Genomic DNA, 43,504 nt, shown 5'->3' with positions numbered 1-43,504 from the left:
CGTGGAATCAGGGTGTTTCGGCGTGCCGGAGTCGGTTTCGCGTGCCGGAGGTGGCGGTGGTCGAGGTTCGGCTCGTGAATCCGTGTCGGGCTCGTGGAATCAGGGTGTTTCGGCGTGCCGGAGTCGGTTTCGCGTGCCGGAGGTGGCGGTGGTCGAGGTTCGGCTCGTGGTTCCGCGTCCGGCTCGTGGAATCAGGCTGTTTCGGCGTGCCGGAGTCGGTTTCGCGTGCCGGAGGTGGCGGCGGCCGAGGTTCGGCTCGTGGTTCCGTGTCCGGCTCGTGGATTCGGCCCGTTTCGACGTGCCGGAGTCGATTCCGCGTGCCGGACGGTGCGCCGCCGCCGTGCGCCCCCGCCCGCCGCACACGACGAAGGCCGGAGGCCCCGACCCCTCGAGAATCCCGAGCGGATCGGCGCCTCCAGCCTCAGCCGTGCACGCGTGCCAGCGGAGACCTACGCGCCCCAGCTCGATTGCGTGCCGCCGACGCGCTCCTCCGCCAGAGCCTGCGCGTGCCCGGACGCGGCGTAGGCCGCCATCGGGTCGGCCGGCAGCCCGCGCTCCGAGCGCCAGGCCGCGAGGGCCGGGCGGACGTCGGAGTAGAAGGCGTCCATGAAGATGCCGTTCGCGCCGAGCACGTCGCCCGCGAGCTGCGCCTCCTCGAGGGCCCCGCGGTCCACGAGCAGCGCGCGTGCCGTCATCTCCTGCACGTTCAGCACCGAGCGGATCTGGCCGGGGATCTTGTCCTCGACGTTGTGGCACTGGTCGAGCATGAAGGCGACGGGCGAGTCCGGTCCGTAGCCGCCGCCGCGCACGACCTCGTAGAGGATGCGGAAGAGCTGGAACGGGTCGGCCGCGCCGACGATCAGGTCGTCGTCGGCGTAGAAGCGCGAGTTGAAGTCGAACGAGCCGAGCTTCCCGAGGCGCAGCAGCTGGGCGACGATGAACTCGATGTTGGTGCCCGGCGCGTGGTGCCCGGTGTCGAGGCAGACCAGGGCGCGGTCGCCGAGCGCGGCGACGTGCGCATAGGAGGTGCCCCAGTCCGGAACATCGGTGTGGTAGAATGCGGGCTCGAAGAACTTGTACTCGAGCACGAGGCGCTGCTCGGTCCCGAGGCGCTCGTAGATCGCGGCGAGCGAGTCGGCGAGGCGGTCCTGCCGGCCGCGGATGTCCTGCTGGCCCGGGTAGTTGGAGCCGTCCGCGAGCCAGATCTTGAGGTCGCGCGAGCCGGTCGCGTCCATGATGTCGATGCAGGCGAGGTGGTGGTCGATCGCCTTCTGGCGGATGACCGGGTCGGAGTGCGTGAGCGAGCCGAACTTGTAGTCGTCGTCCTGGAAGGTGTTCGAGTTGATCGTGCCGAGCGCGACGCCCTTCGACGCCGCGTAGTCGCCCAGCGCTGCGTAGTCGTCGACCTTGTCCCACGGGATGTGCAGCGCGACGCTCGGCGCGAGGCCGGTCAGCTCGTTGACCTTCGCCGCGTCCGCGATCTTCTCCTGGATCGTGCGCGGGGTGCCCGGCGTGCTGAACACCTTGAAGCGGGTGCCGGAGTTGCCGAACGCCCACGAGGGCAGTTCGATCGCCTGCTGCTCGAGCTGGCGGAGGACGTCGGGGCTGAGGTCGGTCACGGTGCTGGTCCTTCTGTGCGGGGCGGTCCGGACTCGCGCGGCGGGCGCTGACCGGGCGGCACCGTATGAATCGTTTCACAGCGCCGTGTGGCGAGCGTATCGCCCCGCTTCCCGGCCTGTCAAAGACCTGCTGAGGGGGGCCCGCGCCCCGGGGTCGCCGGATGAGATGATTCGCGGACCGTGCGCAGCCCCGCGACCGGGACGACCAGAGGAGACGACGTGCCGTCCATCAGCGTCCGCGAGGTGGCCGCTCGCGCCGGAGTCTCCGTCGGCACCGTCTCGAACGTCTTGAACCGCCCCGAGAAGGTCGGCGCCGAGTCCGTCCGCCGCGTGCAGTCCGCCATCGCCGAGCTCGGCTTCGTCCGCAACGACGCGGCCCGCCAGCTCCGCGCCGGCCGCAGCCGCAGCATCGGACTCGTCGTGCTCGACGCCGGCAACCCGTTCTTCGCCGAGCTCGCGCGCGGCGCCCAGGCGCGCGCCGCGGAGGCCGGTCTCTCCGTGCTCCTCGCGAGCACCGACGCCGAGGCCGACCGCGAGGACTCCTATCTCGATCTGTTCGAGGAGCAGCGGGTCAGCGGCGTGCTGATCTCGCCGCAGGGGGAGGGGTCGGCGCGGCTCGACCGCCTGCGCGCGCACGGCATCCCCTGCGTCCTGGTCGACCGGGAGTCGGGCGACAGCGCGTTCTCGTCGGTCGCGGTCGACGACGTCGCCGGCGGGCGGCTCGCGGTCGAGCATCTGCTGGGGCTCGGCCGCCGGCGGATCGCCGTGGTCGGCGGGCCGGAGTCGATCCGCCAGGTCGCGGACCGCTTCGCCGGTGCGCGCGAGGCCGTGGCGGCGGTCGACGGAGCGACGCTCGAGGTGCTCCCGACCGCGGGCCTGACCGTGCTGGACGGCCGAGCCGCGGGGGGCGCGCTGGCCGAGCGCGACGCGGCCGATCGCCCCGACGCCGTCTTCTGCGCGAACGACCTGCTCGCCGTCGGCGTGCTGCAGGGCCTGATGCTGCTGGGCGAGGTGCGCGTCCCCGAGGACGTGGCGCTGATCGGCTACGACGACATCGCCTTCGCGACCGCGACCATCGTGCCGCTCTCGAGCATCCGCCAGCCCAGCGCCCTGATCGGCGCGACCGCGGTCGAGCTGCTCCTCGAGTCCGAGCCCCGCCAGGTCGTCTTCCAGCCCGAGCTCGTCGTCCGCGCCTCCACCACCGGCTGACCGCCGGCGCCCACCCGCCCTGCTCGCCCTGTCGCGCGCCGCGAGATGCCACTTGTGCGCGCTTCCCACGGCGTGTCGCGTACACAAGTGGCATCTCGCGGCGGGGGGAGGAGGGGAGGAGGGGCGGGCGCGGGCAGAACGGGGGACCGCCGCACGGGGGCGGGGCGCGCTGATAGCGTTTAGTGCGCCGGGTCCAAGAAACGCGGCGCTCCCCTCTCTGACGAAAGCCGCCATGACTCTGCGCCGTCCCGCCCTCGCCGTCCTCGCCGTCTCCGCCCTCCTGCTCGCCGGCTGCACCGCCTCCGACGGCGGCGCCGATGCGGGGGGAGGCTCCGGCACCCCCGTCGCCGACGGCGTCCTCACCTACGCGACCGGCGACGCCGAGCCCACCTGCCTCGACCCGCACGTCGGCGGCAACTACCCGCAGGCGCTGCTCGCGACCCAGGTGCTGGAGTCGCTCGTCTCGCGCAGCGACGACGGCACCATCACCCCGTGGCTCGCGGAGTCGTGGACCGTCTCGGACGACGCGCTCAGCTACGACTTCACCCTCCGCGAGGGCCTGACCTTCACCGACGGCACCCCGCTCGACGCCGACGCGGTCGCCGCCAACATCGCGCACCTGCAGGACCCGGCGACCAAGTCCTCCACCGGCTACCTCGCCGTCGCGAAGGTCGAGTCGGTGACCGCCGTGTCGCCCACCGTCGCCCGCTTCGCGCTCAGCGCCCCCGACAGCGCGCTGCTCGAGTCGCTCTCGCAGCCGTGGACCGCGATCCAGTCGCCCGCCGGCATCGCCCGCGGCGAGGAGGCCAACTGCGAGGCGCCCGTCGGCACCGGCCCGTTCACGGTGACGGAGTGGGTCAAGCAGGACCACGTGACCCTCACCCGCAACGACGACTACGACTCCTCGACCGGCCCGACCGGCGACGGCCACGACGGCCCCGCCTACCTCTCGAGCATCACCTGGCGCTTCATCCCCGACTCCGCCACCCGCTACGCGGCGCTCCAGGCGGGCGAGGTCGACGTGATCGACAACGCCCAGCCCGACACGCTCGCGGCCGCGACCGAGGCCTCCGACCTCGTCGAGATCGACGCACCGCGCCCCGGCTCGGTCAACCGCCTCGAGCTCAACTCCGGCCAGGCGCCGTTCGACGACGCGGGCGTGCGCGAGGCGTTCATCCGCGCCGTCGGCGTGAACGACGCCATCGACTCCCTCTTCTTCGGCACGGCCGAGCGCTCGTACTCGCCGCTGTCGAGCAGCGAGGCCACCGCGTACTCCGACCCCTCGCTCTTCGAGGACGCCGGATCGGACGACGAGATCGCCGCCGCGGAGGACCTCCTCGAGACCGCCGGCTGGGTCGACTCCGACGGCGACGGCATCCGCGAGAAGGACGGCGCCCCGCTCGTCCTGCGCCTGCCGGTGAGCACGAACCAGTCGATCCCCGCCGAGCAGTCGCTGTTCGAGCAGATCCAGGCGTCGGCGAAGGCGGCGGGCTTCGACGTGCAGATCAGCCTGCTCGATCTCTCCAGCTGGTACACCGCGCTCGCCGCGAACGAGTACGAGCTGGTCAGCGCGCCGTACACGAAGGTCGGACCGGACGTCCTGCGCACCCTCTACGCGTCCTCCGGCATCACCCCGGCGCCGAGCGGCTACTTCGCCAACCACGCCCAGGTGAACGACCCCGCCCTCGACGCCCTGCTGGAGCAGGCGAGCGCGACCGTCGACGAGACCGAGCGCGCCGACCTCTACTCGCAGGCGCAGCGGATCGTGCTCGAGGGCTACTGGATCCTGCCGCTCTACGACCAGCAGAACCACTACCTGCACCGCTCGGCCGTGCAGGGCGTCGCCGCCCTGGCCACCGTCTCGACCCCCTGGTTCGCGGACGCCTGGCTCTGACGCCCCCGGCGGCGGCCCGGGCATGCTGACCGAGCAGCGGCGCAGCCGCGTATCGAGACCCGCCGTCTGCAGCTGGGTGGATCTCGATACGCCCTCTGCGAGGGCTACTCGATCAGCATGATCGGGCCCGTCCCTCGTCCATGCTGGTGAACCAGCCGAGTAGCGGCGCAGCCGCCGCTCATGCTGGTCGAGTAGCCGCGCAGCGGCGTATCGAGACCCACGTGTCCGGCAGGGTGGATCTCGATACGCCCTCTGCGAGGGCTACTCGATCAGCATGATTTGCGCAGCCGCGTATCGAGACCCCCCGGAAGGAGCCCCCCGTTGATCCGACGCGTGCTCCTGCGCCTCGGCGGCGCGCTCGTGGTGCTGTGGGCGGTCGCGACGGCCGTGTTCCTCCTCATCCGCCTCATCCCCGGCGACCCCGCGCAGGCGATCCTCGGCGGCCCCGGCTCGCAGGCGTCCGCGGAGGCGCTCGCCGCCGTCCGCGAGCAGTACGGCCTCGACCAGCCCCTGATCGTGCAGTACCTCACCCAGCTCGGCCGCCTCGCCCGCGGCGACCTCGGCACCTCCTACTCCCTGCGCACCCCCGTCGCCGACCTCCTCGGCCAGCAGCTGCCCGGCACCCTCCTCCTCGCCGCCCTCGCGCTGACCCTCGCCTGGATCCTCGCCCTCGCCACCGCGCTCTGGTCCACCCGCGGCGGCCGCGTCGCCGCCGCGATCGGCTCCGGTCTCGAGCTGACCGCCGCCGCGCTCCCGCACTTCTGGCTCGCCACCGTGCTGATCGCCGTCTTCGCGACCGCGCTGCGCTGGTTCCCGCCCGTCAGCACCGGCTCCGCGAACGGACTCGTGCTGCCCGCGCTGACCCTCGCGATCCCGCTGGCCGGCTTCCTCGGCCAGGTGATGCGCCGCTCCCTCCTCGATGCGCTCGAGTCGCCGTTCGTGCTCGCGGCCCGCGCCCGCGGCGAGGGCGAGCTCGGCATCCGGCTGCGGCACGCGCTCCGCCACGCCGTCCTGCCGGGCGTCTCGCTCTCGGGCTGGGCGTTCGGCTACCTGATCGGCGGCGCCGTGGTGGTCGAGACGATCTTCGCCCGCCCCGGTCTCGGCCGGACGCTCCTCGCGGCGGTGACCGTCCGCGACGTGCCCGTGGTCACCGGCGTCGTGCTCGTCACCGCGCTCGCCTACATCGTGGTGACCCTGGCGACGGACCTCGTCGCCCGCCTCGTCGATCCGCGCCTCGCCGCCGCCCGCCCGCAGGAGGCCGGCGCATGAGCGAGCTCGAGCTGCGCGCCGCCCGCCCCGCCCGCAGGAGCTCCGGCCGCCTCCGCGTCGGCGAGCTGATCGCCCTCGTCTTCGTCGTCCTCCTGCTCGTCGCGGCGCTCGCCCCCGACCTCCTCGCGCCCGCCGATCCGCTCGCCATCGCCCCGCGCGACGCCTTCTCCCCGCCCTCCGCCGCGCACCCCCTCGGCACCGACGAGTCCGGACGCGACGTGCTCAGCCGCCTCATCGCGGGCGCCGGCGCCTCCCTGCTGATCGGCGTCAGCGCGACCGCGATCGGCCTCGTGCTCGGCGCCGCGCTGGGGGTCGCCGCGGCGTTCGGCGGCCGGTTCGTCGACGGCGCGATCGGGCGGATCCTCGAGGTGCTCTTCGCCTTCCCCGCTCTGCTGCTCGCGCTCCTGGTGATCGTGGTCACGGGCCCCGGAGTAGTCCCCGCCACGATCGCGGTCGGCCTCTCCACCGCGCCCGGCTACGCGCGCATCCTGCGCACGCAGCTGCTCGGGATCCGCGACTCCGGCTACGTCGAGGCGGCGCGGGTGCTCGGCCACTCCTCGCCGCGGATCCTGCTCGCCCACGTGCTGCCGAACACCTTCGGCCCGCTCGCGGTGCTGGCGACCCTCGGCGTCGGGCAGGCGATCGTCTGGGCGTCGGCGCTCAGCTACCTGGGTCTCGGGGCGGAGCCGCCGGCGCCGGAGTGGGGCGCGATGCTCTCCGCCGGGCGCACCTACCTCTCGAGCGCGTGGTGGCTGACGGTGTTCCCCGGGCTCGTCATCGTGCTGACCACGATCGCGACGACGGTCCTCGGCGGGCGACTGCGAGGTGCGCGATGAGCGCCGCCGTCGTCGAGGGGCTCCGCGTCGCCTTCGACGGCGTCGAGGTCGTGCACGGGGTGTCCTTCCGCATCGAGCCGGGGGAGTGCGTCGCGATCGTCGGCGAGTCCGGCTCGGGCAAGAGCGTCACGGCGCGGGCCCTGCTGGGGCTCAGCGGGGGGACGGCGACCGGCAGGGTCCGGGTCGGCGAGCAGGAGGTGATCGGTGCGAGCGCGCGGGCGCTCCGCCGCCTCCGGGGAGCGGGCGTCGGCTTCGTGCCGCAGGACGCGCTGCTCTCGCTCGATCCGCTCCGACCGATCGGCCGCGAGATCGGCGACGTGCTGCGCCTGCACTCCCGGCTCTCCGCGGCCGAGGCGTCGGCGCGGGTGGCCGAGGTGCTCGCGAGCGTCGGCATGCCCGACCCGGAGGAGCGGATGCGCGACCGCTCCGGCGAGCTCTCCGGCGGGCTCCGCCAGCGCGCGCTGCTGGCCGCCGCGATCGCCCTCGACCCGCCGCTCCTGGTGGCCGACGAGCCGACGACCGCCCTCGACGTCACCGTGCAGGCGCGCGTGCTGGAGCTGTTCGCCGAGCAGAAGGCGCGCGGCCGGGCACTGCTGCTGGTCTCGCACGACCTCGCCGTCGTCGCGGGGCTCGCCGACCGGATCCTGGTGCTCGCCGACGGCCGGGTCGTCGAGGACGGACCCGCGGAGCGCGTGCTGCGGTCGCCGGAGTCGATCCAGGCGCGGACCCTCGTCGCCGCGGTCCCGGCCGGTCGCCCGCGCGGCTCGCGGCTCACCGATCCCGCGGCGCCCGTGGTTCCTCCCGCGCCGCCCGGCGAGCTGCTGCTGCGCGCCACGGACCTCGTCACCCGCTTCCCGCGCCCCGGCGGCGGCACCCGCACCGCCGTCGACGCGGTCGACCTCGAGCTGCGCCGCGGCGAGACCCTCGGGCTCGTCGGCGAGTCCGGCTCGGGCAAGAGCACGGTCGCCCGGCTGCTGCTCGCGCTGCGGCGTCCCGACGCCGGAACGGTCGAGTTCGACGGCGGCCCGTGGTCGGCGGCGACCGAGCGCGCACGGCGACCGCTCCGCCCTCGGATCGGCGCGATCTACCAGGACAGCCTGTCGTCGTTCGACCCGCGCTGGAGCGTCGGCCGGCTGCTGCGCGACGCGGGGGCGGAGTCGGTGCCGGCCCTGCTGGAGAGCGTCGGGCTGGCCGCATCGCTGGAGCGGCGCTCGCCGCGCACCCTCTCGGGCGGGCAGCGCCAGCGGGTCTCGATCGCGCGCGCCCTGGCGACGCGCCCCGACGTCCTGATCTGCGACGAGCCGGTCTCGGCGCTCGACGTCTCGGTGCAGGCGCAGATCCTCGACCTCCTCGACGACCTCCAGCGCCGCCACGGCCTCGCCCTGCTCCTCATCTCGCACGACCTCGGCGTCATCGCCCACATGAGCGACCGCATCGCCGTCATGCGCGACGGCCGCCTCATCGAGTCCGGCCCGGCCGCCGCCGTCCTCGGCGCCCCCCGCGAGGCCTACACCCGCCGCCTCCTGGCCGCCGCCCCCCGCCTCGACCGCGGCTGACCCCGCCGCAGGGCGTCTGCAGACTCGACCACTGACGTCGGTGGATCTCGATACGCAGGGCGTCTGCGAACTCGACCTCTGACGTCGGTGGATCTCGATACGCCCGCGCCGCGGGCTACTCGATCAACATGGATTCCCGCGCCCTGAGCATGCTGGTCGAGTAGCCCCGCAGGGGCGTATCGAGACCCACGCGATCCGAGTCACCGCGGACAGCGCCCACCGGTACCCCCGCAGAACACCCCTCCCCCCGCCCCCGCGCCGTAGCGTGACAGGCATGACCAACGACCCCGAGGCGCGCGACTTCCTCACCTCCCGCCGGGCCCGGCTGACCCCGGAGCAGGTCGAGCTCCCCGGCGGCGGCCAGCGGAGGGTCCCGGGCCTGCGCCGCAGCGAGGTGGCCCAGCTGGCCGGAGTGAGCATCGAGTACTACTCGCGGCTCGAGCGCGGCGACCTCCGCGGCGCGTCCGAGTCGGTGCTCACGGCGCTCGCCGACGCCCTGCGCCTGGACCGCGCCGAGCGCGAGCACCTTCTCGATCTCGCCCGCGCGGCCGAGCGCTCGCCGCTGCGCTCCCGCCGGCGCGCGCCCGCGGCCGTCCGCCCGAGCATGCGGCTCGCGGTCGAGTCGATCACCTCCGCCCCCGCCTTCGTCCGCAACGGCCGCCTCGACGTCCTCGTCGAGAACGACCTCTTCCGCGCGCTCTACGCCGACCTCTACGCCCTGCCCGAGCGCCCGGTGAACCTCGCCCGCTTCGTCTTCCTCCAGCGCGCACTCGCCGAGGCGTTCCACCCGGTCTGGAGCACCGCCGCCGACATCACCGTCGGCATCCTCCGCACCGAGGCCGGCCGCGCCCCGCACGACGCCGACCTGCAGGCGCTCGTCGGCGAGCTCTCCACCCGGAGCGACGAGTTCCGCACCCGCTGGGGCGCCCACGAGGTGCGCCACCACGCCAGCGGCAGCAAGCACTTCCACCACCCGATCGTCGGCGACCTGCACCTCAGCTACGAGGCGTTCGACTCGCTGGGCGACCCCGGTCTCGACTTCCTGATCTACAGCGCGGAGCCCGGCTCGCCGAGCGAGGACGCGCTCCGGCTCCTCGCGAGCTGGTCGGCGACTCAGGCCGCGCAGTCCACGCAGCCGCCCGCCCCCTCCGCCCCCGCGCGCCGCACCGCCCCCGCCGACAGGACCCCCGAGTGAACCGCCGCACCACCCTCCTCTTCGCGATCGCCGGCGGAGTCGCCGTCGGCAACCTCTACTGGGCGCAGCCGCTGCTCGACTTCCTCGCCACCGACCTCGGCACGAGCACCGGATCCGCCGGCTGGCTCGTCACCGCCACGCAGCTCGGCTACGCCCTCGGCGTCCTCCTCTTCGTCCCCCTCGGCGACGTGCTCGACCGCCGCGTCCTCGTCCCCGCCGCGATGCTCTGCGCCTCGCTCGCCCTGCTGGCCTGCGCGCTCGCCCCGACCTTCGCCGTGCTCGTCGCGACCCTCGCGCTCGTCGGCCTGACCACCGTCGCCGCCCAGATCCTCGCCCCGCTCGCCGGCGACCTCGCCGACGACGCCACCCGCGGCCGGGTCGTCGGCACCGTCGTCTCGGGCATCCTGACCGGAATCCTCGTCTCCCGCACGATCAGCGGACTGATCGCGCAGGCCGCCGGCTGGCGCACGGTCTACGTCGTCGCGGCGGTCGCGGGAGTCGTCCTCGCCGTCCTGCTCGCGCGGGCGATCCCGTCCCTGCCGCCGCGGACGCGACTGCGCTACCCGGCCCTGATCGCCTCCGTCTTCGCGATCGTCCGCCGCGAGCGCTCGGTGCGCTGGAGTCTCGCCCTCGGCGGCACGTCCTTCGCCGTCTTCACGATGTTCTGGACGTCCCTGACCTTCCTGCTCAGCGCCCCGCCGTTCTCCTTCGACGTCGCCACGATCGGGCTCTTCGGCCTGATCGGCCTCGCGGGCGCGATCGCCGCCCAGCGCGCCGGCCACCTGCACGACCGCGGCCTCGCGCTCCCGGTGATCGGCATCGCGTGGGCGGCCGTGCTCGTCTCCTGGGTGATCGGCGGCCTCGGCGGCGGCTCGATCGTCGCCGTGATCGTCGCGATCCTGGTGCTCGACATCGCGATCCAGGGCCACAACATCCTGGTGCAGTCGCGGATGTTCCAGGTCGACCCGTCCGCCCGCAGCCGCCTCAACACCGCGTTCGTCACCACCAACTTCGTCTGCGGCGCGATCGGCTCGGCCCTCGCGTCCTTCCTCTGGACCCACGGCGGCTGGGGCGCGGTCTGCCTCGCCGGCGCCGTCCTGAGCGGCTTCGCCCTCACCGTCTGGCTACTCGGCCGCCGCTCCGCCCTGCTGCTCCCGGACGCGCAGCCCGCGGTCTGACGCGGCGGCGGCCGGGCCCCTCCGCCGGCCGTGCCCCTCAGCCCAGCCGGTAGGCCTCGCCCGGCGCGAGCACGTGCACCCGCTCCGGGTGCGAGACCGCGCGCAGCACGTCGGCGGGGTCCCCGTTGAACGGCGCGAAGTCGGGGGAGTCGACCGAGCCCCAGTGGTGCAGCAGCAGCTGGGCGGTCGGATGCGCGTCCGCCATCTCGATCGCGCCCTCGAAGGTGAAGTGCCACTCGCTGTCCGAGAAGTCGAAGAGCATCACGTCCGGGCTCGGCCCGGTCAGGTGGTGCTCGCGGATCAGCCGCGAGTCGCCCGGCGCCCAGACCGTGCCGTCGGGCGTCTCGATCCAGAAGCCGCAGGCGTCCTCCTCCTCGAAGAAGCGCTGCCCCGGCTCGGGGAACGCGTTCTGCCAGGCGTGGTCGGCGGGGGTCAGTCGGACGCCGACGCCGCCGACCTCGAACGCGTCGTCGATCCCGTGTCCGTGGGCCGGCAGCCCCTCGGCCGTCATCTCCGAGGCGACGTAGCGCGTCGAGTGGAAGGCGGTCGTGACCGGTGCGAGCTCGCGGCAGGTCGGCCGGCTGAAGTGATCGTTGTCGCTGTGCGTCACCAGCACCGCGTCCAGGCGCGGCACGGCGGAGGCGGTGATCGGGAAGTCGATCAGCACCGGCATGTCGAAGCCGCCGAGCAGCGGGTCGATCATCAGCGACGTGCCGCGCGAGGTGAGCAGGAACCCGGCCATGCCGAGCCAGCGGAGCGTCGTGCCGCCGTCGTCCGCGAACGCCTCGTCGCCGAACGGGCGGGTCGGCCCCGCCACCGCCTGGCGGCGCTCCCCGTCGGATGCCTGGGTCATCGTCGTCTCCGCTCGTCGAGGTCGGTCGTGGACCACCCTACGAGCGGCCCCCGCGCGAGCGATGCCCTGTCGGAAGGTGCACCGCCAGGGCCTGTCTCCTGCGCGCGCCCCGGCCCAGCATGGCGTCGGGGACGGACGCCCGTCCCGCCCCGACCCGCCGTCGTGGAAGAAGGACGCCGATGACCATCGAACCGCCGACCCCCTCCGTCAAGAACCCGCCCGAGCAGTTCGCGGGCGATGTCTAACTCGACACGATCGTCGTGCCGCACGACGCCGACCAGCGCACCACGATGGCCCGGGTGCGCTTCGCTCCCGGCGCCCGCACCGCCTGGCACTCGCACGCCCGCGGGCAGTACCTGCACGTGACCCAGGGAGTCGCCCGCTTCGGCGGCCGCGACGGCACAGTGCTCGAGGTGCACGCCGGCCAGACCCTCTGCACCCCGCCCGGAGAGGAGCACTGGCACGCCTCCGCGCCCGGCGTCGTCATGGAGCACCTCGCCGTCCTCGAGAGCGCCGACGACCCGTCCGCGACGACGGCCTGGGCCGAGCACATCACCGACGCGGAGTACGAGGGCCGCTGACGGCTGCAGAACATCAGCTGAGACGCCTCCTCATCGCTCATCGGCGATGAGCCGCACTCTCCGCTGATGTTCTGCACCGCCCGCCGCGTCCTCCGGCCGCTCGACCCGGCGAGGCGTCCCCGGACCGTCGAGGCGTCCCGTCGCACCGGGACGTCTCGACGGCAGCGGGACGCTTCGCGTCAGCTCGGCGGCTCGACCCGGAGGATCCGGTCGTCCTGCGCGCCGGGGGAGCCGCGGCCATCGGTGTTGCTCGTCACGAACCACAGGCTGCCGTCCGGCGCCGCCACCGCGTCGCGCAGCCGCCCGTGCTCGCCGACGGCGTAGTCGGTCGAGGCGGACGGATCCGCGACGGGCACCGCGCGCAGCACCTCGCCGCGCAGATTCGCCAGGTAGAGCACGCCGTCCACCTCGGCCATGCCGCTCGGACTGGCCGCGCTCGGCTCCCACTGCTGCACCGGATCGACGAAGCCGTCCTCACCCGCGATCCCCTCCACCTCCGGCCAGCCGTAGTCCGCACCCGGCTCGATCACGTTCAGCTCGTCCCAGGTGTCCTGCCCGAACTCGCTCGCGAAGAGCGTGCCGTCCTCCGCCCAGGCCAGGCCCTGCGGATTCCGGTGACCGCTGCTCCAGACCAGCGAACCCGGGTAGGGGTTGTCCTCGGGGACGGTGCCGTCGAGCGTCATCCGGAGGATCTTGCCGGAGAGCTCGTCGAGGTCCTGGGCCGCCTCGCGTCGCCCGGCGTCGCCGACGGTGGCGTAGAGCATCCCATCGGGGCCGATCGCGATCCGGCCGCCGTCGTGGGTGCGCGCCGCGGGGATCCCGTCGAGGACGGTCTCGGGAGCTCCGAGCGAGTAGGAGCCGGGGCCGCCCTCGAGGGCGAAGCTCTGGATCCGGTTGCCGTCGGCGCCCGTGGAGTACGCGAAGAGGGTGCGCCCGTCGACCGCCAGCCCGAGCAGTCCGCTCTCACCCTCGGCGACCACGCCCTCGACCACGCCGATCTCGCGGTCGCCGCCGTCCGCGCCGAGCTCCAGGATCCGGCCGCTGTCGCGCTCGCTGACGAGCGCCGTGCCCCCGCCGGTCGCGCCGTCGTCGACGAACACGACGGACCACGGCGCCTCGAGCCCCTCCGCGACGCTGCTCGCCCCGACCAGCTCGCGCGCATCGGGTCCGGGAGCGGCGGGCGTCGTGCTGCAGGAGGCGAGCCCCGCGCCGAGCGCGAGCGCCGCGCCGACGAGGGTCGAGCGGAGAACGGGACGCGTCATCCCCTCAGGCTGCCCGCCCGACCTTCGAGAATTCTCACTTCCATGCTGGTCGAGTAGCCCCGAAGGGGCGTATCGAGACCCGCCGTCGTCCGGTGGGTGGATCTCGATACGCCCTCTGCGAGGGCTACTCGATCAGCATGAAGGGCCGCTGCGCGGGCTGATCCGTCGGCAGAAACCGGCGCCTTTCATGCTGGTCGAGTAGCCCCGCAGAGGGCGTATCGAGACCCACCCACCGACGAACGGCGGATCTCGATACGCCCGCTCCGCGGGCTACTCGATCAGCATGGATCGGCAGCGCCCCGCCGGCCACCCAGACCCGAAGGCGCGTATCGAGACCCGCCCCCCACCGCTAGCACCCCCGCGGATCCCGCGCACCCCCACCGCATGTCGGACCCGCGGCGTAGCGTTGACGAGGTGATGCGCCCCCAGATCAGCACCCTCGGCCAGCTGCGCGCCTCCGGGCACGCGCAGAAGACCCTCCGCACCGAGATCCGCGACAACCTCCTCGACGCCCTCCGCGAGGGCCGCGACCCCTGGCCCGGCCTGCACGGCTTCCAGGACACCGTCATCCCCCAGGTCGAGCGGGCGGTGATCGCCGGCCACGACATCGTGCTGCTCGGCGAGCGCGGCCAGGGCAAGACCCGCCTCCTGCGCACCCTCAACGGCCTGCTCGACGAGTGGACCCCCGTCATCGAGGGCTCCGAGCTCGGCGAGCACCCCTACGAGCCGATCACCTCGATCAGCCGCCGCCGCGCGGAGGAGCTCGGCGACGAGCTGCCCGTCGCCTGGCGCAGCCGCGAGGAGCGCTACGTCGAGAAGCTGGCCACGCCCGACACGAGCGTCGCCGACCTCATCGGCGACGTCGACCCGATGAAGGTGGCCGAGGGCCGCAGCCTGGGCGACCCGGAGACCATCCACTTCGGCCTCATCCCGCGCAGCCACCGCGGCATCGTCGCGATCAACGAGCTGCCCGACCTCGCCGAGCGCATCCAGGTCGCGATGCTCAACGTGATGGAGGAGCGCGACATCCAGATCCGCGGCTACGTCCTGCGCCTGCCGCTCGACGTCCTCGTGGTCGCCAGCGCCAACCCCGAGGACTACACGAACCGCGGCCGGATCATCACCCCGCTGAAGGACCGCTTCGGCGCCGAGATCCGCACCCACTACCCGACGGCGCTCGTCGACGAGGTCGCCGTGATCCGCCAGGAGGCCGACCTCGTCGCCACCGTGCCGGACACGCTGATCGAGATCCTCGCCCGCTTCACCCGCGCCCTGCGCGAATCGCCCTCGGTCGACCAGCGCAGCGGCGTGAGCGCCCGCTTCGCCATCGCCGGCGCCGAGACCATCGCCGCCGCCGCCCTGCACCGGGCCACCCGGCGCGGGGAGGAGGAGGCGGTCGCCCGCCCGATCGACCTCGAGACCGCGGTCGACGTGCTCGGCGGCAAGATCGAGTTCGAGTCGGGGGAGGAGGGCCGCGAGGACGAGATCCTCGACCACCTCCTGCGCCAGGCCACCGCCGAGACCGTCCGCGCGCACCTGCGCGGGCTCGACCTCACGCCGCTCGTGACCGCCGTCGAGAACGGCGCCATGATCACCACCGGCGAGCAGGTGACGGCCGAGGAGTTCCTCGCCGCGCTGCCCGTGCTCGGCGAGTCCACCCTCTACGACGACATCGCCGAGCGGCTCGGCGCCACCGGCTCCGGCCGCCGCGCGGGCGCCGTCGAGCTCGCCCTCGAGGGTCTCTACCTCTCGCGCAAGCTCAGCAAGGAGACGGGCGGGGGCGAGGCCGTCTATGGCTGAGCCGCTGCGCACCGGACGGCAGGCCTGCGTCGGAGGGCCCGCGCGTGCCTAGGGGCAACCGCCGGCTCGGGCGCGACGCCCGCTACTCCCGCTACGACGGCGGGCCCGACCCGCTCGCGCCTCCCGTCGACCTGGCCGAGGCGCTCGACGCCATCGGCGAGGACGTCATGGCCGGCACCTCGCCCGAGCGCGCGATGCGCGAGTTCCTCCGCCGCGGCGGCCGCGACGGCCAGGGTCTCGACGGCCTCGCCGCCCGCGTCGCCGAGCGCCGCCGCGAGCTGACGCAGAAGCACGGCCTCGACGGCACCCTCCGCGAGGTCCGCGAGCTGCTCGACCGCGCCGTGCTCGCCGAGCGCAAGCAGCTCGCCCGCGACACGCAGATGGACGACGGCGACCGCGCCCTCGCCGAGATCCAGCTCGACAGCCTCCCGCCCTCGCCCGCCGCCGCGGTGTCCGAGCTGTCCGACTACCGCTGGCAGAGCCCGGAGGCCCGCGCCGACTTCGAGAGGATCAAGGAGCTGCTCGGCGCCGAGATGCTCGAGCAGCGCTTCGAGGGGATGAAGCAGGCCCTCCAGAACGCGAGCGACGAGGACCGCGCCGCGATCGACGCGATGCTGCGCGACCTCAACGCGCTCCTCGAGGCGCACGCCCGAGGCGAGGACACACCCGAGCAGTTCGACGCCTTCATGGCCCAGCACGGCGAGTACTTCCCCGAGCGGCCCGAGACCGTCGACGAGCTGATCGACGCCCTGGCCGCCCGCGCCGCCGCCGCCCAGCGGATGCGCAACTCGATGACCCAGCAGCAGCGCGACGAGCTCGACGCCCTCGCCCAGCAGGCCTTCGGCACCCCCGAGCTGATGCAGTCGCTCGGGCAGCTCGACGAGACCCTGCGCGGCCTGCGCCCCGGCGAGGACTGGGGCGGCTCCGAGCGGATGGACGGCGAGCAGGGCCTCGGCCTCGGCGACGGCACCGGCGTCTTCCAGGAGCTCGCCGACCTCGACGCGCTCGCCGACCAGCTCGCCCAGCCGCACGAGCGCTCGAACCTCGACGACCTCGATCTCGACCTGCTCGCCCGGCGTCTCGGCGACGACGCGGCGGTCGACGCGCAGACCCTCAAGCGCCTCGAGAAGGCGCTGCGCGACTCCGGCACGCTGCGCCGCGGCTCGGACGGCGCGCTCACCCTCACCCCGAAGGCCATGCGCCAGCTCGGCAAGGCGCTGCTGCGCGACATCGCCGACACGATGTCGGGCCGGCAGGGCGCGCGCGACGTGCGCCGGGCCGGAGCCGCGGGGGAGCGCTCCGGCGCGACCCGGCAGTGGGAGTTCGGCGACACCGAGGCGTGGGACGTGACCCGCACCCTCACCAACGCCCTGACCCGCACGGCGGGCGAGGGCCGCGAGACGGGCGAGGGCGTCCGGATCGAGATCGGCGACGTCGAGGTGCAGGAGACGGAGGCGCGGACCCAGGCCTGCGTCGCCCTCCTCGTCGACACCTCGTTCTCGATGGCGATGGACGGCCGCTGGGTGCCGATGAAGCGCACCGCGCTCGCCCTGCACACGCTGATCTCGAGCCGGTTCCGCGGCGACGAGCTCCAGCTGATCGCGTTCGGCCGCCAGGCCGAGGTGATGGACGTCGAGCAGCTCGTCGGCCTCGACGCGGAGTGGGAGAAGGGCACGAACCTCCACCACGCCCTGCTCCTGGCCAACCGGCACTTCCGGAAGCACCCGAACGCGCAGCCGGTGCTGCTGATCGTCACCGACGGCGAGCCGACCGCGCACCTCGAGCCCGACGGGCAGATCTTCTTCGACTACCCGCCGGACCCGGTGACCGTCGCCGTCTCGGTCCGCGAGCTCGACGCCTCCACCCGCCTCGGCGCGCACACCACGTTCTTCCGGCTCGGCGACGATCCGGGGCTCGCCCGCTTCATCGACTCGCTGGCCCGGCGCGTCGGCGGCTCGGTCGTGAACCCCGAGGCGGACGACCTCGGCGCCGCCGTCGTGTCGTCCTACCTCGGTGCGCGCGGCGCGACCCCCGGCGGGCGACCGCCCGGCGACGAGCTGTTCGGGCGCGGCTGGGGCTTCTAGGGCCTCGGCCGGCGCCCGGTCGCCAGGGCGCTCGGCCCGCCGGTCGCGGTCAGAACAGCGGCCACGGCACGGCGGGCATGCCGCCGCGGGGCCCGGGGAAGCGGCCGGAGGAGCGGAGGCGGTCGCAGCGCTTCGCGAACGTCGCGATCTCCTCGTCCAGCAGCAGCTCCGACAGCGCCGCGCCGAGCGGTCCGTCGATGGCCGAGCGGAGCCGCTTCAGCGCCGCGAGCTCGTCGGCGGTCAGCGGCTCGCCGACCCAGCCCCAGAGCACGGTCCGCAGCTTGTGCTCGACGTGGAAGGTCAGGCCGTGGTCGACGCCGTAGCGGTGCCCGCCGGGCATCTCGAGCACGTGCCCGCCCTTGCGGTCCGCGTTGTTGACCACGACGTCGAAGACGGCCATCCGCCGCAGCGCCGCCGAGTCCTCGTGCACGAGCGAGATGTCGCGGTCCTCGGCGTCACTGCCGTCGAGCACGTGCCGCCAGCCCTCGGGCACCGCGTCGGCGGGCACCAGGTCGACGGCGTCCTGCTCCGGGTCGATGTCCTGCCAGAGCTGCACCATCCCGATGCCCAGCGGACCCTCGCGCAGCCAGGTGCGCGGCACGACGTTCCAGCCCAGCGCCTCGGAGGCGAGGTAGGCCGACACCTCGCGGCCCGCGAGCTGCCCGTCGGGGAAGTCCCAGAGCGGCTTCTCGCCGGCGACCGGCTTGTAGACGACGGAGGTGCCGCCGATGCTGCCGAGGAAGGTCGCGTTGGACGCGACCGTGATCCGGCCGGTGAGCTCGAGCTCGCCGGTCTGCAGCTCGGAGTCGTCGGGCAGCTCCGCGTCGGGCAGCTCCGTATCGGACAGCTCCATGTCGGACAGCCCGGTGTCGGGCAGCTCGGACCACGACTCGGACCGGGTCGGCGCAGGACGTGTCGGCCCGGACTCGGCGGCCGGCTCGGACGCGTCGGTCATGCGAGCGGGCAGTCGTGCCCGTCGGGGTCCATCGGCTCGCCGCAGCGCGGGCAGAGCGGGCGGCCGGCGCCGACGACCTCGAGCGTGCGCTTGGCGAACGCGCGGGCGGTGCCGACGGGGATGCGCACCTGCAGCATCTCGTCCGGCAGGACGGGGGAGTCGTCGATGCTCAGGTCGTCCTCGTCGTCGCCCTCGACCACGGGGTAGGCCTCGATGACGACCTGCGCGGTCGACGGGTCCCAGCCGAGGCTGAGGCTGCCGACCCGGAACTCGGCCGCGACCGGCTGGTCGAGCGGCTCGTTGTCGACGAGCTCGGGAGGAGTGCCGGGCGGCACGCTCGCCGGGTTGCCCTCGGCGGACATCAGCTGGTCGAGGATCTCGTCGATCTTCTCGGCCAGCAGAGCGGACTGCTGCTTCTCGAGTCCGACGCTGACCACGCGCGGTCCGGTGCGGGCCTGCAGGTAGAAGGAGCGGGCGCCGGGGGAGCCGATGGTCCCCACGACGACGCGGTCGGGCCAGTCGAATCCGTGCACGATGGGCATGCTCCCAGTCTACGAGCGCCCGGCTGACCCGCGCCTGATCGCGCGCCTCCCCCGCCCCCGATCGGGATCCACGCAGGGCCCGTCACGCCGAGACCCCCCCGATCATGCTGATCGAGTAGCCCGCTCCGCGGGCGTATCGAGATCCACGTGATCCTCGTCCTGCAGATCGAGCACCCCGCGCACCGGCCGCACCGAGCTCCACCCGGGCCCCATGCATGCTGATCGAGTAGCCCGCTCCGCGGGCGTATCGAGATCCACGCGATCCTCGTCCTGCTGATCGAGTACCCCGCGCACCGGGCGCACCGAGATCCACGCGTCATGCTGATCGAGTAGCCCGCTCCGCGGGCATATCGAGATCCACCCCCGCACAACCTCAGCTGAGAAGCCCCGCCCTCCCCCCACAGCCGACGCCCCCCACTCTCAGCTGACGTTCTGCGCCCGTTACTCGTGCCCCGCCCCGCCGCCGACCGGCGCCTCCGCCTCCGTCGGCGCCGGAGCGCGCAGCCACCCCAGATCGCCCGCCTCCGTGTTCATCGCGATCACATCCGGCCGCCCCGCGCCGTATCGGATGATCGACACGGACGCCGGCCCCACCGACAGCCGCTGGAAGAGATCGAGGTGCATCCCGAGCGCGTCGGCCAGCACCGCCTTGATGATGTCGCCGTGGCTGACCGCCGCCCACACCGCGTTCGCCCCGTGCTCCTCCGCCACCGCCGCGTCGTGCCGCCGGATCGCCGCGACCGCGCGGCCCTGCATCCCCGCGAGCCCCTCACCGCCGGGGAACACCGCGGCCGACGGCTGGTTCTGCACGACCGACCACAGCGGCTCCTTCGCCAGGTCGCGGAGCGAGCGCCCCTGCCACTGGCCGTAGTCGCACTCGGTGATCCCCTTCTCGATCGGAGTCGCCGGCGTGCCGGTCTGCCGCTCGAGCACGAACCGCGCCGTCTGCCGGCAGCGCTCCAGCGGACTCGAGACGACCGCGGCGAGCGGGACCGCCGCCAGCCGCTCCCCGGTGCGAGCGGCCTGCGTGCGGCCGACGTCGTCGAGGCGGACCCCGGCGGTGCGTCCGGCGAGGATCCCCGCGGTGTTGGCCGTGGTGCGCCCGTGACGGACGAGAAGGAGCGTGGGCATGCGGCTCAGCCTAGACACGCCCCCTCCACCCCTCCTCCGCGCCCCCGCCCACCCACCTCCGGCTCGCGATTCCCCCTCCGGCTCGTCGATTCCACCGTTTCCCGCGAGCCGTAGTCGTTTCGACGTGCCGGAGCTGCCGCCCCTCCACCTCCGGCTCGCGTTTCCGTCTCCGGCTCGTGGAATCCGCCGTTTCTCGCGTGCCGGAGTCGTTTCCACGTGCCGGAGCTGCCGTCCCTTCATCTCCGGCTCGTGACTCCGCCTCCGGCTCGTCGAATCCGCCGTTTCTCGCGTGCCGGAGTCGTTTCCACGTGCCGGAGCTGCCGTCCCTTCATCTCCGGCTCGCGATTCCACCTCCGGCTCGTCGAATCCGCTGGTTCTCGCGAGCCGAAGGCGATTCGACGAGCCGGAGGTGGTCCGCGCGGCTGCTCGGCACGATCCGTCCCGCGACTGATGCCGGTCCGCCCGGCCGTCGATACCGTGGAGGAGCGGCCGCCCACCGCGGCCCCGAGGACGCACGCACCGAAGGGATTCTCATGGACGGTTCGAACGGGACCACGCCGGCGGGCACCCCGCCCCGCGACCCCGCCTCCGCGCACGACGCCGCGACCGACGGCACCACCCCCGACCGCACTGCGACCGACGGCACCACCCCGGACGGCACCACCCCCGCCGCCACAGCCACCGACGGCACCACCCCCGCCGCCACATCCACCGACGGCACCACCGCCACCACCACCGCGCCCCCCGCCCCCGCCTGGGCCGCCCCCGACGCCACCCGCCGCCAGGACGAGATCGCCCTGCGCATCCGCGGCCTCCGCAAGCGCTTCGGCGACAAGGAGGCCGTCGGCGGCATCGACCTCGACGTGCCGGCCGGCTCCTTCTTCGGCCTCGTCGGCCCGAACGGCGCCGGCAAGACCACCACGCTCTCGATGGCCACCGCACTGCTGCGCCCCGACGCGGGCACCGTCACCATCCACGACGTCGACGTCTGGCGTGACACCCTCGAGGCCAAGCGCCTGATCGGAGTCCTCGCCGACGGCGTCAAGCTCTTCGACCGCCTCACCGGTCTGCAGCTCATCACCTACTACGGCCTGCTCTGCGGCATCGACCGTCCGACCGTCCTCGAGCGCGCGAACGATCTGCTCGCCCTGCTCGGCCTGGACCCCGCCGACCGCACCCTCGTCGTCGACTACTCCGCCGGCATGACGAAGAAGATCGCGCTGGCCTGCGCCCTCGTCCGCGCCCCGCGGCTGCTGGTGCTCGACGAGCCGTTCGAGTCCGTCGACCCGGTCTCGGCCGCGAACATCCGCGACATCCTCACCGGCTACGTCGCCTCCGGCGGCACCGTCATCGTCTCGAGCCACTCGATGGACCTCGTCGAGCGGATGTGCGACCGCGTCGCGGTCATCGCCGATGGCCGGGTCCTCGCGGCCGGGACGCTCGAGGAGGTCCGCGCCGGCTCCAGCCTCGAGGAGCGCTTCGTCGACCTCGTCGGCGGCCGCACCCACCAGGAGGGCCCCGCATGGTTGCGCATCTCCTGAGGCTGCGCCTGCTGCTGCTGCGCAACGCGCTCAGCCGCAACGTCTGGCAGCTGATCGGCGTCGTCTTCGGCGGCCTCTACGCGGTCGTCGTGCTCGGCCTCGTGATCGTCGGGCTGGTCGCGCTCGGAGCCTCCGAGCCGGAGTTCGCGAACGTCGCGCTCATCCTCGGCGGGTCGGCGCTGCTGCTGGGCTGGGTCCTCGGCCCGATCTTCGTGTCGGGCACGGACCAGAGCCTCGACCTGGCGACCCTGGCCACCTTCCCCATCCCTCTGCGGACCCTGATGCTCGGCCTCGCCGCCGCCGGTATCGCCGGCATCCCGGGGATCGTCACCTCCCTCGGCGCCCTCGCCTCGGCCGCCGCCTGGTGGAGCCACCCGGTCGGCATCCTCCCCGGCCTCGTCTCCGCCGTGATCGGCGTCGCGACCTGCGTGGTCGCCTCGCGGCTCATCGGCGCGCTGACCACGGGCCTCGGCTCGAGCCGCCGCTACCGCGAGGTGATCGGCGGCGTCGTCCTCGTGGTCGTCATCCTCATCGGACCGCTCGTCATCGGCCTGACGAACGTCATCAGCGCCGGTCTCGATGTGCTCCCCGTCATCGCGTCCGCCCTCGGCTGGTCGCCGCTCGGCGCGATCTGGGGAGTCCCCGGAGCGATCGTCGCGGGAGACTGGGCGACCGCCCTCGGCCGCTTCGCGATCGGCGTCGCCACGCTCGCCGCCGTCGTTCTGCTCTGGGCGCGGGCGCTGCGGCACGCCCTCGCGGAGCCCGCCGCGTCCTCCTCGCAGGCGGCCTCGGGTGCGCAGGGCATCGGACTCCTCGGCCGCTTCCCCGGCACCCCCACCGGCGCGATCGCCGCGCGCGCCCTCGGCTACTGGTGGCGCGATCCGCGCTACAGCCGCGGACTCCTCGTCATCCCCGCGGTGGTCGTGCTGGCCGTCTTCTACAGCGCGCTGCAGGGCGGCGGCTCGACCCTCGTGATCCTCTCGTCGATCTTCATCGCCCTGATCTTCGGCGTGACCCTCTGCGCCGACGTCTCCTACGACGGCACCGCCTGGTCGGCGCACGTCAGCTCCGGAGTCGCCGGCTCGGCCGATCGCGCCGGCCGCGTCCTCGCCGCGGCGCTGATCGGGGTCCCCGCCGTCCTGATCGTCACCGTCGGCACGTCGCTGTACGCGGGGCGGCCGGAGGCGATCCCCGCGGTCCTCGGCATGTCGCTCGCGCTGGTGCTCAGCGGCTTCGGCGTCTCGAGCATCGCCTCGGCGCTCGTCGTCTACCCGGTGCCCGCCCCGGGCGACAGCCCGCTGAAGACGCCGCCCGGCTCCGGCATGATCTCGAGCGTCGTGACCCTCGGCAGCATGACCGCGACCGTCGTCCTGTCGCTGCCCTCGCTGATCCTCGGCACGATCTCGCTGGTCGGCGGGAGCCTCGGCTTCGGCCTCGGAGCCCTCGCCGCCGCCCTCGTGCTCGGCGCGGCGCTCACCCTCCTCGGCATCCGCGTCGGCGGCCGCATCCTCGACCGCCGCGCCCCGGAGCTGCTCTCCGCCCTCGTCACGATCGGCTGACGCCGACCCGCGCGGACGCCCGCCCCGACACCCACGCCCCGACGCCCGCACCCTCCACCCCTCCACCCCTCCACCCCTCCACCCCTCAAAAGTTGCGGTAGTCGCTCTCGACTACCGCAACTTTTGGCTTCTCACGACGTGCGATCGACACCCGGCCGAGCCGAGCCGCGTCGACTCCGCAGAAGTTGCGGTAGTCGGACGCGACTACCGCAACTTTCGAGGAGTGGGCGTGCGGAGTGGGCGTGCGGAGCGGCGCGGCAGGATGGGAGGCATGCGCAGCGTCGAAGTCCTCCTCGATCCGGAGTCGGAGGCCCGGATCCGCGGCCAGTGGCAGGCGCTCGAGGCGGCCGGCATCCCGAGCCTCGCGCTGCACACCTCCGAGAGCAACCGCCCGCACCTCACCCTCCTGGCCGGCCCCGAGCTGACGCCTCCGCCGCCCGGCGCGCTCGGACCGCTCCCCGCGACCGTCGACCTCGGCGCCGTCCTCCTCTTCCCGCACGCCGGCCGCTTCGTGCTGGCCTGGGGAGCCGTCCGCTCGCCCGCCCTCGACACCCTGCACGCCCGCGCGACCGAGCTCATGCCGGGCGCGGTCCCCACCTCGCTGCCGGACGCCTGGACCCCGCACATCAGCATCTCCCGCCGCCTCCGCCCCGAGCAGCTCGGCCAGGCCGTGCCCCTCCTCGGCGAGCCCTTCCCCGTCGGCCTCGCGAGCATCCGCTTCTGGAACGGCGACACCAAGACCATCACGGACCTCTGACCCCGCCGCCGCCGTCCCCCCGACCTCCGTCGCGTCCCGCCGCCACCTCCGGCTCGTGATTCCGCCTCCGGCTCGTGGTTCGGGCCGGTTTTCGCGTGTCGAGCGCCATTCCGCGTGCCGGAGTCGTCCGCGGCGCTGTGTCCGCCGACCTTCGGCTCGTGATTCCATCTCCGGCTCGTTGTTCCGCCCGGTTTCCGCGTGCCGAGCGTGATTCCACGTGCCGGAGTCGTCGGTGGTGCGGTGCCGGTCGACCTCCGGCTCGCGATTCCGACTCCGGCTCGCGGAATCCGCCCGTTCCGACGTGCCGGCGGCCGATCCGCGAGCCCGACCTGCCGACCCCTCCCGACCCGCCGCGAGCACGTCTCCTCCCCAGCCCCGCACCCGCCCCGACCGTCCACGGATCGCCGCCCGCCCGGGGCCGCGTCGGAGGCGGCGGGTAGAGTTCCACGGGTGACAGAGCCCACCGCGACCGCCCTCCCGACCGCCGAGCTCCCGCCCGCGGACACCGCGGCCGGGTCCTCCGCCGCGGCCCAGGAGATCCTCGAGCGGGTCTTCGGCTACGGCTCGTTCCGCGGCGAGCAGCAGGCCATCGTCGAGCAGGTCATCGGCGGCGGCGACGCGGTCGTCCTCATGCCCACCGGCGGCGGCAAGTCGCTCTGCTACCAGATCCCCTCGATCGTCCGCCCGGGCACCGGTGTCGTCGTCTCGCCGCTGATCGCCCTGATGCAGGACCAGGTCGACGCCCTCCGAGCGAACGGCGTGCGCGCCGAGTTCCTCAACTCCACCCAGGACATGGGCGAGCGCCAGCGGGTCGAGCGCGCGTACCTCGACGGCGAGCTCGACCTCCTCTACGTGGCCCCCGAGCGCCTCGGCAACGAGGGCACCAAGCAGTTCCTCGCCCGCGGCCGCATCGCGCTGTTCGCGATCGACGAGGCGCACTGCGTGAGCCAGTGGGGCCACGACTTCCGCCCCGACTACCTGGCCCTCGGCGAGCTCGCCGAGCGCTGGCCCGACGTCCCGCGCATCGCCCTGACGGCCACCGCCACCGAGGCCACCCACCGCGAGATCACCACCCGCCTGCACCTCGGCGCGGCCCGCCACTTCATCTCCAGCTTCGACCGCCCCAACATCCAGTACCGGATCGTCAACAAGGTCGAGCCGCGCAAGCAGCTGATCGACTTCCTCAAGCGCGAGCACGCCGACGACGCGGGCATCGTCTACGCGCTCTCCCGCAAGAGCGTGGAGGCGACGGCCGAGGCCCTGCGCGCGGCCGGATTCGACGCGGTCGCCTACCACGCCGGTCTCGACGCCCGGGTGCGCGCCGCCGCGCAGTCGCGCTTCCTCCGCGAGGAGGGCGTCATCGTCTGCGCCACCATCGCCTTCGGCATGGGCATCGACAAGCCCGACGTCCGCTTCGTCGCGCACATCGACCTGCCTAAGTCGGTCGAGGGCTACTACCAGGAGACGGGCCGCGCGGGCCGCGACGGCCTCCCCTCCACCGCCTGGCTCGCCTACGGCCTCCAGGACGTCGTCCAGCAGCGGCGGATGATCGACGAGTCCCCGGGCGACCTCGCGCACCGGCGGCGGATGTCCGCGCATCTCGACGCGATGCTCGCACTCTCCGAGACGGTGCAGTGCCGTCGGATGAACCTCCTCGCCTACTTCGGCCAGGAGAGCACCCCCTGCGGCAACTGCGACACCTGCCTCGAGCCGCCCGCCTCGTGGGACGGCACGGTCGCCGCGCAGAAGTTCCTCTCGACCGTGGTACGGCTGAAGCGCGAGCGCAATCAGCAGTTCGGCGCCGGCCACATCATCGACATCCTCCGCGGCAAGACCACGCCGCGCACCACCCAGCACAAGCACGACTCGATCGCGACCTGGGGGATCGGCGCCGACCTCAGCGACACCCAGTGGCGCGGAGTCGCGCGCCAGCTCCTCGCGCAGAGCCTGCTCGGCGTGAACGACGACGGCTTCGGCACGCTCGTGCTCACCCCCGAGTCGGCCTCGGTGCTGAGCGGCGAGCGCAAGGTCGAGCTGCGGCAGGAGCCGGAGCGGCCCGCGCGCTCGAGCGGCTCATCGCGCTCCGGCCGCTCCACCGTCTCCGACCTCTCGGCCGAGGCGCAGCCGCTGTTCGAGCGCCTCCGCGAGTGGCGCATCGCGCAGGCCCGCGCGCAGTCGGTCCCGGCCTACGTCGTCTTCAACGACGCGACCCTCCGCGAGATCGCGACGGCCGAGCCGGCGACGATCGACGCGCTGAGCGTCATCGGCGGCGTCGGCCAGAAGAAGCTGATCACCTACGGCGCCGCGGTGCTCGCGGTCGTCGCCGGCGAGACCCCGGAGATCGTCGAGCCCGACGACAGCCAGGAGCCGGCCCCCGCCCGCCGCCAGCCGGCCGCGCGGACGACGGCGCGCTCGTCCGGCGCACGTCCGTCCTTCGGCGGCGAGAAGTCCGGCCCGCCCGTCTCCTCCGCCCCGCCGGAGGACGACTGGGTGCCGCCGGAGGAGCCGGACTGGGAGCCCGGCTGGGACAGCTACTGAGCCGGCGGTGCTGCCGGGCTCGCGATTCCGACGAGCCCGGGACGCCGCTGATCCCCGAGCGCCGCGCAACCCGCGGTGGCTCCGGACCCGACCTCAGCCGCCGGCGCCCGTCGAGGCCATCCAGCCGCCGAGGAGCGTGCAGCCGAACGACAGGGCGAGCCCCGTGACCGGCACCCAGAAGGCGATGCGCCGCACCACGAGCAGCACGATCGAGACGGCGATCGCCGCGAGGAACGGGACCCACACCCCGCCCGCCGCGACGAGAACACCCCAGCCGATGAGGTCGCCGGAGCAGTCGTTCGCGCCCATGCAGGCGTCGCTGGCCATCGCGAAGAACAGTCCGAAGTAGGACAGCAGCAGCGTCACGGCGCCGGCGCCGAGGATCAGCGCAATGGTCAGCACGAGGTCCCACACCCGCACGGGCCGCCGCTGCCGGGCCGCCGTCCAGGGCGTCTCCGGCCCCGACGGCCGGGCCGACTCCAGCGCCTGCACCGACTCCATCGAGATGGGCGGGCGCCAGTCCGGCCGGTCCTCGCGGCGGGGCGGCGGGGGCGGAGGCAGCTGCGGCTCGCTCATGCACCGAGCCTAGCCACGCCCCTCGCGGCGCCCCAGGGCCTCGGACCATGCGGAACATCAGCCCGGAGCGCCTCTCATCGCCGATGGCGGACGAGTCGGCTTCGCAGCTGATGTTCTGCAGCGGTGGATCTCGATACGCCCGCTGCGCGGCCCACTCGATCAGCATGGTTCGGCGCACACGTCCGCCTTCATGCTGGTCGAGTAGCCCCGCAGGGGCGTATCGAGACCCGCCTCCACCGACACGGCTGGTCTGCAGACGCGATGTCCGAGCTCGGCGGATCTCGATACGCCCACTGCGCGGGCTACTCGATCAGCATGGGTGGGCAGATCTCGAGAGGGCCGCCGCGACCAGCCCGCCGAGCGCCCGCCACGGCCGGCCCGGCGACCCGCACCCTGGTCCCTTCCGACAACGTGCACGCGCCTGCGCCCGAGCGCCTTTGTCGCCGCGCGACGGAACGTTTCCGCGAATCAACCGCCCGACCTAGCGTGCAAGAGCACCGCCTCCCGACGCATCGCAGCGACGGGATCGACCGCTCGATCCGCCGCCGCAGGCCGATCGCGAGCGGTCCGAACCGAAGACGGTCGAAGGGATCACTCTCATGAGCACCACTGCGCCCCGCCCCCACTCCGCCGCGGACGCCGCCGACCGGGCCGGCTCGCGGTCCCGGGTCCGCCGCTCCCGCTCCGGCCCGATCACCCCGACCCCGCCCGTCGACGTGCTCGGCAGCGAGGCCGACGCCCGGCTCGACGAGGACGGCGCACCCGGAGTCGACGTGGCGGCGCTCGGCGAGGTGCTGCTCGGCGACTGGCGCGAGCAGCGGCTCGCCACCCGCGCCCTCACCTCCCGCCCCGAGCTGCACCGCACCGACGGCCTCCCGATGGCCGAGCACCGCGCGCGCGTCACGCAGCAGATGAGCATCCTGGCGGCGGAGGGCGGCGTGCACCGCGCCTTCCCGGTCGCCCTCGGCGGCGAGGCCGACCACGGCGGCAACATCGCCGGCTTCGAGGAGCTGGTCACCGCCGACCCGTCCCTGCAGATCAAGTCCGGCGTGCAGTGGGGCCTCTTCGGCGCCGCCGTCCTGCACCTCGGCACCCAGGCGCACCACGAGAAGTGGCTGCCCGGCATCATGAGCCTCGAGATCCCCGGCGCCTTCGCGATGACCGAGACCGGGCACGGCTCCGACGTCGCGTCCATCGCGACCTCGGCGACCTACGACGAGGAGGCCGGCGACTTCGTCCTGACCACCCCCTTCCGCGCCGCGTGGAAGGACTACCTCGGCAACGCCGCCGTCGACGGCCGAGCCGCCGTCGTCTTCGCCCAGCTGGTCACCCGCGGTGTGAACCACGGCGTGCACGCGTTCTACGTGCCGATCCGCGACGACCAGGGGGCGTTCCTCCCCGGTGTCGGCGGTGAGGACGACGGCCTGAAGGGCGGGCTGAACGGCATCGACAACGGCCGCCTGCACTTCGACCACGTCCGCGTACCGCGCGAGAACCTGCTCAACCGCTACGGCGACGTCGCCGCCGACGGCAGCTACTCCTCGCCGATCGCCAGCCCCGGCCGCCGCTTCTTCACCATGCTCGGCACCCTCGTGCAGGGCCGCGTCTCGCTCGACGGCGCCTCGGTCGCCGCGTCGAAGATCGCGCTGACCGTCGCCATCACCTACGCCGACCAGCGCCGCCAGTTCACCGGCGGCGGCGAGCGCGAGGAGGTGCTGCTCGACTACCAGCGGCACCAGCGCCGCCTGCTGCCGCGCCTGGCCACGACCTTCGCGGCCGGCTTCGCGCACGACCGGCTGCTGCGCGCCTTCGACGACGTCTTCTCCGGGAAGAACGACACCGACGAGTCGCGCCAGGACCTCGAGACCCTCGCCGCGGGCCTCAAGGCGCTGTCGACCTGGCACGCCCTCGACACGCTGCAGGAGGCGCGCGAGGCGTGCGGCGGCGCCGGCTTCCTCGCCGAGAACCGGCTGACCCAGCTGCGCGCCGACCTCGACGTCTACGCGACGTTCGAGGGCGACAACACCGTGCTGCTCCAGCTCGTCGCCAAGCGCCTGCTGACCGATGTCGGCCGCCGCTTCAAGAACGCGCAGCCGGGGGAGCTGGCCCGCTACGCGGTCGGCCAGGTCGCCGGAGCGACGGTCAACAACTCCGGGCTGCGGCGGCTCGCGCAGGTGGTCGCCGACCGCGGCTCGACGGCCCGCTCCGTCGGCCAGCTCCGCGACGAGCAGCGCGAGCTGCTGACCGACCGGGTCGAGAGCATGGTCTCGGGAGTCGCGTCACGGCTGCGCTCGGCGTCGAAGCTGCCCTCGGACGAGGCCGCGCGCCTCTTCAACGCGCATCAGAGCGAGCTGATCGAGGCCGCCCGCGCGCACGCCGAGCTGCTGCAGTGGGAGGCGTTCACCGAGGCCCTCGCCGCGATCGAGGACGACGGGACGCGCACCGTGCTGACCTGGCTCCGCGACCTCTTCGGCCTCGGCCTGATCGAGAAGCACCTCGACTGGTACCTCCTGCACGGGCGCCTGTCCTCGCAGCGGGCGCTCGCCGTCACGTCCTACATCGACCGCCTGCTCGCGCGCCTGCGCCCGCACGCGGGCGACCTGGTCGCCTCGTTCGGCTACCGTCCCGAGCACATCCGCGCCTCCATCGCCACCGGCGCCGAGGCCGCCCGCCAGGACGAGGCGCACGCCTGGTACGAGGCCGCCCGCGCCGACGGCACCCTCCCCACCCCCGAGAAGTCCCCCCGCCGCTGACCCCTGCCCCCTCCCGCGAGATGCCACTTGTGCACGCGACACGCCGTGAAAGGCGTGCACAAGTGGCATCTCGCGGCGCGTGAGGGACGGGGGCGTCAGCTGCGGAGGAAGGCCTGGGCCGCGTTGCGCTCGGCGCGGAGCTCGAGCACGGACTCGTCGATCTTGGCGCGGGAGTGCGCGTCGATCTCGAGGCCGGGGATGATCCGCCACTCGCCGTCGACCGAGCGGACGGGGAACGAGGAGATCAGCCCCTCCTCGACGCCGTAGGAGCCGTCGGACTCGACGGCGGCCGAGGTCCACTCGGTGCCGGTCACCCAGTCGTGCACGTGGTCGATCGCGGCGGACGCGGCCGAGGCGGCGGAGGAGGCTCCGCGCACCTCGATGATCTCGGCGCCGCGCTTGGCCACCCGCGGCTCGAACTCGTCGTGCAGCCAGTCGGCGTCGACGAGCTCGGTCACGGGACGGCCGCCGACGACGGCGTGCGTCACGTCCGGGTACTGCGAGGCGGAGTGGTTGCCCCAGATGCTCACGCCGCTGATCGCGTCGACGGGCTCGTCGAGCTTCGCGGCGAGCTGCGCGACGGCGCGGTTGTGGTCGAGGCGGGTCATCGCGGTGAAGCGCCCGGCCGGGATGTCGGGGGCGCTGCGGCGGGCGATCCAGGCGTTCGTGTTGGCCGGGTTGCCGACCACGAGCACGCGGATGTCGTCGGCGGCGTGCTCGTTGAGCGCGGCGCCCTGCGGCCCGAAGATGCCGGCGTTCGCCGCGAGGAGGTCGGCCCGCTCCATGCCGGCCGACCGCGGCCGGGCTCCGACGAGGAGCGCGACGCTCGCGCCGTCGAACGCGGCGGCGGGGTCGTCGGTGACCTCGATCCCGCGCAGCAGCCCGAACGCGCCGTCCTGCAGCTCGAGCGCGGTGCCGGTCGCGGAGCGCAGGCCGGCGGGGATCTCGAGCAGGCTCAGGCGGACCGGGACGTCCGGTCCGAGGAGCTGCCCGGAGGCGATGCGGAACAGGAGCGCGTAGCCGATCGCGCCTCCCGCTCCCGTGACGGCGACGGTGACTGGAGTGCGCTGCATGCTCATGCGGCCGACGCTAGCGCCGCGTCCTGCGCGCCGCATCGGAGCCGCATCCCCATGCTGATCGAGTAGCCCGCGGCGCGGGCGTATCGAGATCGACGTGATCGATGGCCGGGTCTCGATACGCCGCTGCGCGGCTACTCGACCAGCATGAGCCGCCGCCCGCTACAGCCCGGCCGGCGGCGCCGTCGACCCGCGCAGCACCAGCCGGTTGCGCAGGTGCAGCTGCCGCTCCGGCACCGGGCGCCCGTCGATCAGCGCCAGCAGCACGCGCACCGCGGCCCGGCCGACCTTGTGCATCGGCTGGCGCACCGTGCTGAGCGGCGGGACGAGGCGGGACGCCTCCGGCACGTCGTCGAACCCCACGACCGACAGCCCCTCCGGCACCGCGACCCCGAGCTTCCGCGCGACCTCGACGACCGCGATCGCCGAGACGTCGTTCGCCGCGAACACCGCGGTCGGCGGATCGGCGAGACCGAGCAGCTCCGTCGCCGCCGCCACCGACGGCTCGTACCGGTAGTGGCCGACCCGCACGAGCTCGGGATCGACGGCGATCGCCGCCTCGGCGAGCGCCCGGCGGTAGCCCGCCTCCCGCCGGTGCGAGGACTCGAGGTCGGCGCGCCCGGCGACGAAGCCGATCCGCCGGTGCCCGCTCTCGATCAGGTGGCGGACGGCGAGCACCGCGCCGCCGAAGTCGTCCGAGCCGACCGAGTGCAGCTCGGTCTGCACGGTCAGCGGATCGATCACCACCAGGGGCAGTCCCGGGTCGCCGATGACGGAGGTGGGGGTGATCAGGATCGCCCCCTCGACGCGCGCGTCGCGCAGCCGCAGCAGCGACTGCCGCTCCCAGTCCGGCGAGTCCTGATGACTCGACCCCGTGCTCGCGAGCAGGTCGAAGCGCGTCCCGTGCAGCGCCGACGCCACGCCCTTCAGCACCTCCGCGCTGAACGCCTCGACGTCGGCGAGCACGACGCCGATCAGTCCGGGTCGCGCCTCGGCCTCCGTCGGAGCGCCGCCGGATCCGGCGTGCTCGAGCACCGTCGCCGAGCCCCCGCTCGGCAGTCTCGCCAGGGGCATGTCGATCACCCTTCCCGCCGGTCCGGATCGTCCCGGCCGCGTGCTGCTGCGCGGCGAAGGGCGCCTCTGACGCCCCTGTCCACCCCGCTCCGGGATCCGGATCGCACCCTTGCGCTCCCGGATGTTCCCGGTAACATTGCCGTCAGACTAGCTGAACATCCGCTCAGCGGTCGAGGACGACGAGCGACGGAACAGCCCCCTTCCCCTCAGTGCTGACGGGGATCGGCGGCTGCTGCTCGCGCAGGCACGCTGTGGAAGCTGCTGCGCAGGAGCCGATCGCACGACGCCGTCCTCCACGTCGGACCAGCCGCGGCGCCCGCCTCTCGGGCGTCCTCCCGCGCTGCCCTCCCGCACCGCTCCCCGGTGTCCTGCACCGCTCGCGGTGCTCCGCACTCGCGCCCTCCCGGCGCTCGAACTGATCGGCGACGCTGCCGATCGAGGAGGAAGACCCCATGGACAAGCGACGTCCTTCCACTCCCTGGCTCGCCCGCTCCGGAGCGGCCCTCGCCGGCTGCCTGCTGCTGACCGGTGTCGGCTCCGCCGCCGCCTTCGCCGACACCGAGTACGGCGACGGCGAGGTCGACGTGAACGTGTCGATCGCCGAGCTCGAGCAGCCCGGCGTGCTCGCGATGAGCGTCGCCGGCACCGCGGCGACGCTGACCGAGAGCGGCTCCACGCCGACCGTCCGGCAGTTCACCGGCGAGCTGCCCGAGGTGACCGTCACCGACACCCGCGCCGCGGACGAGATCCCCGACGGCGCCGGCTGGTACGTGCTCGGCTCCTCGAGCGACTTCACCGGCGATGACGGCCAGGAGCCGATCGGCGCCGACCACCTCGGCTGGACGCCGCAGCTCGTCGACGGCGGCGACTCCGGCCTCGTCGCCGAGGGCGACCCGGTCGACACCGTGCTCGACGAGGGCCCCGACGCGGTCGGCCTCGTCGACCAGGAGCTGCTCGCCATCGCCCTCGACTCCCAGGGCGTCGCCGCCGAGGGCTCCTGGAGCGTCAAGGCCGGCCTCACGCTCAAGACCGAGGCGGACGTCGCTCCCGGCGACTACTCCTCGGTGCTGACCCTCTCGCTCTTCGAATGAGCGGATCGGGACCCCGGGCGCTCGCGATGACCGCGGTCGGCGCCCTGCTCACGGCGGGTCTGCTCGCCGCGGCCGCCCCGGCGAGCGCCGCGGGCGCCTGGGCGCCGGAGCCCTCGTACACCTCGACCGACACGGGCGACGGCCGCTACCGCGTGCCGCTGCTGAACGCGGACGTGCCCGACGTCAGCGTCGAGCGCGTTCCCGCGGCCGAGAACGACGAGGGCCGCGACGTCTACTACATGATCTCGACGACGATGCATCTGAGCCCGGGCGCTCCGATCATGAAGTCCTACGACCTCGTGAACTGGGAGATCGTGAACTACGTCTTCGACCGCCTCGAGATCGGCGACCGGTTCTCGCTGCGCAACGGCCAGAGCTCCTACGGCAACGGCCAGTGGGCCTCGTCGCTGCGGTACCACGACGGCCGGTACTACGTCGTCTTCAACACCAACAACCTCGGCGGCTCCTACCTCTACTCCACCGACGACATCGAGGACGGGGCCTGGACCCGCACGGCGCTCGGCCGCGCCTTCCACGATCCGTCGCTGTTCTTCGACGACGCCGACGGCGGAACGCCGTACATCTTCTACGGCTCCGGCTCGACCAGCGCGGTGAAGCTCAGCGACGACCTCACGACGGTCGTCGCGGAGTACCCGGGCATCCTCCGCACCTCCGACTACCCGGGCGCCGGCTACCTCGGCGGTCTGTTCGAGGGCGCGCAGGTGCAGTACATCGACGGGCAGTACTACATCGTGATCATCACCTGGCCCGCGGGCCAGGGCCGCCAGGTCGCGCTGTTCCGCTCGTCCGAGCTGCTCGGCCGCTACGCCACCGCCGACGGCGGCAACCCCTACGAGGGCCGCGGAGTGCTGAACTCCAGCGGCTTCGCGCAGGGGAGTCTCGTGCCGATCGCCCGCGAGGACGGCACCACCGACTGGCACGGGATGTTCTTCCGCGACAGCTTCCCGACCGGCCGCATCCCGGGCCTCATCCCGGCGACCTGGACGGACGGCTGGCCGACCTTCGGCACGAACGGCGCGGTCCCGGTGGGCGGCAGCTTCCCGAAGCCGATCCGGCTGAGTCCGGAGGAGGAGCTCTTCGAGAGTCAGAAGAGCCTCGTCGTCTCGGACGACTTCGACAACGATGCCCCGGCCAAGGCGTACCAGGACGAGGAGTGGACGATCCCGGCCGCCCCGAGCATCGACCCGGCGCTGATCGGCGTCGAGCTGCTGCAGAACCCGGGAGCGGAGTCGGGCACGGCGCCGTGGGCGGGTCAGTTCGGGGCGACCCTCACGGCCGACACGAGCGACCCGGCCTCGGGAGCCGCGGCACTGAAGGTCGGCACCAGGACCCTGAACGGCTCCGGACCGAGCCAGCTCCTCGCCCGGAAGCTCCAGCCCGGCGTCACCTACACGGTCTCCGCCAAGGTGAAGCACACCAGCGGGCTTGCCTCGGTCCGCTTCAACCTCTGCGCCGACTTCGGCGCCGGTCCGCAGACCATGGTCACGGCCGCCGTCCCGCAGGGGCAGTGGACCACGATCACGGGCCGCTACACCGTGCCGCAGAATGCGGACGTCTCGAGCGTGAAGTTCGCGGTCGAGACGCCGTGGGGCAGCCCGCAGCCCGCGTCCTCGAGCGTCGAGTACCTGCTCGACGACGTGTCGATGATCGGCGCCGCTCCGACGACCGAGCTGCCGTCCGCCGCCGAGATCGCGCCGAACGGCTCGCGGCTGGACCCGGCCTGGCAGTGGAACCACGCCCCCGACAACCGCTACTGGTCCCTGACCGAGCGCGAGGGCTGGCTCCGCCTGACCAACGGCAAGGTCGTCACCGGTGAGTACCGGCACACCAAGCTGTCGGACTCGCCCGAGCTGACCTGGCTCGAGGAGGCGCGCAACACGCTCTCGCAGCGGATCGTCGCGCCGAAGCAGTCGGCCGAGACGACGTTGGACGTGTCGGGGATGAAGGACGGCGACGTCGCCGGCCTCGCCGCCTACAACCGCGGCTTCTCGTACGTCGCGGTGAAGCGGGTGGACGGCGTGAACACGGTCGGAGTCGTGAACCGCAGCCAGCCGTTCGCGCAGACCTTCGATCAGGCGGCCGTGGAGGCGTTCCTCCCCGGCACCACCGCGACGCTGCCCGGCACCGCCGAGGTGCACCTGAAGGCCGACCTGGAGCTGAACAACCCGGCGGGCCAGCTCTGGACGACCTTCTCCTACAGCCTCGACGGCACGACGTGGACGACGCTCGGCAGCCGCGTGGGCCCGCAGACGCTCGACGGGACGCTGACCCACTTCATGGGCCACCGCCTCGGCCTGTTCAGCTACGCCACGAAGACGACCGGCGGCCACGTCGACGTCGACGAGTTCCTGCTGAGCGACACGCTCTCCTCGGAGGGGAAGGCGCTCGACCGCGCTCCGCTCGACGCCGCGATCGCGCACGCCGCGACCCTCCGCGAGGCCGACTACCCGGCCGACGCGTGGGCCGAGATGCGGACCGTGCTGGCGAAGGCGCAGGCCGTCACCACCGCCGGCACGCAGAACCGGCTCGACGCCCCGGAGCGCGCGCTCAGCTACCAGCTGGCCCGCCTCGGGACGCTGAAGGCGGCGGCGCTCGACGTCACCGCCGAGGCGAGCACGCGCTGCATCGCCGGCAAGGTCGTCGTCACCGTGAAGGCGACCAACCGCGAGCAGGTGCCCGTCGCGGTCGAGATGACCACTCCGCACGGCACGACGTCGTTCGCCGCGGTCGCTCCCGGGAGGAACGCGAGCCACGCGTTCACGACCCGCAAGACGAGCGTCCCCACCGGCGAGGCGGTGGTCACCGCGACCGCCACCGTCGACGGCGCCCCCGTCACGACCACCGTCCGCGCGCCCCATCCGGCGGCGAGCTGCGGCTGATCCTCGCGGGCGGACGGCCCTCCCGGCCGCCCGCCCGCGACCCCCGACCCGTCGCCGGCGCTCGCCGCCGACGACGACATCCAGAACGACGACACCGAGAACCACGACAGACAGAACGACGCGATCAAGGAGGATCCGTGGAGACACGACAAGAAGCCGCCCCGAAGGGCCGGCTGCGATTGAGGCTGCTGGCGACAGCGGCGCTGACCGCACTGCTGATGGCGCCCTTCGCCGCCCAGACCTCGACCGCCGCCGAGCAGGAGCTCATCGTCAACGGCGGGTTCGAGAACGGCGTGGCGAACTGGTTCGTCAACAACGGCAACGCCGCCGACGCCGGCAGCATCGCCGTGACGGCGGATGCGAGGACGGGATCGAGCGCCGCGCTCGTGACCGGGCGCACCACGACCGGTGCTGGAGCCATGCAGGACCTCTCCGGCAAGGTCACCGCCGGTCAGACCTACCAGGTCAAGGCGCAGATCAAGTACGAGAACGCGGCGGGCCCCGCGACCAAGCAGTTCTTCGCCACGATGCACTACGGCGGAGGCACCTACACGAACCTCGCGAGCGTCACCGCGACCAAGGGGCAGTGGGCGTCGATCAACGGCTCCTTCACCATCCCCGCGGGCCAGAGCGTCGCCACCGCGCGGCTCTTCTTCGAGACCCCGTGGACGGCCACCCCGTCGGCCGCGCCCGACACCCACCTGATGGACTACAAGCTCGACGACGTCTCGCTCGTCGGCGCCGCGCCGCCGGCCCCCGCGTCGAAGACCATCGAGGTCGTCGGCAAGGTGCCGGGCGACCACAACCCGCTCATCGGCTGGAAGTTCGGAGCCGACGGCTTCGGCTTCGTCGAGAACGGTCGCGTGTACATGTACATGACGAACGACACCCAGGGCTACGCCCCGAACCCGGCGACGGGCGTCTCTCCGCAGATCGACTACGGGAAGATCAACCAGATCACCGTGATCTCCTCCGACGACCTCGTCAACTGGACCGACCACGGCGAGATCCAGGTCGCCGGCTCCGCGGGAGTCGCGCCCTTCACCGGCAACTCGTGGGCGCCCGGCATGGCCAAGAAGACCGTGAACGGCGTCGACAAGTACTTCCTCTACTACGCCAACGGCGGCGGCTCGAGCAACGTGATCACCGGTGACTCGCCGGTCGGCCCGTGGACCAGCCAGCGCACGAGCACGCTGATCAACGACACGACGCCCGGTGCGGACGTCGCGTGGAAGTTCGACCCGGCGCCGCTCATCGACGACGACGGCCAGGGCTACCTGTTCTTCGGCGGCGGACCCGCCTCGACCGCCCTCTCCGCGGCCGAGCGCTTCAACAACCCGAAGAACATCCGCGTGATCGAGCTCGGCGACGACATGATCTCGACCGAGGGGACGGCCGCCGTGGTCGACGCCCCGGTCGCGTTCGAGGCGGCCCAGGTCTTCGAGCGCGAGGGCAAGTACTACCTCTCCTACTCGTCGCACTTCGGCGGCAACGACTTCGGCGGCAACCAGACCCGCGTGCCCGGCTACCCGGGCGGCGGCGAGATCGGCTACATGATCTCCGACGACCCGATGTCGTGGCCCAAGGAGGCGTACGCCGGCGTGATGTTCCCGAACCAGAGCCGCTTCTTCGGAGCGGGCACGGGCGGCAACAACCACCAGTCGGTCTTCGAGCTCGGCGGCAAGTACTACTTCACCTACCACGCGCCCACGCTGAACAAGCGGATCAACGGCGACACCACCCAGGGCTACCGCAGCCCGCACATCCAGGAGCTGCAGTTCACCGCGGACGGCACGGTCCAGCAGGTCGTCGGCGACTACGCCGGCGTCGACCAGGTCAAGGACTTCGACCCGTTCCGCACCTTCCCCGCCGAGACCATCGGCTGGAGCAAGGGCATCGCGACCGCACCGCTGGGCACCCCCACGGCCGGCGCGACGCAGAACCTCGTCCTGCGCGACCTCGACAACGGGGACTGGACCGCGCTGTCCTCGGTCGACTTCGGCGACACGGGAGCGGCGACGTTCTCGGCCCGCGCGAAGGCCCTGCAGGCCGGCGGCACCGTCACCGTGCGCCTCGACTCCGAGACCGGGCCCGTCGCGGGCGTGCTCGCGGTGAACGGGACCACGGGGGAGTGGGCCGACGTCAGCACCGCGCTGACCGGGGCGACCGGAGTGCACGACGTGTACTTCAGCTACTCCGGCCCGACCGGCGACCTGTTCGAGCTCGACACCTTCGCCTTCACCGAGGGCGAGGCGGCCCCGGCCCTCGAGCTCGCGGCGAGCGCCTCCACCCGCTGCATCGCGGGCAAGGCGATCATCACGGCGCAGGCGACGAACGAGTCCGGCGCCACCGCCGCGGTGACGATGACGACCGCCTACGGCACGAAGACGTTCGCGTCGGTCGCCCCCGGCAAGACCGTCTCGCACGCCTTCACCACCCGGCAGGTCGACCTGCCCGCCGGCGCGGTCACGGTCGGCGCCACGGCGACGATCGACGGCGCCCCCGTCTCCACGGAGGTGACCGCCGCCTACCCGGCCCGCCCCTGCGCCTGACGCACCCCCGCCCCATGCTGGTCGAGTAGCCGCCCATGCTGGTCGAGTAGCCGCGCAGCGGCGTATCGAGACCCACGTCCCTTCGACGGTGGATCTCGATACGCCCTCTGCGAGGGCTACTCGATCAGCATGGAGCGGCGTATCGAGACCCGCCCACCACGCCCCCTCCCCATCGCGCAACCCCCGCCCCCATCCCGAGCCGCGCCGCCGCCGATCGCGGGCCGCGTCCTGGAACGTCAGTAGTGTGCGGCCCATGCGCACTCTGTACCCCGAGATCGAGCCCTTCCACACCGGGATGCTCGACGTCGGCGACGGCCACGAGATCTACTGGGAGGCCTCCGGCAACCCCGAGGGCAAGCCCGTCGTCTTCCTCCACGGCGGACCGGGCGCCGGCGCCTCCGCCGCCCACCGCCGCCTGTTCGACCCGGAGAAGTACCGGATCGTGCTCCTCGACCAGCGGATGTGCGGCCGCTCCACCCCGCACGCGAGCGAGCCGGACGCCGACCTCTCCACCAACACCACCTGGTACCTCGTCTCCGACCTCGAGAAGCTCCGCGAGCACCTCGACATCGAGCGCTGGCAGGTCTTCGGCGGCTCCTGGGGCTCCACGCTGGCGCTCGCCTACGCCGAGTCGCACCCCGAGCGCGTCACCGAGATCGTCCTCCGCGGCATCTTCACCCTCCGCCGGGCCGAGCTGGAGTGGTTCTACGAGGGCGGCGCCGCCGCCGTCTACCCGGACCTCTGGGAGGGCTACACCTCGGTCATCCCCGCGGGCGAGCGCGGCAGCCTGATCGAGGCCTACTACCGGCTGCTGCACGACGCCGACCCCGCCGTGCACGGGCCGGCCGGCGTCGCCTGGACCACCTGGGAGTCCTCGACCATCACGCTCCTGCAGAAGCCCGAGATGATCCAGGCGTGGTCCGACCCCGCCTTCGCCCTGGCCTTCGCGCGGATCGAGAACCACTACTTCGTGCACAAGGGCTGGCTGGAGGAGGGGCAGCTCATCCGCGACGTCGGCGTGCTGCGCGACATCCCGGCCGTCATCGTCCAGGGCCGCTACGACATGTGCACGCCCGCCTTCACCGCGTGGGATCTGCACCGCGCCTGGCCCGAGGCCGACTTCCAGCTGATCCCCGACGCCGGGCACGCCTTCGACGAGCCGGGCATCCTCGACGCGCTGATCGAGGCGACCGACCGCTTCGCCTCCTGAGCCGATCCGCCGTCCCGTCCCGCCCTGCCGGCGGGGCGGACTAGCCTGGGCGGATGCGCGCGGACGACACCTCGGGGATGGACGACTGGCCCACCGGCCGCCTCCTCGCCACGGCGTCCCGGATGGTCGAGCACGCCTGGCACGGCGCGCTCGCCGAGATCGGACTCACCCACGCGGGCCTGGTCGTGCTGCACCTGCTGCAGTCCGGGCCGGCCGCGCAGAAGGAGCTCGCCGCCTCCGCCCACGTCGAGGTGCAGACCATGTCGCGCACCATCGAGCGCCTCGAGCGCGAGGGCCACGTCTCGCGCGTGAGCGACCCCGCCGATCGCCGCCGGCAGCTGGTGTCCCTGACCGAGATGGGCGTCGAGGCCTGGCAGCGCGCCCATCGCCTCGAGGTCGACATGCTGCCCGGCACGCTCGACCACGGTCCGCTGCGCGAGGCGCTGCTCGACATCATCCGCGACGCGAGCGAGTCGCGCTGGGGCTGATCCCGCCGGCCCGAGCCGCGGGCGTCGTCCGCAACCCCGGGCAGCACGTCCTCGGTCAGCGCTAGTTTGACCGCATGACCTTCAACGACGACTCCCAGCTCAGCGGCGGCAAGGTCCGCCGCCGCGGCCGCACCACCGGCATCGCGGTCGGCGGAGGCGCGGTGGGCGTCGTCGTGCTCGCCCTCCTCTCGCAGCTGCTCGGTTTCGACCTGTCCGGGCTGGGCGGTCTCGTCGGCGGAGGCGGGACGTCGCCCGAGCAGGTCACCAGCGAGGCCGTCGCCTGCGACAGCGGCGCCGACGCGAACGCCGAGGTCGACTGCCGGCTCGAGGGCGCGGCGGAGTCGCTCGACCGCTACTGGGCCGGCGCCGCGGGCTCGATCGGCGCGACCTACACGACCACCGGCGGCGTCATCGTCTTCGAGGACCAGACCAGCACGGGCTGCGGAAACGCGACCGCCGCGGTGGGCCCGTTCTACTGCCCGCCGGACCAGACGATCTACCTCGACACCGACTTCTTCGACGAGCTCCGCACCCGCTTCGACACCTCGGGCGGCTCGCTGGCGCAGATGTACATCCTGGCCCACGAGTGGGGCCACCACATCCAGAGCCTGACCGGCGCGATGGAGTCGGCCGACCGCACCGGCACGGGTCCCGACTCCGACTCGGTGCGCCTCGAGCTGCAGGCCGACTGCTACGCCGGCGCCTGGGTCGGCGACGCCTCGACCGTCCCCGACGAGACCGGCACCCCCTACCTCAAGCCGGTCACGCAGGAGCAGTACCGCGACGCCCTCGACGCCGCCGCGGCCGTCGGCGACGACCGCATCCAGGAGCAGGCCACCGGCACCGTCGACCCCGAGGGCTGGACCCACGGCTCCGCCGAGCAGCGCCAGCGCTGGTTCCAGGCCGGCTTCGACGCCGACGCCACCGCCTGCGACACCTTCGCCGTCCCCGGCTCCGCCCTCTGACCCACGCGCACCCGCATGCTGGTCGAGTAGCCCCGAAGGGGCGTATCGAGACCCACCGTCTCCGACACGTCGGATCTCGATACGGCCGCTCCGCGCCCTACTCGATCAGCATGAACCGCATGCTGGTCGAGTAGCCCCGGAGGGGCGTATCGAGACCCCCTCAGCTCACCGAGTCGCTCGGCTCCTCCATGTACCACTCCGTGAACGAGCAGGCCCGCCCGTCCGGCGCGAAGCGGATCACCCACAGATTCAGGTAGGTCCGGTCCGACGGGTAGATGGTCCGCGCCTCCACCACCGCCGTGCTCTCCGTCAGCGCGACGAGCCCCCACGCGAACGTCGGGTCGTCCGGCTCGCTCTCCGCGATCCACCACTCCACGACGGCGTCCCGCGGGGTGATCGCCTCCGCGTACGGCGTCGTGAAGTACTCCGCGTCCTCGGTGAAGAGCGCCGCGACATCGGCGGGGTCGTCCGTCGCCCAGGCCTTCTCGTACCCGGCGATCCAGCTCTCGATCTCGATCATGCGCCCATCCTCGTCCCGCCCGCCGCCGCCCGGTAGAGCGATCGGGAAGGATTCCGAGTCCCGGTCGGTTCGGCTCAGGGGCCCGGCGATGCAAAGCTGGGCAATACGACCCGCCGCCCAGGACGCCTCACCGAGGCGCCCCGCCGAGGCACGCCGACGACACGAAGGACCGCAGTGCCCGACTCCGACAGACGCTCGCTCACCCGCTCGCCCGACCCGCGCCTGATCACCGCCGTCCTCGCCTTCGCGGGGATGAGCGCCTCGTTCATGCAGACGCTCGTCGTCCCGATCCAGTCGGAGCTGCCCGCGCTGCTCGGCGCGGACCGCAGCGAGACCGCGTGGGTGATCACCGCGACGCTGCTCAGCGCCTGCATCCTCACCCCGGTCTCCGGTCGCCTGGGCGACCTCTACGGCAAGCGCCGGATGGCCCTCGCCGCGCTCGTCGTCCTCGTGATCGGCTCGATCGTCTGCGCCTTCGCGGTCGACGTCTGGACCCTCGTCGTCGGCCGGGCCCTCCAGGGCGCCGTGATGGGCGTCATCCCGCTCGGCATCTCGATCCTCCGCGACACCCTGCACCGCGACCGCCTGCCCGGCGCGATCGCCCTCGTCAGCGCCACGCTCGGCATCGGCGGCGCGCTCGGCCTGCCGCTCAGCGCCCTGGTCGCCGAGAACCTCGACTGGCACGTGCTGTTCTGGATGTCCGCCGGACTCGGCGTCCTCGACATCGTCCTCGTGCTCCTCGTCATCCCCGTCTCGACTCTGCGCTCGCCCGGGCGCTTCGACGTCGTCGGCACCATCGGCCTCGCGATCGGCCTCAGCGGCATCCTGATCGCCGTCTCCCGCGGCAACGACGCGGGCTGGACGAGCCCCGCCATCCTCGGCTCCGGGCTCGGCGGCGTCGCGGTCCTGCTGATCTGGGGCTGGTACGAGCTGCGGCAGGAGAGCCCGCTGGTCGATCTCCGGGTCGCCGCCCGCCCGGCCGTGCTCTTCACGAACCTCGCCTCGGTGGCCGTCGGCTTCGCCTTCTTCGGCGCGCAGATCACCCTGCCGCAGCGCCTCGAGCTCCCCGCCGCCTCGGGCGTGGGCTTCGGCCTCAGCCTGATCGTGGCGAGCCTCGTCCTCGCGCCGTCCGGGCTCGCGATGATGGCGACCTCGCCGCTGGCCGCCCGGCTCTCGGCGCAGTCCGGTCCGCGCCTGGTGCTGGTCTCGGGGGCGGCGCTGATCGCCGTGTCCTACCTGCTGATCCTCCCGTTCGGCGCCGAGGTCTGGCAGATCCTCGTGATCAACGCGCTGATCGGCGTCGGCCTCGGCCTCGCCTACGCCGCCATGCCGACCCTGATCATGCACGCGGTGCCGGCGTCGGAGACCGCGGCGGCGAACGGCCTCAACTCGCTGATGCGCACCCTCGGCACGACGCTGTCCTCCGCGGTCACCGCGGCGGTGCTGGCGCAGCTGACCGTCTCGGTCGGCGCCGTCGACCTGCCGAGCTCCGAGGCGTTCCGGACGACGTTCGTGATCGGCGCGATCGGCGCCGTGGTCGCGGTCGTCCTGGGGCTGCTGATCCCGAAGGTCTCCCGCCCGGAGGTGCGCCCGGCGCTGCCCTGATCCGGGCGGCCGGTCGCGGTCACTCGTCGTCGAGGAGCAGCCGCTCGATCTGCAGCTCGCGCAGGCGCACGGTCGCCAGCTGGTTCTCCCGCGCGGCGATCGCGAGCCGGCAGAGCAGCACGGCGAGCACGAGCACGATCACGACGACCGCGATGGCGACGACGATGTAGAGGACGCCGAAGGCGGTGATGGCGGAGGTCATTCTCCGACGCTAGCCAGCGGGCGCGGCGCCGGGCGTCCCCCGCGGGGCGGAGGCGGGCGGAGCCCTGGCCGGACTCCTCGGAACCGCGATGGCGTCTCACAACCGGGCCCGAGGTGCCCGCGCGTAGGGTGGC

32 protein-coding genes and 1 pseudogene are annotated in these 43,504 nt (G+C 73.3%); 22 read left to right on the top strand and 11 right to left on the bottom strand.

From position 1 onward, the window contains the following. Positions 1-449: 449 nt before the first annotated feature. Positions 450-1,619 carry an L-rhamnose isomerase gene (gene rhaI / locus HQQ82_RS09195; RefSeq protein WP_173232719.1) on the bottom strand — a complete coding sequence of 390 codons (1,170 nt, stop codon included), beginning with the start codon at positions 1,617-1,619 and terminating at the stop codon, positions 450-452. Positions 1,620-1,838: 219 nt separating this feature from the next. Here rhaI and HQQ82_RS09190 point away from each other — a divergent pair, with 219 nt between their 5' ends. From HQQ82_RS09190 to HQQ82_RS09160, 7 genes are all read left to right on the top strand, one after another. Further along, positions 1,839-2,828 (top strand): LacI family DNA-binding transcriptional regulator, encoded by a 990-nt coding sequence (locus tag HQQ82_RS09190; RefSeq protein ID WP_173232718.1) that lies wholly within the window; start codon positions 1,839-1,841, stop codon positions 2,826-2,828. A 232-nt stretch (positions 2,829-3,060) separates the two neighbouring features. After that, positions 3,061-4,722, top strand: a complete 1,662-nt coding sequence (locus tag HQQ82_RS09185; RefSeq protein WP_173232717.1) for an ABC transporter substrate-binding protein — start codon at positions 3,061-3,063, stop codon at positions 4,720-4,722. 321 nt (positions 4,723-5,043) lie between these two features. Beyond that, complete coding sequence (locus HQQ82_RS09180; protein ID WP_254071353.1) at positions 5,044-5,991, top strand: ABC transporter permease; 948 nt, start codon at positions 5,044-5,046, stop codon at positions 5,989-5,991. Next, on the top strand, positions 5,988-6,827 hold the full coding sequence (locus tag HQQ82_RS09175) for an ABC transporter permease (RefSeq protein ID WP_173232715.1): 840 nt from the start codon (positions 5,988-5,990) through the stop codon (positions 6,825-6,827). Before HQQ82_RS09180 ends, HQQ82_RS09175 begins: the two co-directional genes overlap by 4 nt. Then, positions 6,824-8,383 carry an ABC transporter ATP-binding protein gene (locus HQQ82_RS09170; RefSeq protein WP_173232714.1) on the top strand — a complete coding sequence of 520 codons (1,560 nt, stop codon included), beginning with the start codon at positions 6,824-6,826 and terminating at the stop codon, positions 8,381-8,383. The genes HQQ82_RS09175 and HQQ82_RS09170 overlap by 4 nt, the downstream gene beginning before the upstream one ends. 274 nt (positions 8,384-8,657) lie before the next feature. Beyond that, positions 8,658-9,578, top strand: coding sequence for a helix-turn-helix transcriptional regulator (locus HQQ82_RS09165; protein ID WP_173232713.1), 921 nt, complete (start codon positions 8,658-8,660; stop codon positions 9,576-9,578). Further along, positions 9,575-10,756 (top strand): MFS transporter, encoded by a 1,182-nt coding sequence (locus HQQ82_RS09160; protein WP_173232712.1) that lies wholly within the window; start codon positions 9,575-9,577, stop codon positions 10,754-10,756. Before HQQ82_RS09165 ends, HQQ82_RS09160 begins: the two co-directional genes overlap by 4 nt. A gap of 37 nt (positions 10,757-10,793) precedes the next feature. Here HQQ82_RS09160 and HQQ82_RS09155 read toward each other — a convergent pair whose 3' ends face one another. Then, a complete protein-coding gene (locus HQQ82_RS09155) occupies positions 10,794-11,609 on the bottom strand; it encodes an MBL fold metallo-hydrolase (protein WP_173232711.1) in 816 nt (271 codons plus the stop codon). A gap of 179 nt (positions 11,610-11,788) precedes the next feature. Between HQQ82_RS09155 and HQQ82_RS09150 the strand changes: the two are divergent. After that, a pseudogene (locus tag HQQ82_RS09150) lies at positions 11,789-12,190 on the top strand (cupin domain-containing protein). A 179-nt stretch (positions 12,191-12,369) separates the two neighbouring features. Here HQQ82_RS09150 and HQQ82_RS09145 read toward each other — a convergent pair. Beyond that, positions 12,370-13,452 carry a sorbosone dehydrogenase family protein gene (locus HQQ82_RS09145; protein ID WP_173232710.1) on the bottom strand — a complete coding sequence of 361 codons (1,083 nt, stop codon included), beginning with the start codon at positions 13,450-13,452 and terminating at the stop codon, positions 12,370-12,372. Between the two features lie 417 nt (positions 13,453-13,869). Between HQQ82_RS09145 and HQQ82_RS09140 the strand changes: the two genes are divergently transcribed. Next, on the top strand, positions 13,870-15,252 hold the full coding sequence (locus HQQ82_RS09140; protein WP_173232991.1) for a magnesium chelatase: 1,383 nt from the start codon (positions 13,870-13,872) through the stop codon (positions 15,250-15,252). Positions 15,253-15,296: 44 nt separating this feature from the next. Continuing rightward, positions 15,297-17,336, top strand: coding sequence for a VWA domain-containing protein (locus HQQ82_RS09135; RefSeq protein WP_173232709.1), 2,040 nt, complete (start codon positions 15,297-15,299; stop codon positions 17,334-17,336). 49 nt (positions 17,337-17,385) lie between these two features. Here the strand turns inward: HQQ82_RS09135 and HQQ82_RS09130 are convergent, their stop codons facing one another. The 3 genes from HQQ82_RS09130 to HQQ82_RS09120 form a co-directional block, all read right to left on the bottom strand. Next, entirely contained in the window at positions 17,386-18,189 is an 804-nt protein-coding gene (locus tag HQQ82_RS09130) for an SCO1664 family protein (protein ID WP_216848488.1), read from the bottom strand. Positions 18,190-18,287: 98 nt separating this feature from the next. Then, complete coding sequence (locus tag HQQ82_RS09125; RefSeq protein ID WP_173232707.1) at positions 18,288-18,833, bottom strand: DUF3090 domain-containing protein; 546 nt, start codon at positions 18,831-18,833, stop codon at positions 18,288-18,290. Between the two features lie 441 nt (positions 18,834-19,274). Further along, positions 19,275-19,964, bottom strand: coding sequence for a histidine phosphatase family protein (locus HQQ82_RS09120; protein WP_173232706.1), 690 nt, complete (start codon positions 19,962-19,964; stop codon positions 19,275-19,277). 791 nt (positions 19,965-20,755) lie between these two features. Here HQQ82_RS09120 and HQQ82_RS09115 point away from each other — a divergent pair. From HQQ82_RS09115 to recQ, 4 genes are all read left to right on the top strand, one after another. Continuing rightward, on the top strand, positions 20,756-21,505 hold the full coding sequence (locus HQQ82_RS09115) for an ABC transporter ATP-binding protein (protein WP_367947914.1): 750 nt from the start codon (positions 20,756-20,758) through the stop codon (positions 21,503-21,505). Then, the gene (locus tag HQQ82_RS09110) at positions 21,487-23,064 is read left to right on the top strand and encodes a transporter (protein WP_173232704.1); all 1,578 of its coding nucleotides are present in this window, start codon (positions 21,487-21,489) and stop codon (positions 23,062-23,064) included. The genes HQQ82_RS09115 and HQQ82_RS09110 overlap by 19 nt, the downstream gene beginning before the upstream one ends. A gap of 271 nt (positions 23,065-23,335) precedes the next feature. Further along, positions 23,336-23,821, top strand: coding sequence for a 2'-5' RNA ligase family protein (locus HQQ82_RS09105; RefSeq protein ID WP_173232703.1), 486 nt, complete (start codon positions 23,336-23,338; stop codon positions 23,819-23,821). A gap of 537 nt (positions 23,822-24,358) precedes the next feature. Beyond that, complete coding sequence (gene recQ / locus HQQ82_RS09100; RefSeq protein WP_367947913.1) at positions 24,359-26,359, top strand: DNA helicase RecQ; 2,001 nt, start codon at positions 24,359-24,361, stop codon at positions 26,357-26,359. Between the two features lie 93 nt (positions 26,360-26,452). On the opposite strand, the gene HQQ82_RS09095 is transcribed toward recQ, so the two are convergent. Then, on the bottom strand, positions 26,453-26,935 hold the full coding sequence (locus HQQ82_RS09095) for a DUF6264 family protein (RefSeq protein ID WP_173232701.1): 483 nt from the start codon (positions 26,933-26,935) through the stop codon (positions 26,453-26,455). Positions 26,936-27,534: 599 nt separating this feature from the next. On the opposite strand from HQQ82_RS09095, the gene HQQ82_RS09090 reads away from it, so the two are divergent. Next, positions 27,535-29,688, top strand: a complete 2,154-nt coding sequence (locus HQQ82_RS09090; RefSeq protein WP_173232700.1) for an acyl-CoA dehydrogenase — start codon at positions 27,535-27,537, stop codon at positions 29,686-29,688. A gap of 95 nt (positions 29,689-29,783) precedes the next feature. Here the strand turns inward: HQQ82_RS09090 and HQQ82_RS09085 are convergent, their stop codons facing one another. Further along, a complete protein-coding gene (locus HQQ82_RS09085; RefSeq protein WP_173232990.1) occupies positions 29,784-30,761 on the bottom strand; it encodes a malate dehydrogenase in 978 nt (325 codons plus the stop codon). 165 nt (positions 30,762-30,926) lie between these two features. Then, positions 30,927-31,838: a LacI family DNA-binding transcriptional regulator gene (locus HQQ82_RS09080; RefSeq protein WP_173232699.1), complete on the bottom strand. Its 912-nt coding sequence runs from the start codon at positions 31,836-31,838 to the stop codon at positions 30,927-30,929. Positions 31,839-32,290: 452 nt separating this feature from the next. On the opposite strand from HQQ82_RS09080, the gene HQQ82_RS09075 reads away from it, so the two are divergent. From HQQ82_RS09075 to HQQ82_RS09050, 6 genes are all read left to right on the top strand, one after another. Then, positions 32,291-32,929, top strand: a complete 639-nt coding sequence (locus HQQ82_RS09075; RefSeq protein WP_173232698.1) for a hypothetical protein — start codon at positions 32,291-32,293, stop codon at positions 32,927-32,929. Beyond that, positions 32,926-35,829 (top strand): family 43 glycosylhydrolase, encoded by a 2,904-nt coding sequence (locus HQQ82_RS09070; protein WP_173232697.1) that lies wholly within the window; start codon positions 32,926-32,928, stop codon positions 35,827-35,829. Before HQQ82_RS09075 ends, HQQ82_RS09070 begins: the two co-directional genes overlap by 4 nt. A 137-nt stretch (positions 35,830-35,966) precedes the next feature. Next, positions 35,967-38,381 carry a family 43 glycosylhydrolase gene (locus HQQ82_RS09065; RefSeq protein WP_216848427.1) on the top strand — a complete coding sequence of 805 codons (2,415 nt, stop codon included), beginning with the start codon at positions 35,967-35,969 and terminating at the stop codon, positions 38,379-38,381. Between the two features lie 253 nt (positions 38,382-38,634). Further along, positions 38,635-39,591, top strand: a complete 957-nt coding sequence (pip, locus tag HQQ82_RS09060) for a prolyl aminopeptidase (protein WP_173232696.1) — start codon at positions 38,635-38,637, stop codon at positions 39,589-39,591. Positions 39,592-39,644: 53 nt separating this feature from the next. Then, on the top strand, positions 39,645-40,079 hold the full coding sequence (locus HQQ82_RS09055) for a MarR family winged helix-turn-helix transcriptional regulator (protein ID WP_173232695.1): 435 nt from the start codon (positions 39,645-39,647) through the stop codon (positions 40,077-40,079). Positions 40,080-40,153: 74 nt separating this feature from the next. Beyond that, positions 40,154-41,044 (top strand): neutral zinc metallopeptidase, encoded by an 891-nt coding sequence (locus HQQ82_RS09050; protein WP_173232694.1) that lies wholly within the window; start codon positions 40,154-40,156, stop codon positions 41,042-41,044. Between the two features lie 160 nt (positions 41,045-41,204). Here HQQ82_RS09050 and HQQ82_RS09045 read toward each other — a convergent pair whose 3' ends face one another. Further along, positions 41,205-41,564: a nuclear transport factor 2 family protein gene (locus HQQ82_RS09045; protein ID WP_173232693.1), complete on the bottom strand. Its 360-nt coding sequence runs from the start codon at positions 41,562-41,564 to the stop codon at positions 41,205-41,207. 174 nt (positions 41,565-41,738) lie between these two features. Between HQQ82_RS09045 and HQQ82_RS09040 the strand changes: the two genes are divergently transcribed. Then, positions 41,739-43,169 carry an MFS transporter gene (locus HQQ82_RS09040; protein WP_367947893.1) on the top strand — a complete coding sequence of 477 codons (1,431 nt, stop codon included), beginning with the start codon at positions 41,739-41,741 and terminating at the stop codon, positions 43,167-43,169. Positions 43,170-43,188: 19 nt separating this feature from the next. Here HQQ82_RS09040 and HQQ82_RS09035 read toward each other — a convergent pair whose 3' ends face one another. Further along, a complete protein-coding gene (locus HQQ82_RS09035) occupies positions 43,189-43,371 on the bottom strand; it encodes a hypothetical protein (RefSeq protein ID WP_173232692.1) in 183 nt (60 codons plus the stop codon). Between the last annotated feature and the right edge of the window lie 133 nt (positions 43,372-43,504).

Source organism: Rathayibacter sp. VKM Ac-2856 (genome assembly GCF_013205055.1).
In the GTDB taxonomy this organism is placed as follows: Bacteria; Actinomycetota; Actinomycetes; order Actinomycetales; family Microbacteriaceae; genus Rathayibacter.
The sequence above is the reverse complement of the archived record's forward strand: the minus strand, read 5'-3'. Positions and strand labels throughout refer to the sequence as shown.

Coding starts and splice junctions, on each gene's coding strand:
- HQQ82_RS09125 (WP_173232707.1), bottom strand. CDS start 18,833: ATGCCCATCGTGCACGGATTCGACTGGCCCGACCGCGTCGTCGTGGGG.
- HQQ82_RS09185 (WP_173232717.1), top strand. CDS start 3,061: ATGACTCTGCGCCGTCCCGCCCTCGCCGTCCTCGCCGTCTCCGCCCTC.
- HQQ82_RS09090 (WP_173232700.1), top strand. CDS start 27,535: ATGAGCACCACTGCGCCCCGCCCCCACTCCGCCGCGGACGCCGCCGAC.
- HQQ82_RS09045 (WP_173232693.1), bottom strand. CDS start 41,564: ATGATCGAGATCGAGAGCTGGATCGCCGGGTACGAGAAGGCCTGGGCG.
- HQQ82_RS09080 (WP_173232699.1), bottom strand. CDS start 31,838: ATGCCCCTGGCGAGACTGCCGAGCGGGGGCTCGGCGACGGTGCTCGAG.
- HQQ82_RS09095 (WP_173232701.1), bottom strand. CDS start 26,935: ATGAGCGAGCCGCAGCTGCCTCCGCCCCCGCCGCCCCGCCGCGAGGAC.
- HQQ82_RS09070 (WP_173232697.1), top strand. CDS start 32,926: ATGAGCGGATCGGGACCCCGGGCGCTCGCGATGACCGCGGTCGGCGCC.
- pip (WP_173232696.1), top strand. CDS start 38,635: ATGCGCACTCTGTACCCCGAGATCGAGCCCTTCCACACCGGGATGCTC.
- HQQ82_RS09120 (WP_173232706.1), bottom strand. CDS start 19,964: ATGCCCACGCTCCTTCTCGTCCGTCACGGGCGCACCACGGCCAACACC.
- HQQ82_RS09130 (WP_216848488.1), bottom strand. CDS start 18,189: ATGGAGCTGTCCGATACGGAGCTGCCCGACGCGGAGCTGCCCGACGAC.
- HQQ82_RS09035 (WP_173232692.1), bottom strand. CDS start 43,371: ATGACCTCCGCCATCACCGCCTTCGGCGTCCTCTACATCGTCGTCGCC.
- HQQ82_RS09170 (WP_173232714.1), top strand. CDS start 6,824: ATGAGCGCCGCCGTCGTCGAGGGGCTCCGCGTCGCCTTCGACGGCGTC.
- HQQ82_RS09075 (WP_173232698.1), top strand. CDS start 32,291: ATGGACAAGCGACGTCCTTCCACTCCCTGGCTCGCCCGCTCCGGAGCG.
- HQQ82_RS09110 (WP_173232704.1), top strand. CDS start 21,487: ATGGTTGCGCATCTCCTGAGGCTGCGCCTGCTGCTGCTGCGCAACGCG.
- HQQ82_RS09175 (WP_173232715.1), top strand. CDS start 5,988: ATGAGCGAGCTCGAGCTGCGCGCCGCCCGCCCCGCCCGCAGGAGCTCC.
- HQQ82_RS09165 (WP_173232713.1), top strand. CDS start 8,658: ATGACCAACGACCCCGAGGCGCGCGACTTCCTCACCTCCCGCCGGGCC.
- HQQ82_RS09055 (WP_173232695.1), top strand. CDS start 39,645: ATGCGCGCGGACGACACCTCGGGGATGGACGACTGGCCCACCGGCCGC.
- HQQ82_RS09085 (WP_173232990.1), bottom strand. CDS start 30,761: ATGCAGCGCACTCCAGTCACCGTCGCCGTCACGGGAGCGGGAGGCGCG.
- HQQ82_RS09105 (WP_173232703.1), top strand. CDS start 23,336: ATGCGCAGCGTCGAAGTCCTCCTCGATCCGGAGTCGGAGGCCCGGATC.
- HQQ82_RS09145 (WP_173232710.1), bottom strand. CDS start 13,452: ATGACGCGTCCCGTTCTCCGCTCGACCCTCGTCGGCGCGGCGCTCGCG.
- HQQ82_RS09050 (WP_173232694.1), top strand. CDS start 40,154: ATGACCTTCAACGACGACTCCCAGCTCAGCGGCGGCAAGGTCCGCCGC.
- HQQ82_RS09140 (WP_173232991.1), top strand. CDS start 13,870: ATGCGCCCCCAGATCAGCACCCTCGGCCAGCTGCGCGCCTCCGGGCAC.
- HQQ82_RS09155 (WP_173232711.1), bottom strand. CDS start 11,609: ATGACCCAGGCATCCGACGGGGAGCGCCGCCAGGCGGTGGCGGGGCCG.